Raw genomic sequence first — 42,296 nt, forward strand, 5'->3', positions numbered from 1 at the left:
GGATGTCTATTGAACAACGGGGTCATTCACGGAACGCACGCCGGTACCGACCGGCCACCTTGATCTCCAGGGCTGCGAGACCTGCATCAGCATGTCCCATCGGTCGAAGGCTCTTGGTAGCCATGTTGTCTCCGGCGCTTGGCGATCACGGCGATCTGTTTGAGTCCAGCCTGAAACGATGCAACTCCAGTCCTTCGATCATGCGATAGTGCTTGTCATTCGCGGTTAAAAGCGGCTGGTTTAGTTCCAGTGCTGTTGCGGCAATCAGGGCATCCGCCATTTTCATGGAATGGCTCAGTGCATACTCGCGAACCAAAACAACGGCGCGATCCGAAATCGCTGGTGTGATGGGTTCCAGTGTAGCTTGCCAGCGTTTCAGTGTTTTATCGAATGCACGCAACTCCGCTTTGTTTCGCATTCCTTGCATCAGTTCCATCTGCGTTACAGCAGACAGAATGATGGTTGGCAAGCTTTCAATACGATTGCGAGCACTCGGATGACCGCGCATATACCAGATCAGAACATCCGTATCGATGAGCATTAAAAACGCCCTTTCCGAATCTCTCTCAGATACTCGTCAACAGAAGCGGTTTCTGGGTAGTCTTTCCAGATTCCAAATAGTTCTTCGGAGTCTTCGGCGTCTACAGTCTCGGCCTCGAAAACTGGCGACATCGATTCGACAGGCTGTACAGGAGGTTCGTCCAGGATCGTTACCAAAGCTCGGTGAACACCTTTGATGGTTACGGGGTGCGGAAAGTAGACCTGTCCGCGTTCGTCGATCACGGCTTCAAGCGTCTGGATCATGGATGTTCTCCTGGCGAGTGTTCGTGATAGCCATGCTGTCGGCGTCGATCACGGATCTGTTTGATCCTGGTCAGTCCGGCCTCTGGCGACTCGACCCAGACGATACGCTGTCCGCCCAGGTGCGAGCCGATCCCTCCCCAACGCTGGACCAACGTCCAGTCACCCAGGAGATCTTGGAGTAGCTCTACTTGGTAGTAACGCTGCTTCTCAGGGTGAATCCAGCGGAGTTGCATACAGGTTAGGGGAGCGTAGCATCTTTGATGCTTAAGCTAATTCAGTTATTAAACTTATTTAAGTTAATTAGCTTAAAATCCTTAAATAGCTTTGTTAAACGACTTTGGCGTAAAGCTCTCGCGCATTCCTCGACCGAATTTGTTGCCGCTTGATCTTTCCAGATTCCGAACAGTTCTCCGGGTTCTATATCGTTTGGCGCTGATTTTGGCGAAATCGGATCGACAGGCTGTAGTTGCTCGTTCACAACGTTAATTTATTTAACTTATTTAAGCTAAATGGCTTTTTCTAGTGATCAGTCGACCGTCGAGTTCCTGATAGAGCGGAAAGTTACCATCAAAACTCATCAGATACGCCTGATGGATCAATGCTGTTGCAATGATCAAACGATCTTGAGGATCTTTATGGTGTTCGGGCAGTGCTACGGCAAGCGCAGCAATCTTCGGTGTGACTGGTAGAAAAGTAACGGTTGCCGATGCTTCGACTTCCGCTAACCAAGACTCAAACGTCATGCCAAAATCGATTCGTCCGTGCCGATTCAACCAAGCCATTTCAAAACATGAAATGGCCGAGACAGCAATTTCGTCGGCTTCCTCGATTATGGTGATCTGCTGGGATGTGAGTTTTTCAGAAATCTGATTGGTCCACCAGTGCCAGATGTGAGTATCCAACACGATCATGGATCAAGCCCCCAGTCCGAAGCGGGTACACTGCTCATCACATCACCAAACTCTTTGACCTTGCCCGCCAAAGCTGGAGGTGGAGAGCGACGACGTAGCGTTGCCGTAGATGTGGCGCTTGCGGCTGGCGATTCACTGTCAAGAGGCCAAAAAATGACCTCGATCTTACGATGATGCAGATCTGCCGGCACGGGTATGAAGGCCGGTGTGTCTTCATAAATCAAGCGACTTGGATTCATTTCAACACCATTAAGCAAATAAACTTATTAAAGCCATTTAAGTTAATTAGCTTTAAGACTTTCAATCGTCTCAAATGCTTTGAGCTTGTCTTCAAGCGGAAGCTGACTGAGCAACTTCACGCCAGCCCGCACAACATCGCTACGGCCCCGCTCGTAGAGTCCACCACGCCGAACTTCAGCGACCAGACCCTCGATTAGATCAATATCCTCTTGCAGCAGACTGTAGGTTTTCTGCTTATAACGTCTCGGACGAGGATTTCCGGGTTTACCAGTAACCTTCATGGGAGCACTGGCCGCAACTCGATTGGCAATCTCAGTGGCAATTTCCGGAACGATATTCTGAGATGTAGCGTATGAAGTCTTCTGTTCCGGAACGCCAGTGATGCCGGTATCAAATTTACGAACTTTAGCCACCGTAAACCTCCTGAGCGAGTAGCTGAATTTCCGGCGTACCTTTATTGCTTGTCATCTCAATCACGCCGACACCCTCGAAGAACGCATCACGATAAATCTTACGCTCTCGAATCACACTGTTGGACAGAGCAATCTCTGGAACGTCTTTCAAGGCTTCACGGGCTTCTTGGGCTTCCACAATAGATGGATTCGTCGAAGCCATTGAAATCAGCGAGAACGCTTCAAGTGCCGTGTTGAACGCTTTCACGTCGACAATCATCGTCACCATGTCGGCCATTGTTTCGAGATCCGCCTGAGATGGTCGCAACGGAATGTAGAGCTTCTGTACGCCAAGCAAGGCGCTTTTCATGCTGTCGCTGGCATGTCCACCAGAGTCGATAACGATGTGTTCGTAGCGATTCGCCACATCACGCACCACATCGAAGACCCGGCCACTGGCCTGAGCGGTATGTACCTTGGGGGCGTCCGGATGTTGCTCCTTGCGACGCATCGCCCACTTGTAGGCCGAAGCTTGAGGATCGACATCGAGCAGCAGCACATCTGATCCCTGGTTGGCTAGGTAGACCGCTAGGTTCGTGGCTAAGGTGCTCTTGCCTGTTCCGCCCTTGATGCCGCCAATCATCACGATCATCTGATAACTCCGATAAGGTATTTAGCTTACTCAAGCGCAAGATGCTATCTAAGTTTCTTTACCTTGTAAAGCTATTTATATAAATTAGCTTAATATGCTTAAATAAGCTAAATAGATTAATTTTGCAATAAAGCTTATGTGGCTTAAATAACTTATTTGTGAAATAATTTATCGTGCGCCCTGCTCTCGCTTCAAGCGAGCCTCAGCATCTTCCCAACTTTCCCCAGGGTAGGCGTGTTGTTCAATGTATTTGCGCGTGAGTCTGGGTTTAGCAGGAGTCTTTTCGCGCTCCGGTTGAGATTCTCGCTTGGATTCTATCTTGAAGATCAGTGCAGTGATGGCACGCCCTCGTTTGCGCTGGTCTAACGTGACTTTTAGGTCACTGTGCTTGTTAATCTGTTGCACGGCAGGCGTGATCACTCGTCGTTTTAACTCGAAAACGCTCGGGTAGGCATCCTCGATCATTAACATTGCTTTGATTTCAGCAATGTCTAGTTGACGCTCCCCAATCGTGACCCACTGTTTCAGCAATTCGTATAATCGGATCGCGTAGACCGAGGACATGGGGGCAACGTGCTTAATCTGATAGCGGGTAAACTCACGGGCCAGACTGGTCAGGAATGGAAGTACCTTCGGAGAAAAATAGAGATCCAGGTATCCCGCCTCATCGACGTATAGGATCGCGGATACCCAACGGGTCTTGATGTAGCTTTTCTTGTACTCTGAAGACCTAGCGTCGATGTGAACCCAACGCTCAGACAGGCGGGCTACACCATCGCGTAACAACTCATAGGCTTGCTTGGTTTCAACTTGAAACAGCGGTGCAAGATCGTTGGCATGGAGCGAAAACGGAGTGTCAGCCGTAATCGGGGGTGCTCCAGGTCGACTGTCGATCTGGGCTATGGTCGCTAGGAGAATGCGTAGCTCAGCCAGGGTGAGGGAGTAGCACGCCTCGACCAGACTGTTGGACTTGGTGACGTAGATCGGCTTGAGCTGAGGCATTGCAAATATGCGTATTATCCGGACGCTTGTTTTCCGAATATACCCGGAATCTGTACGATCGTCACCCGGAATCTGTACGATCATCACCCGGAATCTGTACGTCCGTAACCCGGAATCTGTACGATTATAAGACAATAAATTTTTGAAAAATAACAAAAAAAGTGCTCCGAAAAGATTAAAAGGGAAAAGCTTAAAAGCAAACCGACCCTGTGGATAACTTTGGCCGCCTGTGGATAACTCGGCGACCGTCACCCAAAATCACGCCTTTATCCAACAAAAAGTGTCCATTACAGCCGCAAAAGTCCCCTAGCCTCAAGCGACCCAACCTCACCTGAAACCTCGTACCAATCTGCAAAACACTTAAAATACAGTCTCCAAGTGGTGGTTTCGTCGAGATCAGCGCCTGAAACCCAACCCATCGAGCAGACTGATAACATCCACGATATTTAGACCGATCAGGATTTAACCAATCATCCAGCCGTCAGCAAGAGATCCAGCCGGGATCGCCCACTTCCCCCCGACAGCACACAGGACTACGATCCACGTCATCCAACAGCCGTCTTCGGTCGAAAGCGGACGGTAGACCACATCCCATCCCTGCCGATTCAGGACCAAGGAGGCGAGATGCAGAGTGTTCCAGGCTTGGCATGGCCCAACGTCCTCCAGGGCGTGCTGATCCTGGTCTTGGCCATGCTGGGTTGTGCCCTATCTGACCAGACCCTCGACATCGATCCGGTGGCCTGTGCCCGTGCGGGTGGCCAGATCAAGCCTGTGTGTCTCGCTCAGCGGCCCATGTGCGTCATCCCCTACCCGGATGCCGGTCGTCCATGTCGGGATGCCTCAGAATGCGCGGGAGACTGTCTGGCAAACATTGGCGCTCAGATCGGCGAGCGTGTGCAAGGGACGTGCGAACGCGACAACAGCCCGTGCGGATGTCGGTCCTACGTCAAGGATGGGCAAGTCGTTGGCCGGCGTTGTGTAGACTGAAACCTCGTCAAATGTGAACTGATCTACACTTCCTCCCCATCGAGCATAGCCGCTGTTTACACGCCTCCATCAACGGGGTACGATCCAGGCCAATCCACTGATCGTCCGCAATCAGACAAGGACGGTCGGCAGCCACACACCCCCGCCCATACTACGGGTTCAGGATGATGGGAGTAAGGATCATGCGTGACAGGCTAGGGGATCAGACTCCCCGCTCTCCAGCACCCCAGGTGGTGCTTCGATCTGCATTTCCTCCCGCATCCCCGCTATCGTCCAGGTGGGCGATTCAGCCGATATCCCCCAGTAAATCCGTCATTCTTTCATGTACTTGTAAAGCCGCGCCTTTACTGGTCTCTCACGAAATGGCGGCTCATGACACGACTGTTGGGGCTGGGCCATGACGCATAATTTTCCTCACGGACTAGATTAAAGAAAAGTTTTAGTTTCGTAAGAACTTCGTTCGAGCATTCCCATCACAGGCCGTATCTGTATGCCCTGCAACGCCTTTGTAGGCGTGAATCCTAGACGTGAACGCTGATAAATCGGCGTTCAAAATAAACGCAAACTGAGGAAGTTTAGAGGATGAATATAGGGATCAGCGAGAGTATTGATGTGACGTTTGACCGCTATCTGCCCAAGACGCGATCGTTGCGAGAAACTCTCGCCAGCGCACTACAGATTCGCGAACAGGCGCTGAAAGTCACAAACTGCGGATTACTCAAAGCGGGTAAAAGCTCGCTGTTCAACGCATTGACCGATCATCTTGAAACCGAATTGTTCAAAACCAGCCCGGTTCGTGCCACGATCAAGAATCAAACCGAGAACGAAACGCTCTCCAATCACCCCTTTGTTTTTACTGATACGCCCGGTCTCGATGCGAAAAATGACAAAGGCGTCCTGGATGATGTGGAAGCCTGGAAGGAGGTGCTCCTTGCCGACGTGCTGTTGTTCGTGCATAACCCTAGCACCGGCGAGCTGCATCAGGCTGAGATCGAATTTCTGACCCAACTTGCCTCTGAAGTAGGCGTAAGTCATCAGGGACTGTCGGATCGTCTACTTGTGATCCTGAGCCACCTTGATAGCTGTGCTGGGGAAATGGAAAAAATTGCGAGCATCGTGCGCAATCAAGTTAAAGACTGCGTTGGTTTTGAACCGCGTATATTTCCGGTGTCCTTTACAACGTATCGCAAAGGGCGCTTGGAACAGAAACCAAAATTGATTGAACATAGCCGTATTCCCACTTTACGGAATTACTTGGTCGAACAACTGGAACGTCTGCAAGAAGTTGCACAAAACGCTCGTCAGAGACGGATCATTGAATTGAAAAACGACTTGCTGCTCGCGTTAGATCAACAGATCAACGAGCGCGAAAAGCAGATTTCGCAACTGAAACGGCGGGCGGATGCAGCAAATGCGTCGCTTAAAAAGGATTTCGAGCAATTTCTCAAACAAACGCGCCATAAAATTTCAGTTTATGACGCACAAGGCTATTAAATCTCGCTGTCCTAAAGCGGCGACATCATGACAACGCCTAACAGCCGATTTAGTTGTTCCCGCTGTGGTGTCTGCTGTCAGCATCTTGACCGTAATACCCTCTATGCAGAACTGCATTGCGGCGACGGTATCTGCCAACACTTCAATACAGAACGTCGCGAGTGTACGATCTATGACAATCGACCGTTATTGTGCCGGATCGACGAGGCTTACGCTGTGTTTTTCGCGAATAGGTACTCAATAAGTGAATACAATCAACTCATACAGGAAAGCTGTATTTTTTTGCAATCTCTACCACTGAAATAAGGATTATCGATCATGCCAATTCCATTACTGGTTTGGGGTATTGGTGCTGCTGTTGCAGCGGCTGCGGCAGCAACAGCAATTGCAGTCAATAGCGATAGCGAGAGCAGTTCCAGTAGTTCCGACGAGGAACGCCGACGCTTAGAGCGTGAGGCGAAGGAGGCACGCGCTAAAAAAGAGCGCGACAGCATCATGTCTTATGTCAAGACAGAATTAGAAAACTTGCGTACAATCCATGCTCCACACGCTAAGTCAGTACAAATACCAAGTTTTGAACAGTTACGGACGAAAGTCGCCACGACTCAATCTCAAAATGAAATTCTGCGTCAGTTACAACCGCAGCTTGTAAAATCAGAAAACGAGATCGCCGCTCGGCAGAAAATTGCATCTCTGGAGCAGGAACTAAAGGAACTACGGCAAGCAAGAAAAGCATTAGCCAGCTTGAGCGCGGAGTAAATCTTCTCATGACAACCACGGATAAGACACAGATAACTCCTTGTGTTAGGAAGGCATTTCTCGTTGCACTTGGTCAACTGCGCGACGATTTCAACAATGTTAAAGTTGATATAGAGCAACGCGAGGCGACGTTAAGACGAGCTATCGACGACCTAACTCGCTCAACACTTTCAACTTCGGATACGTCAGTTACTCTAGGATTAACAGTGAATAATCCGCTGGCTATTGCCGTCAAAAACGCCAATAAAAAAATTGAAGCGAGTCTGAAAGTTTGGCAGGAAAAAATTGAACGCTATGAATGCAATACCGAGTTCCGCAAGAATTTCGGCGATTCGCTGCTGGTTTATGTCTACGGCAAAGTCAAAGCAGGGAAGAGTTCAATTGGAAATTATGTGGCCTATGGTCACGGCGACCCGGATGACGCGATCATCGAGGCGGGGTTACCGTCTCCGGAATTCTTTTTTGAGAAAGCTGCAAAAAAAAATGAACAATTAGAAACAGAAGCGACGTTAAAAGAAAGACGAAAATTTGCCGTTGATGCCTGTGAGGCAACCGCTTCTATTCAAGGATTTAAGCTGTCCGGTCTTACGTGGATTGATTCGCCTGGACTGCATTCAAAAACCGAAGTGAACGGAAAACTGGCACAAGAGTATGTTGATGCTGCCGATTTGATTCTATATCCCATGAGTTCCAGTGCGCCAGGACGTGCCAGCGATCTAGAAGAGATTGCCAACTTGCTGCAAAATGGCAAGCGGGTTGAGGTCGTAATTACCCGCTGCGATGTCACGGAGGAAGATGAGAATGATAACGGAGAGATTTTTGAACAACTGGTCATGAAATCGAAAAAAGACCGTGACGCTCAGAGCAAGCATGTTTACGATGAAATTATCAAGATCAAACCGAAGACTTATGCAAAGGATAATGGCGAGTTAGAGGTTCTGACGGTTTCGGTTCGTTATGCTGAAATGCACAGCAACGACCCGGTAGAACTTGAAAACAGCGGCATGACCGCACTGTTCCACAAACTCACGGCGCTCACGCAGTCAGACGGTGTGCGCTTGAAACAAGAAACCCCAATTAACAATCTGCGGGTTTTTGTCGATCATATCCGCGCTGGTGACCTTTCAGTACAAGCGTTGCGCGATGATCTTAAACCACTGGCAGACAGTATAAAACAACAACGTCAAGAATTGCAGCAGAAGCAATCCGTAGTCGTCGGACGTGTGCTAAGTGAACTTAATCCTTTAATCGATGATGCCGTGCGAAAGGAAAAAACACGACGCGATATGAAGGCGCTCGAACGTACCTGTACAGAGCATCTTCAGCGCGTTGTTGAAAAACATACTAATAAAGCACTCAACGAGATTTTTGAAGAGACGCAAAATGCAGTTAATACCGCCGTGCGCTTTCAAGAATTTAAGGATTTACCTGCATTTCGTGACATTACTAAGGATATCGAGATTTCCAGTAAGGCTAAAGGAGGTGGATGGGGTGGTTTATTAGGCGGAGTAGCTGGTGCCGGAATTGGCTTTCTCGTTGCCGGACCAGCAGGAGCGATAGCAGGCGCTTCCATTGGTAGTGGGGTCGGCGGTGTAGCAGGTGCAAGTCTCGCAGGATCAAGAACCGAACGGATTTCTCTTGGCGATAACATGCACGACGTTCTTGTGGAAACGACGAAAATTTTTAACGAAGCAGCGGAGAAAATTGTTGCAACCGCTTTTGAAGGGATGGATCAGAATTTTCTGATGCCCATCGAGCAGCGGGCGAAGGATGTCAACTTGGCACTTGATCGTTTCATCGTCATTTTGAACCAAGAGGTTTATCCGAAATGAAGACTGCGATTGGTAAAATTCAAGAGCTGCTGTATGAAGGACTGCCGATTCTGACACGTTATGCTGATGCGCTAACGATTAAGGACATTACTGATTTTGTTCAAAAACGATCTTCGGATGCAACGCCTACGGTCATGGTTTTCGGCATCTATAATGCTGGCAAAAGTACCTTGCTCAATGCCATGCTTGGCGAAGAACGCGCTGATATGGGCGATACGCCAATGACGGACAAAGTCGATCCTTATCCTTGGCGTGGTTTTACCTTGCTGGATACACCGGGAATTGATGCCCCGATCGAACATGAAGAGGTTTCACGGGCGCAGTTAGAACGCAGCGATGTTGTCCTGTTCGTTTTGAGCAATGACGGATCATTTGAAGAGTTTAAGATTTACGAGGAAATGTGCAATATTTTGTCCTCAAAAAAGCCGCTCATCGTGATCGTCAACAATAAAAGCGGGCAAACTGAAACCGACGATTCTTATCGCTATATTTATGATGCCGTTGCTCGTAATCTTCAAGAAGAAGCAGAAAAACGTGGGCTTTCTCAAGTCGCATCAGAAGTGCCGATCCTGCTCATCAATGCGAAAACCGCACTTAAAGGTCGTTTGGAAAATAAGGAAAGACTGATCGAACACAGTCAATTACCAGTGCTGATGAATACCATCGAGGAACGGCTTAAGCAGTGCGGTGCGAATGAGGTCGCAATGACGTTACTCGGTCGGGTAAACACGCTAGTTGAGATCGCTCTCAAGGATTTAGATCAAAAAGAAAAATCGTCAGAATCAAAGTTATTCGCTGGATTACAGGAAGCCGTGCAAGGCGAAAAAGCTCGGACGGTGACAACGATTTCTGTCGCCATCCGTCGTATAATGACCGATTTTCGCAATAGTTATCGCGTGGCTGCCGAGACGGGTGATGAAAGCCGGGCGCACGCCGTGTTTGATCATGCGATTTCCGGTATCACGCGAGAAATGGAGCGTGCGCTTGAGATTGCGAACGAGAACTTAGTTGCATTAGGTCATAGACTTGAGGCGGCGGCACTGGCGGTGAATGCTGATGCGATCGCTTTGCCGTTACAGTCTGATGATGTTTCAATCAAAAACCAAAATGATTCAAATCTGTCATTCTCGGTTGAAGATGTCATACGCAATTTGACATTTAAAATCACCCAAGAAGGTGCCCAGGAAGCGACCAAGACGGCGGTTCAGGCGACCCTCACACTCACCAAAACCTGGCTACCCAGCGTTATGAAAGGAATCGGCGTGAAGGGAATTGAAAAAATGTCGGAAAGTGCTGGTCAGGTTGTTGGAAAAACGATTCCCTGGATTGGGCCAGCTATTAGCATTATTAGCGGCATTCGTGATTATTACAAAGCACAGGAAGCGGAACAGGCGCAAATCCGGCAGATGGAAAAACAGGCGCGAGCCTTGCGAGATGCCGTTGAACAGCAGGCCAGCAAGTTGGAAAGAGATTTTGAAGACAGTTGTCAACTGGCGATAAAAAAAGCATTTTTGCCCATCGAATCGGCAATTGCTGAAAAATCCCGCACGCTAGGCAGTCAAGAGCAGATACTCAACGAGGATCGAGCAGTGCTTGAATCAATCAAATTACGGCTGTCGCTGATTTGATCAGTACGTTTCATCAGTTGTCAAAACGGCTTGAGTGCGCTGCCAACGATCGACCGAATAGCGTTTAGCCTCATCAAGCTGCTTAAAATAGAAAGGCCCGCATTCATAAAGGCCAGGGAAACGAGTGGATTGGTAAATATTGCAAGGCTTGGTATGGGAGCCGAATTCACCATAAGCGCCCCAAAAAACCCGACCCAGGTAAATACCTTTTTCCCAATAGATGTCTTTCAATTTCATCATAAGACCTCAATGCCAATCACGCTACGAATGTTCCCAATGATAGCCGATGTTCAAATAGCCGCAAGTACGAATGGCCGTCTTGGAATATCAGCTATCCTGATCGCTACTCGACACAGATCCACTAGCTTTCGAGCGCTTCTTGATCGCTGGTGATGGGGTCGCGTTCGACGACTTCGCCCATTCCTCCTGCATCTTGCGTAACGCCACCAATTCCCCTTCCTGACGCGCGACCTGCTCACGGGCTTGTGTTCGTTGCTCGCGTTCCTGCTGCACCTCGGTCGTCAACGTCTGCACCTGCTGATGGGCGTGTTCAAGCTGGGCTTGCAGCGTTCCAATCTGCGTCGCCTGTTGCTGCAACTCGTGACGTAACCCATCCCGTTCTTCCTGAATCTTTTGAATCTGTTGCTCCAGGGTTTCGACCGTCTGTGAAGCATCCTGGAGTTCCTGTTCCAGTGCCTGTCGGTCGTGGTGCAACTGATCCCGACCGGCTTGCAACGCCTGTTCAGCCGCTTGATGAGCCAGCGTATGGAGTTCCAACGCCAGTTCGCGCAGTTGAGCCGACCATTGAGCTTCAAGTCGATCGAGCACACCGGCGATGCCCTCGGGTAGGGGCCGCGGTTCGGGCTGGGGGACGCCCTGAGCCTGGTGCTGATCCCAGACAGTCTTGAGGCGATTCGGAGCGCCACTCCCGATCACTTGGCGTAAGGCAAAGCCGGTCACGTTACGACCCTGTTCGACCAGGGATCGACCGGCTGCAATGATTTCTTCATCGGTGACTTCCACGGGACGCATGGGGCGGTTCCTCAGATCGGAGTGGGGTGTGTGTCCCAACGATAGCACACCGGATCAGACATGACAAACTATTAAACAAACAAAGTCACAAATAAACAAAGTAATAAACAAACAAAACTAACGCCCACCTTCAAGCACCGGTCAGTGATTGAAGATTTCAGCCGGTCGGCGTAGGGTTCGGAATGTGTTGTGGGATGTGGGAGACCCCCTTGATGGCCACGTTCGCCTATCTGCGTGTCAGTACCGATCAGCAAACCGACTCCGGAGCCGGCCTGGAGGCGCAGTACGATGCCTGCCTGAAGGTCGCCAGTGAACTGGTCGGGGTCTATCGCGATGAAGGGGTGTCGGGATCGACCGGACTCGATAAGCGACCGGCGCTGCTGGAAGCGATCGGGGTCTTGAGTCCAGGGGATGTGCTCATGGTGGCCAAACGCGACCGATTAGGCCGAGATCCGCTGGTGGTGGCCATGATCGAAAGTGCCGTTCAAAGGAAAGGAGCGCGGATCGTCTCAGCGGCAGGGGAGGGGACCGGTTCGGATAGTCCATCCGATATTTTGATGCGGCGCATCATCGATGCCTTTGCCGAATATGAGCGCCTGATCATCGGGGCACGCACCAAGGCCGCGTTACGGGCCAAGAAAGTCCGTGGCGAACGTGTGGGCGGGATTCCGTATGGGTATCAGTTAGGATCGGATGGTCGCGCCCTGATCGAGCAGCCGGAGGAACAGGCCATCAAACGGCAGGTGCAGACGTGGCATCAATCAGGAGTGAGTTACAGCGGGATTGCCAAACGCTTGAATGCCCAGGGAACGGTTCCGCGTGGTCAACGGCATTGGCATCCGCAGACGATCAAGAATATCTGTCTGTCGATTGGAGCTGAAGGAGAAAACGATGAACGATGGCGATCTGGTGCAGCGTATTGTACAAGGTAATGTCGAGCGTCTTGTGATCCGTCGCGACAACGGCACCGGACAGTTCGGGATTGTCGCGGAATGGGTTATACAGGGTTGAGCGCTTTAGCCTTACAGTAACGCAGATTTGCAGCGTTCAGCCCATGGAGGAGTTAACCAACTTCTATCGTTGGTTTTTCGTCCTGGCCTGTGCTGTTACCGGGCCGCAGCCTAGATAATGAAGCTGGAAAGTGTACATCTTTGCGTCGAATGTTCGGAAAATATCCAAAAAGTTGACCTGGGTCACGAAACGATTAGTGAAAGCGCTGCTACAATCAGCTTCCAATGCAGTCAATGCAATAGGAGTAAATGCCTTCTAAACAGCGGGATAGTATTTTGTTCTGCCTTGCACGCTTCGCGGTTCAGCGTCACTTAATAGCGTCTTTAAGATGCAATATAAAGATGATTTGCCGTAAGCGGTGAGGAATATGTCTGAATGGATTAAAGATAGCTACAAAGAGGTTTATTACTATGCCACTTCCAATTATTATCGGTGCTGCTGCTTTAGCAACGGCTGCTTATGGAGCCAAAAAAGGCTACGACGGTTATCAAAAACATTCTGAGGCAGATGAAATTGTCAAAAGTGCTAAAAGTCGCTATGAAAGAAAAAAATCCGCTTTTGATGAAAAGGAAGCAGAAACCACACTTGTTCTCGAAATGCTTGGAAAAAAAGAGTTAGAAATCGGCCAAAGCTTTGGCGAATTTAAGACATTAGCCGATAAGCTTCTTCAGCAATTGCAGGCAGATCGCCAGAATAAGCTAGAAATACGTATTCCTAAGCATGAACTTCAAAAAATTGAAAGCTATAGCTACACAGCCGCAGGCGTACTAGGCACTGTTGTCGGTGCCGGTGCAGCCGGTGCAGCGGCAGGTTTCGCTGTTTATGGTGGTGTCATGGCTTTGGGTGCCGCATCCACAGGGACAGCGATTTCATCACTTGCAGGAGTTGCCGCGACCAACGCAACTTTAGCCGCTATTGGCGGTGGTTCGCTAGCTACAGGTGGCTTGGGAATGGCTGGTGGTACAGCTATTCTAGGTGCCGCAGTTGCTGCGCCAATATTGGCGATTGCTGGATGGGCTTATAATAGTCATGGTGAAGAGGCGCTTAAGAATGCACATAAAGCTGACAATGAAGTCAGCGAAGCTGTCGGAAAGCTTGGCAGGGCGATCGAGCAGTTAATTTTAACCGAGGAATATGCGCGCAAGATCAAAGGTGTACTTTCTTCTATTTATGGTCAATTCAATCAGTACTTTGATAGCCTGAAGGAAATCGACAGTTTCTTACAAGACCTGAAAGGCCGTAATATTGATGAAGAGGCAGAGCTAGCCAAGCTCAATGATGAAATTATACGGATTATTGAAAATGGGTATGCTTTAGCGGCTATTTTAGTAGACGTTATTACAACGCCGATATTTAAGGTCAAAAAAGTCAATGGGGAAGTTCTGAAAGATGAGAACGACGTTCCGGTCATGGAAAGAGATGAAGATGATTTTATGATTGTCAACGAGACGAATTTGGACAAAGCTTTGATTAAAGCTCGATCTGATGCTGGAGGGATCGCGACGATCTGATTCTTTATTTTCATTAGGGGGACTAGATCCCCCTTTTCTTTATCCTATTTTGGGAGTATTAAGATGCAAGCCTCAGCCGCTGAATATCCCTGGCTCGAAGAACTTGAAAAAACAGTTGTCAACAGCTTTGTCACTACTTTTGGATTAGATTTTATTCTATTTAAAGATAAGATTGGTGGTGATGTAGATACAATCCATAATGTTCGTAAAGGAATTTGGGCCACCGATAAAGAAAAAGAAAATCATGAAAATCGAGGCGAATACTCTTCAAAAACTTATCATACACATGAGAACTATAAAGCCACTGGAAGAAGAGATAAACAGCTACAGCAAGAAGGGAATCTTTACGATTCATACAGTGACAGTGTTATGGATCGCAATAAGCAGCGCAATCTTGATCATGTGATCAGTGCTAAGGAAATACATGATGATGCTGGGAGAGTTTTAGCAGAGCTAGACGGTTCTAACTTAGCTAACCAAGATAGCAATCTTCAAACTACATCTGAGACTATTAATAAGTCAAAAAAGCAAACGCCTATTGATCAGTACCTTGAAAAGCTACCTAATCTTATTAATACGCATGAAAAGACGCTAGACGACTATCAGCAGCGTCTTTCTAGTATGCCAAGCGATAAGCTGGAACAAAAACAAGAAATCCTTGAACTTGAAAGCAAAATTCAAAAACAAGAGGAAAAAATTAAAGAACTTAAGTCTGTTGATCCTGATGCAATGCGAGAAAGAGATCGAGTTGCCAGGGACGCATACAACCAGCAAATCGATGTTACATACTACACGAGCAGCAAATTTTTAAAGCAAACTGCCACTGCGTCTAGTTTAACTGGACTCAAGATGGGCACTCGACAAATGCTAGGTCTGATCTTGGCTGAGGTTTGGTTTGAGCTTCGTGTTCAAATTCCTATCATTTTTGAAAAAATTAAAAATAAATTTGATTTTTCTGAATTTTTTAACAGCATTCAAGAGATATTACAAGGTATATGGCAGCGCGTTAAAGCACGATTCCAAGATTTCTTGATTGCGTTCAAGGATGGTGTGTTTGCAGGCGTTTTCTCTAGCGTTACGACCACTGTCTTTAATATTTTTGCCACCACTCAAAAAATGGCGATCAAGATTGTTCGAGAAATGTGGGCGCATATCGTTAAAGCCATCAAATTGATTATTTTTAACCCTGAGCAACTTGGTTTTGTCGATCTCTGTAAATCTGTGGTGTCAATTCTGTCTGTGGCGGTCGCCACAGTAGTAGGAACAATGATTTACACTCAACTGCTACCATTACTCAGCTTTCCCTTTGGCAGCGAGCTAGCGGCTTTTGCCAGTGCGCTGATCACTGGATTGATTACACTCGGACTTAATTATTTTATGATCTACAGCAAATTAGCTAAAAAAATATGGGCTTTTGCTGAATCGATTATGCCTCATGCCGATGCTGTGAATAAATTCAAAGCGATCAATGCGGAACTTGATCGTTATTTGCTTGAGTTGAGTCGGCTTGAGTTTAATTTTGACACTGTTGAATTTCATGCTTTTTCGCAAGAACTAATGTCCTGCAATACTGAAATTGAGCGTAGCCTTCTTCTGAAAGCGGAAGTGGAAAAGCGAGGTATTGAGCTTCCCTACGAAATGGGTAACGCTAACAGTACTCGAAAGTGGTTGGCATCGTTAGTCAAGTGAGTGATGCAAAACTTTCCATGTAACCGTTGCGGAGTGTGTTGTCAGAACGTCAACCTGGCTGATGAAACTCGATTTTTAGACCGTGGTGATGGGACGTGCTCGCATTACAACGAACTGAGCAAATCCTGTACTATTTACGCCAACAGACCCGAAATCTGTCGTGTAGACCTACAATATAGGCTGCACTATGCGCATTTATATAGTTGGAATGAGTTCGTTGATTTAAACATGCAGGCATGTCGTCAACTGGCTGAATTGAAAAAAATGGAGTTATAAAATGCGAGCTAACGCCTATATTTTAAGCGCTTTCGCGTTAACCCTACTAAGCGGTTCAGTTTCAGCCAAGTGCTTGCCTCAGTCAGATGCACATCCTGAGTGTAGATACCCAGTCGGGGATTCCTGGTGTGCTGAAAAGGATCGATTCAATCCCTATGCCTACTCGGATCAGTGCTTGGCGGCGGTCTCAAGCGCAACCGATGTCGAAACGATTCGCTTCTGGAATACGAACCGCGTATTTGCTAACCAGGGCCAATGCTCGGCGGTATTCTTTTTTGACAGCGGAATGCAATCGATTGAGAATCTGCAAGTTTCGTTTTCAGCGCAGAACACTTCAGGCGAGAATGTCGCTACCGGAACCTTGGAGGTCGACAGTTTCGGAAACGGATCTGCCGATCGTTACGCCGATGCTTTTGCTGAAAGCGAGCATTTTTGCGATGATGATCTGACGATTGTTGTCGATCAGGCCACAGCGATCATCGAAGGTCGAAAAGTGGACCTATTAGCCCAGAAAGCGTTGGTCCCGGAAGACTTCAAGCCTTTCAAGATTCACACGACATCGGCGCGTCATACCACTACAAGTCAATCGGGTACCTTAACTGTTGTTCCAAAGGCCGGACTGGTGCCCAAGGAAATCTCTATCCATGGACCGGAAGATGATGATTTCAATGGCTATGGTTGCCCTTATAGAATTACTCCCGCTCCAGGGACCAACGTTCAACCAGGCAGTACAGTAACGTTTCGGAGTGCCTGGGAAGCCGGTTAACGCCATGTCGCGTTACCGATGGCGAAGCCTGGAAAGCTGTGAAAATAGCTGGCCAGCGAGCGTTGACGCCAAGGGAACAGATTCAGTGTGCAGGTCTTGATGACCACATGACGGACATTCCGAAAAGTGCTCACCGGGCTTGAGGGCGTCGCTGCTCGGATGTACGGTTGTTGACCAACCGCATTGAGGACAGCGGTAGGTTCTCGGTTGCGGTCGAATCGGCATAGATCACCTGTTGGGGGCTGTGATGACACTCAAAACGATCGCACGGATTGTACTGGCTACCGGTCTGGCGTTGCAGACGCTGCACACGGTCGCGCAGCCTTCGTTTGACTGTACCAAAGCCACCACGCTAGTGGAAAACGCCATTTGCCAAGACCCGGAACTCGCTGCAATGGACGGAGCGTTAGCGGAACAGTATCAGGCCGTATGGCGTGCCACATCGGGAGAGTCGGACCGGCAGGCGCTCAAGAAGTCGCAACGGGCGTGGCTTGCCAAGCGCAACCAGTGCAAGGATCGCCCGTGTCTGGTCAGAGCCTACCGTGAGCGCCTGGACGCCCTGGAGGTCGCTGTCGCCGATCCTGAGTCCAAGCGGTTCAGTCGTTGCCGCCTGGATGTCCGGGGACAGCGCTACATCGATGGTCCTTGTACGGGATCGCTGGACTCGGACGGCAGCTTCCAGATCTACACGCCCGCTTACTTTGCGATGGTCCAGGTCGAGCAACCCGGCATTGCCTTTGGCTTCTGGAACGAGGACGCCTATGCCTCACAGGCGCATTCCGATCTGGGGCGTTTGACCCGTGATGGAGCTTGCTGGACAAATGCCCAGGCCAGTGTGTGCGCCTGGAAGTAGCCACCCATCAATGCAACGCTCAATGCACGAACCCAGGAGATGTCGAACATGAAGCGTGTCATCTGTCGTCTGACGTTAGCCTTGACGGTCTTGGCGACCTTCGCATCGACGGCATGGGCCGATCAACGCTATACCATCCGCTATGAGCTACGCCAAGGCAGCAAAAGCGTCTCGAACACCAAAACCGTCACAGCGGAGACAGAACGCACGGCCATTGAGATCGTCAGAAGTACCGCTGAATCTGAGCGACCCGGTTATACGTTTATTTTGAAGTCATCAAAAAAAAGGGATTGAAAATTTTTCATATTTCGACGTGAAGGTTTAAATCACCAGATTTATCTGGTTGTTTTTTCTGATAGGAGTTTTTCATGTTTAAGACGATCATTTTCGCAATTTTTTTTGCTATTTCTTTTTCTGCTTTTGCAGGCGATGTCACTCGCGTGAAATGCGGTGGAATTAACGCTGTGATTGTACAGCATCAGCCTGGAAGTTTTGTGGCTATGGGTGCTACGAAATTTGAGCTAGATGAGACTATGGACTATTATGGTCCATATTGTCTCACAGTCGAAGGAGTACCACATATTGGGTACCTTGAGACCAGCGGTAATTCTTATGAAGGTTATTATTTAGGTAATACTCAAACTAAGCGGCTTTATGAGATTAACTATGAAGCTGCGGTTGAGGTAGGGTTGTCTTCGGCAATTAAAAGCGAAAGAGATTAACGTATTTGCCTCAGTTCTGGTAATAACTATTTTTTATCTTTTTCAGCGTGCTCCCAGTCATGGGAGCGCGAAGTACAACCCGACAGATCGTAGCATCATTCGTGCAGCGAATGGCGGAGATGCCTGAATGCCGAATCTGTCCTCGAAGTGGAACGAACCTTGGCTGAAAATTTGCCACGTTGCGAGGAAAATTGGATGCCAGCCCGTCACGCATCCTGAGCGACGATGACACTCTGGTTCTTCTGCGTCGCTGGATCAGCTTAAATAACATCGCCACTGTGGTCTCACTTGCCCACAGTGGCGATGATCAGGCTACAGTTCTATTCCCAAAAACAAACAGTTGCTTTGTCACTTTTCCAGCAGGGGCCGCTTTTTGTCATTGGTCCCAAATCTGAATGAGCGTGCGTTGCATAAGCTTCCTCGTTCCAGAAACCTATCGCACCATCTTCATAGATTTGTACTATTGCAAAATATTCAGGGCTATTGATTTGAAATCCACCATCATTATTTAAATAACCTTCGCATGGATCATCAATATAAATCTCTCCTGAAACTTCTAAGTAACAACGTCTAAGATCTGTAGCCTCTGGATCAAACAAATTTGTTTCCTCAGCGACTTGGGCTTGGGCTGCTTCCTCAGCAGCCTGGGCTTGGGCTGCTTCCTCAGCAGCCTGGGCTTGAGCCGCTTCCTCAGCAGCCTGGGCTTGAGCCGCTTCCTCAGCAGCCTGGGCTTGAGCCGCTTCCTCAGCAGCCTGGGCTTGAGCCGCTTCCTCAGCAGCCTGGGCTGTGGTTTCAGTCGATAAAATTTGATTGACTATATCGATGTTTATTGGGTCAAGTTTTTGTGTAAGAATATTTGTCCCATCTGGATTAATTTCTGAAGCATCTGCTGTCATTAGCCATGCCAATCTTTGCTTTAAATTGTTGACGGAATAGCTTTTTGCGACATAACCTGCTCGTGGGTTTGAGAAAAAAACAGATTTTTCGATCAGAAGTGATGTGCTGTTTTTTCCTTTTGCTTGCATGTCGGTTATTTTTAATTTTAAAAATTCAATATTTCTTTTTATTAGAGCTTCTCTTAGTTCTCTAGCCTCTGATTTTATTCTTTCAGCAGTATATCCGTTTAGTTTATTTTCGTTTTTGAAAAGCAATATCAGTAGATCAACATCTTTTATAAGTAATCCTTCTTCCTCAATAGACATTCCTGATGTCATTTTTGACCAACTTTCTGGATTTCTGGTGTCGAACTTTGGACTGCCAAATCCAAATCCAAATCCGACTAGAAAAATTGAGGCTAAAAAGAGCAAGATGGAGTAATAAAAATATTTTTTATTCATCTAATTTTCTCCGAAAGATGCGGGTAACTTAACCACAAGACGTCAATGGAGTCTGTGACCTAGATCAACATTTCGGGCATTTTCATGCTCTATCTAACCGTCTCCGGAACCATCGATTCGTATCCGTCTGATCGCAAAAGAAAAACCCCCTGTCCAACAGGAGACACGGCCCACCTGAGCCGTGTCTCCTGCACTGGAGGGAGCGAGTCCCCCGACAACGCCCCGCTCAGAGCCAACCCTGTTCGGCGAACGACACGCCCCGCCCCTCACCGACGATGATGTGATCGAGCACCCGCACCTCGATCAAGGCCAACGCCTCCTGAAGCGTGCGGGTCAAGGTCCGATCCGCCTGGGACGGGTCGCTACTGCCGGACGGATGGTTGTGGGCGAAGATGACCGCCGCCGCTCCGGTCTCGATGACGGTGCGCACCACCTCCCTGGGATGGACGTAGGCCGTGTCGATGGTACCGCGAAACAGTTCCTGGTAGCGCAACACGCGATGGCGGTTGTCGAGCAATAGCACGGCGAAGACCTCATAGGTCAGTCCGTAGAGACGCAACTTCAGGTAGTCGCGGGTAGCGTCCGGACTGGTGAGGGCCTCTTGAGCGACCCGATAGTGCCGCTCCAGACAGTCGATGGCCTCGGCCACCAAGGTCCGTTCGGTAAAACTCAGGGTGGGACGACGCTGGGCATCGGACTCCAGCACCCGCCATTGGCTCGGATGGGACATGAGAGTTCTCCATGAAGGCTGGAGACACCGGCCCAGAACAGGCCGGTGTCGTTTGGGATGAAGGACGGGACTTAAGCGAGCAGCAGGTGTTCGGTGATGTGGAACAGTTCGCGCTTCAGATCGGCGATGTCATTGATCCGGATGGCGTGGGGAAACACCCGCGAGACATCCACGGCGATCCCAACGCCGAGCATCTGGAGACCGGCAGTGGTGGCCTGTCGGATCAGGTCACGGGTACTGTCGATGTCGTTGGGTACCCCATCGGTGAGGGTCAGAATCACCTTGCGTGCTTCGGGACGTCCCAACAGATCCGCCGCCGCAAACCACAGCGCACCGGTCATCGGGGTACCACCCCGTCCGCGTTGCACGAAGGCTCCCGCACGGGTAGCGACCCGTTCACCATGGGCCAAGAGACCGGTGATCCGATCCTCCTGACCCCCGATCCCTGGAAACGCCGACACCGCACAAGACACGCCCTTGACCGGTTCCAAGGCCAGGGCCAAGGCGAGTGCCGCGTCCAACGCCAGGACATCCTGACCACCGGCCATCGACCCCGACAGATCGATCAGCAGATGCAACGCCGTATTCGGAGCGGTCTTGTGATCCCGGAGACGAAAGATCCGGGGATTGCCCACACCGGCGCGATGCAGATGGGCACTCGACAACGCCCGTCCGCGTGGTGTGATCCGGGTCTGTTCCAGGGTCTGAGCCTCGACCAAGGCGTGCAAACGGGCCGTCAGCTTGGCCGAATGGAGCTTGACCCGCTGCAACGCCGACTGACCCTGATGGGGTTCACCCCGAAAGCGCTCCATGGTCGGCAACAGGGTCGGGGCATAGACGCTCTGCGCCCCCAAGGTTTCGGCGACGGTTTGGAACAGATCGGCGGGGAGTTGGTCAACACCGGCCTCCAGGGTCGACTGAAGGGCGTCTTGCATCGCCTTGGATACGGGGACCGTGCTCGATGGCGTGCTCTGTTGTCCCGCTGTGGCGTCCAGTGATTCCGAATCCGTGTCCGTGTTCGACGTGGATTGACGTGTGGAGTTGGCCGCGTGATCCGTCCCCTCACCAGTTTCCGATGCCTCGGAATCCTCCGCTCCGGTTCCAGTCGTGTCTTGATGATCAGATTCCGTGTCCTGGGACGTGGGTGCATCCGCTTCAGCCTCGGCTCTGGATGACGGATCATCCCGGTCTGTTCCACACCCCGGACCGCTCTCCGACGGTTCGCCCTCTCCGGTGTCTGCCGCTGTCGATGTCCCTGCATCCTCCGGCTCCTGGGCTTCCTGCTCGATCAGGGCGACGATCCGTTGTGCCAGGATCATCGTCTCCGCCGTACTCGTGAGGGTCGACATCTCAGTCAGAAGTCCATGCAGACGTTGGACAAACCGCGACCCGAATACCTGACGCATGACCTGATCGGCGGTCTGCGCGTGTGGGGTGAGCGCCGATTGCCGACGGTAACGTGCTCGGGACAGGGCCAGGAGTCCATTGACCAGGATCTCAGCCGGGGTGTCGTTCGGTGTGACGGGCGAGAGTCGACCCTGTGCGATCAGGGTCTCGACGACCGTATCCAGGGTCTGGCGCGTCCCCGGATACTGCCGGATCATCGCCTGCTCGATGCGCACATCTTCCAGGATGTTCTCGATACAGCGACCCAGCGCCGTGGGATGACGGGGGTGGTTGAAGTCGGTCAAACGCACATGCCCGGCTTCATGGGCCAGATAGCCAAAGGCCAGGGAATGGGCCTGATCGGTGTCGGCGAGCGTCGGGATCTGGATCATCCGCCCATCGGTGTGGGCCTGATCGCCTCCGACCTGAACCGGGATACCGAAACGACGCCCATAGGCTGCCGCCACAATCGGCAGGGCACGGGTCAAGGTGTGCAGGGACATAGGGATCTCCACATAAAAAAGGCGCTTCACCCCAGGGATGAAGCGCCGGATCAGGGAAGGGAACGAACGGTGTCGGTCTGTCAGGGATCAGAAGAAGAAACTGCGGATCTCGGACTCGTCCGCTGTGACCAACGGACGATCGACGCTGTGAGCCTGATCCGCCCGCTCAGGAAGGCCCCGTGATGGGGGAACGAACAGCGGTGTGGAACGGGCCGCGATCTCGGACAGGTGTTGCTGAAGGGTCCATTGACCGGCTCCATGCCGGGCCAGACGTTCGGGATCGGCCAGTAACAACGCCAGTCCCATGCCTTCATTGAACAGCGCCCCAGTGATAGGCGCGGTGTCCGGCAGCCGTCCCAACCAGTCATCCAGGGTGTCGACCACCGGCTGAATGCGCGCATCGATGAAGGACAGACAGGCCAGTTTCTCGCGGATGCGTCCAAAGGTACCCAGCGCCCGCCGATGGAGCTTGTCACGTCCTTCAAAGCTCCCGTCCAGATCACGGGCCATCTGCGCGACCTCGGCAAACACCCCATCGCCCAGTCCCTGGATCTCCTCCTCCAGGGTACCGGGGTGTTCAGCCGGTGTGATCTGCACCAACTGATAGCCGAAGCGCAACCGACCGGCCACAAGGTTCGCCGGTTCAATCGCCCGACGAATCGGCGCTTCCCAGGCCGGCAGACTGGCAATCCAAGCCTCCAGCGCCTGGTCATAGCCCGATAGAAAGGTCTGCGTTTCCTGATCGAACTCGGTTTTGAGTTGAGCGAGTTGCTCGGCCACCGATTCAGCGTGAACCTTGGGCACCGCATACCCACCCAGAAAGCGGGTGCCGACCCGCAGACAGGTGCGTTCGGCGGCTTGCTTGAGGCGATGGAAGCCCTTGAGGGTGTCGGGATCACAGATGCGTTTCGATCCCAGCGACACCAGATCCTCGGGCGGAATCTCGGTGCCGAGCTTGAGATCCTCGGCCCGCAGCTTCTTGCGACCCGACCAGATGGAGACCGACAGGATGATCAGTGTGACCTGATCGGTGAGCGTGGTCAGTGTGGGGTTGACGTGCATGGCGTATTCCTCAATGACAAGGCGACGCGCACGTTCGCCCAGCGGCGAACGTGACGCCGCTGTGGGCGATGAAAGGTTGGGTCAGAAGTAGAAGCTGTCGTCGGTCGGACCCAGCAGGTCCGACAGCTTCAGGGGGTGACGACGACGATCCGGCGTGGAGGATGGAGGCGATGACGTGGGACGTCCCTGCGCATCGAGCCAGACCGAACCGACGTAGGTGTAACCCTGACGCAGCTTGGCCTGTGCCCGATCCAGGGCCACACGCAGCGGTTTGAACTGGAATTGCCCCAGGTGTCGGGCTGGTCCCCAGCGAATCTCGGTCTCACCGTGGCCCAGATCCCGATAGGCCCACTCCTTGGACCGACCATCCGGATGCCGGAACCGATACAGCTCGAAGCGGTTCATGGCGTCGTCGTCCAGTAGTCGCCGAAGATGTCGGCACAGAGACGATGAATGGCCTCCCGCTGCTCGGGTTCGGCCCGTGCGGTCAAGGCTTGGCTCAGGGCATAGGCAAAGACATTGGGGGCGCCCTTGAAGGTCAGACTCAGCGACGCCCAGCGCACCAGGGTCCGGGTACTGAGGGTGACGGTCAGTTCCGGTTCGCCTTCCGGACTGCCCTGGAACAACCGCCGCACTTCAGCGGCCACCAACAGCATCTTGTCGATGATCAACTCCGGCAGCTTGGGAGCGGCAGCCTGGATCACCGCCTTTTCCACCTCCGGTTCCGGGTACCGAACCTCGATCACCCGGAAGCGATCCATGAACGCCAGATTCTGACGCTGGACGCCTTGATAGAGTCCCGAACGATCCCCGGCTCCCGCCGAGTTACCGGTGACGAACAGCCGAAAGCGCGGATGGGGTCGAATCACCTCACCGCCGTTTTCAGCAATCACCAGCGGTTGACCCTCGATGATGTCGTTCAATCCAGCCAGTTCCGAGGGGTCCATCAGGTCGATTTCATTGAGGATCAGAATGTGACCCTCTCGCACCGCCACCGACAGCGGACCATGGACGAACTGCGTCGAGCCATTGACCAGCACGAACTGACCGATCAGCGCACTGAGTTCCAACCGACCATGACAGGTCACGGCCTGGACCGGCCAATTCAACCGCGCGGCGATCTGTGTGACCAGACTGGTCTTCCCCGCTCCCGACGGACCGGTCAGAAACAGTCCATCGCCACGGGCCTCATGCAGATAGGCCAGCACATCCCGCAGCAACTCGGGACGAAAGACATAGGGTTGACGGATCGGGATCTGCGGATGCGTCGCATCGGCGAATCCCTGGACCTCCAGCTCGGGACGGGCGTTGACGCCAAAGGTCGTGGCGACCGTGAACGATTGGGTAGACATGAATCCTCTCCAGTGTTGAACACCAACACGCACAGACGCCCGTTCCCTGGAGTCGTCTCCAGAGATCGGAACGCTGTGGGTTGGATCGGTGGGGGGTTAGAAGTAGAACGACGGAATTGTTGAAACAGACGCACGGACAGGTTCGGCGTCCACCCCTGTTGCAGGGGCGTGCAGCGTCACCTTGACCCGCTCACTGGCGGGTTTGCGGAAGCGTTCCAGGATCGACGCCTCCAGATTCGGAGCGATGTCGGCTAACAGGGCGGCATAGTCGACGGCCCCGGATTGCCGATAGCGTGTCACCCGTACCCCGGCATACTCGGCCTGACGGGAAGCGCCCATCAGGGTCACGAATTGCGTCTCCAGGTCACGCAGCCGTTCCTGAACCGCCTTGAGTGGGGATTCCAGACGCTGACGTTCCGCCTTCAGGGCGTGGTAGTCCTGGGCCAATCGGGTCCAGGTCTCCCGCTCGGCTTCAGACGGTTGATAGGCGTCGCGGGTTGGGTCCGTGACCGGAGCCTGTCCGGTCTGGATCAAGTCCCAGAAGGTCAGACAGGCCGGCACCAGTTCATCCTGAATGAAGGACTGATCCCGTGGCAGACAGAACTCCAGCGCCTCCAGTCCGTCGCGACAGGGATCAAACACCAACCAGCCTTGCGTCGCCTCCGTGACATAGAGCTGGAACTGCAACTGACACCACGCCAGTCGGTAGGCCGTGGCCTGATCGCCCTGGTCGCGGATGGCCTCATAGGTCGCCACCGTGGGTACCTTGAGTTCGACCGGTTCACCCAGGGCCGAGAGTCCATCGAGCGAACAGCGCAACACCGGATACTGACTCGATTCGGCACACAGCGGCATCAAAAGCGTCCGATGCCGACGTTCAAAGCCCTGACGCACGCGGTCTTCCAGGGCGATTCCCCGCTGGACCACGGGGTTGGTACTGAGATCCTCCGGGGGATGCAGACCGGTGCGTTCGGCCCACAGTTGCCAGGGCGTCTTGTACGGAGAGCGCCCGAGAATGATCGGCGCTTCCGACGCCGTGATTCCCTGGGCACGCCAAGCGTGCCACTCGGGGGTGCGTTGACGATGATCGATCGTGTGCATTCGAGATCTCCAGGCCATAAAAAAGGCCCGTCATCCGGGGATGACGCGCCTGAAGGGGGAGAGTGGTTTGAGGTGTGAGAGAACGGGAAAGGATCAGGCGGCTTCAGCGGGAGGCGGCAGCGCCTGTTCCTGGGCACGTTCCAGACCCTGGAGTGCATAGCTCAGCGCTTCACCGGAAAACCGCTGGTGAAAGTAGTCCTGGGCCGTACTCCACGCTTGGCTGTGGGCGGCCCGTTCGATCAGCGCATCGATCTGGGCCTTCCAGTCCGGCGTCTCAGGTGGGTCGACGGGAGTGTGTTCGGTCGACGTGGTGGGCGTGTCGACCAGGATCTCTTCGGGTTCGATGGACTTGCCGGCCATTTCCTCGGCGGTATAGTCGGCTTCCTCGGGAAACGCGGCGCGCAGACTCGCCGCCTTGGCACACTTCAGAAGCTGTCCCCGTGGTCGCTTGATCCACATGGCGGTTGGCACCTCGGAGTATGCTCCACCGGCACGAGAGTAGGTTTCCAACCAGTACACCCGTTCGGAGAACGGACAGCGCATCCCGTGCAGCAGACGGTAGACCGTCACCTCGCACCACTCGGGAAACGTCACCTCGACCTGAGCGTCCTGCCAGTTGCCGTTCGTTTTCACCCGTCCCTGAAAGGTCAGGGTCTGATCGGGACCAAACTGCGCCGGATCGAGACCCGCATACTGACCGGTGCGTGCGGCGGTGATCTGCACCTCATTGATCCCCGGCCAGATCGTTTCGACTTCACGCCCCAGCCGCTTGCTCCACATCGGCACGATATTGACCGGACGCTTGAGTACATCGAGTCCGCGTGCCTGACAGTAGCGCACCGCCAACAGGATGCCCTGGGCGGTATTGGCGTTGGGAAAGATGCTCTCGGTGAGCACCTGCCAGGTGGTGGTATCCAGTCCGAGTGCGCTCAGGGTCGTCTCGGGAACCTGGAGACGGAGATCGGAACTGGACGGTTGCATGGACGGCGCCATGATGAACCTCCATGGAAAACACGGGACTATGGTCCCGTGTGTGAGGGTGGGATTAGAACGGCACCTCATCGGGTGACAGGACCAATGGTTGACGCTGGGGATCGAGACCCCAGTACGGCGGTTGATCACCGACGGGTAAAGCCACCTCGGGACGATGCAGATGCAGCGTGATCTCCCCGATCAGGGTGTCGTGACGGTCGAACAACAGCAGCGATTGCCACCAATGCATCCGCCCCTGGTGTTCAAACGGTCGTCCATCGGCGCTGACCTGGATCTTGGCCACATCATGGACGTTGATTGAGAGCGGCATGGCCGGTTCCTCCACGGTCGGGGTTGAACGTGAACAGCGTCCGTCAGGCCCGAAAGGTTCCCGGATCTGAGGATTCAGCCGCATTCGGATCGCTGAAGCGATGCCCGCAGCGCAGACATTCGCAGTTGTGCAAGACCTGCGCATCGATCACCTCACCAAGTTTGGCACCCGCCACCCCTCCGGTCGTGGCTCCCAGCAAGCCACCCAGTAACGCTCCGGCAAAACCTCCCAGGGTCGCTCCTATCGGACCAAAAGCGACCAGACCGACACGACTTCCCACCTGAGCACCGGCCAGGGCTTTGGCCGCTCCAGAAGCGGCTCCACCCACGGTTCCCACCAGACCGCCCATCCGTTTGGCGACATCCCGCTTGATGACTTGCATCGACTGACAGTTTGGACATGACACCAGCATGACCGTGACCTCGTAATCAACATGACAGGGGAAAACGCCACGCGATTGCAGACCGATGGAATCTAAGGATTCCATCGAGTGCCGCGGACGTTTTTACACGGAGTTCAGAGACTCCTCACCTGAGATATATGTGACTGTTTTTCAGTCCGATCCAGGTTTTCTGGGAGGTGGTTTTTCGGTGCGAAAACGATGCTCATCGAGTGCCAACAGCCTCGATGCAGAACCCACGCTGGAACCCTAACTTTTTTAAAAGTCGTCACCGACGTTTGATCTGGATTTCAGGGAGGATAGAGGCGGAATGATACTGGTGATTCAGGCATTTTCAGGAGGAGAAAACCGAGGGGATTTCTGGAGTATATAGAGTTGTATTGGCTTAACAGCCCATGTAGCACTTAATGCTTCATGGCTTAACAGCCCATAGAGCACTTAATCATACATAGATCAATAGCCTATATAGCCAGCCCTGCTTAACAGGGCCTGATACGCTGAGTTATATCAATAACAATATAAATGATAGATAGAGCCTTATATACACTAGCTAACAGCGCACCGATATCTAGAGACCCTAGATAAGAGAAATAGCCTGATAGCGCCAGAAGGGATACATCGCCGGATAAGCCACACAGTACACTCACACATGAAGGATGAACATCAAGATCGAGATTGATCTATCCAGATATACAAAGCCTATGGGACAAACCCAGAGTTACTACCTTTAAGTAAAGAATCCATCATGCCTGAAGTGTTACAAAGTATCCATAGTCAGATCTGCGAACAAGAGACCTTCTATCGATACCAGATCCCGATAGAGCGACTGACCCAAGACTTCAACGATTCCTGGTCATGAAACGCTGTCCTTGTGGGTATACCCACGAACAGACAGAGAGCGTTGGGATAAAAAATACTTCGGCGGTCGATGGTGTGACGTGAGGATTCACGTTCAATGCATCCTTACGATGGATCTTGGTTTCTTGGTTAACAACACAGTGAGCGACCGTCATGATGATCGACAATGCCAAAATGCCGGATGAGATTTTTTATGCGCTGGAAGAGGGTTTGCTGGTCAACGATCCAGGGAATGCCCAGCGTATTAGAACGGAAGACAAGGACGCCTTAGAGAAGGTCAAGTGTCTCAATACCCTGATGATCGCCCTGAGTCGGAATCGTGAGGTGTTGTTTCGGGTCAGACAGCGGCGAGGTCAACCACGAATCTCCATGGGTCGTTGTGCGTTGGGAGAGCACCTGTTTCGAGCGATTCGGGTCGATGCCTTAAACATCTGTGAGCATTTCCCGTTTCATGTGTTTGATCCGCTGGTGGAGTGTTTTCTTCAACACCGCAACGCCGACGAATCCTTGGTCTCCAGGGTTCAGATGTATCACGACCACCCGGATACGGTCGATGTGTTCAGGTTGGCGGAGGATCTCAACGAGTTTGCCAATGGGTTACGGTTGTTCATGGCCGGTTCGGAGATGGCGAAACGGATCAAAATTCGACGGCAGGCGAGTCGTCGCTTGTACCAAGGCAGCTTGAACTACATCGATCGTCTGTTTGAACGCTATGCACGACTGTTGGTGGTCCGGGTCGATTTGTCGTTTCTAACGCCGTCTCAGTGTCATGATCGTGATTGGATACCGGTGACGTTTGAGGACGCCTTAGCGTACCGTGAGCGGTTCACCCGGAGTTTGAAACGTGAACCGCTGTTTGAACATCTCGTGGGATATGTCTGGAAAATCGAACACGGCGCTCTGAAAGGGTTTCATACCCATTGGCTGTTCTTTTTCGATGGGTCCAAGGTTCGGGAGGATATAACACTGGGACACTTGATCGGTGAACACTGGAAAGTCATCGTCGGTTCACACGCGACTTACTGGAACTGTAATTTTTACAAAACCCAGTATCGCCATCTGGGAATTGGACAGATCGATCATACGGATCAAACCAAACGGCAAGCGTTACAGCGCGTGGTTCAGTATTTGTGCAAGGTCGATGACTTTATCAGTTTGAAACATACAGGATGGCGGCAAACCTTTGGACGGGGTGAGATAAAACCCTTACCGCCGGTCAAACAGGGTCGTCCACGTCAAAAATCCTCGATGGATCACACGACTGACAGGTCAGGATAGTCCAAAAAATACGCGGACGTGACATGCTTTGGCTGGAGACGACATCGAAACGTTCAAGGAGACGTCCACCGAACAGGTGATCCAGCCAAAGCTTCCACTCCACCGCTTCGAGGTACACCATGTTCCAGATCGACGATACGCTGTTTGACGCTTACCCTATCCTCCGGGACAGTCTGTTGCAGCGTAAATATAACAAGCTCGTAGAATCGTTAGGCTACATCACCCAGGATCAGGACGCACTCGATGCCTTGATCCGTGTGGTCGAACTCGGATTGGCTTTAGACCAACACCAACAGGGCGATCCATTGTTCACGTTGCAGCGTACACTTCGGGGTCAAACGTATCTCGATGTCAGACAGCATCCCCTTGGTTACAAACTCTATCAGGCGATTCGGTTTGATGCCAGTCTGATCCGTCGCCATTTTTCCCTGCATCAGTTCGATCCCTGGATCGCGTGTTTCCTGCGACAGGTCGAACAGCAGCCTGACCTTCAGGAGATCCTCCAGCTCTATCGTGAGGACGCGATCACCATCGACCATCGACGTGTCTATGACGCACTCCAGACCTGTGTCCAAGCCTTGCGTTCTCTCCTTCAGTACGGACCGTTCTTCCTCGACATCCAGCAACGCTATCGTGAGATGCAGCATCGTCATCAGCGGCTGCATTCCTATGTTAAGTCTCGGCTGGAACAGACGGAAAAACTGATGGTGTGTCGGGTCGAACTGACCTATCAAGACCCGATACGTTACTACAGGAAACGTCGACCGTACATCACCTTCGATCAAACCTTGGATCACCAACAGGCGTTTGCCCAGAGTTTCGCAACGCTCGGTCTGTTTGAGCATCTGGTTGGCACTATCTGGAAGCTCTCCTACTCAGCCTGCCGAGGATTTTACTACCAGTGGTTCTTCTTCTTCGATGGGAACGCGGTATTGAGTGGTTGGGAGATGTCCGACCGGATCGGTAAACACTGGCGAGAACTGGTTGGAGACAAGGCCCGTTTCTGGAATCAGCATGTCGATTCCGGCAAGTATCAGCGCTTGGGGACAGGGATGATTGAGCGGGATCAGTGGTCACGGTGGTGCAATCTGGATCTGGCGTTACGGAATCTGTGTGTGGTCGACTACTTCATGCAGTTGCAACATCCACAGCGACGCACCTTTGGTCGTGGGTACATTCGACGTTCTCCGGAGGTTCGTCTGGAGTATTCCGATGCGTATTCAGTCGAGCAGTCGAATATGGAACAGCATTGGAATCAGTGGCGGGCGAAAAACATCGCGTAGGATTCGCCACGTATCACGCTCAGAGCGTCTGTGAGTCGATTCCGGTAGGAGAGGACTGGGATCGGTTCACAGGCGCTCAGGAGGCGATAGCAGCGGTTTTAGAGGGGGGTATGATAGAGTAGTCTCCGTAGACGCACTCGTAGACCGTGAGCGCTTCTGAGCACGAACCTGTGCCTGATCAGGGATCGTCTACAATGGGGATTGAGCCTCCTCTGAAGCGGGGAGCGACAGACCCGCTGAGTGGTGCATCCAGGCTGTGAGCCGGTATCGATTCAAAAATCTAAGTTATTGATTTACAATTCAAGAGAACTAACTCTAAGTCAGGGGAACCAACTCTAAAGCAAGGGAACTAACTTTCGGGCTGGATTTCGACTGTCTTCGGCCAGCGTTCCTGGCCTTCGACTAGATCGCACAGACTACAGACCATGTCTCACTCGCCCACACCGGCCATCAACCAATTTAAGCTACTGCTGTTACCGACCAGTACGCACAAGGATATAGAGTTTCGGCAGAGATTACAGTGGCTCGACCGACTAGCATCACGCATTGCCAAGACTAAAGGCGATCTGTTTGAGTTCGATTCAAATCGAAAAAAAACAAGATTTGATGATCCGTCCCGTTATGTCCGAGTTCGTCGCCTTGGCCATGATCTGTATCAGCAAATCCAACAGCACTTCAGCAATAAAGAGTTTATCTGCGAGTATCTGGATATTTATCGCATCAGTCCGATTGTCAGCGCATTTTTGGAAACCCTAGATCAGGACTCAGGGACGGCGCATATCTGCTTTCAGCTTTCAAAAATTGCGCCAAAAAACCCATTAGAAGACAAGTATCCTTTCACGCTTTCAGCGTTTTTGTATCCCACAAAATCGGCAAAAATTTCTGTTCAGACTCCCATAACTGATCAGGAAACGTGTGAAGCAAAAGTTACTGAGAAAAACACAATCCAAACACTCAACCCAGGTCAAAATCAGGCACTCGCCTGTCAGTATCTTAATACTCTAGTCGATACACTTCGCGATACTTTTAATAACACTGAATGCAAGTCAAGCCTGAAAAATTTCAGGCGTCTTTCAAACAAAAATTATGCCGGACTAATCGAACTGATCAATGGCCTCCGCAACCACTATCAAGACATCGCGGCCATCTATGTTCGATTTGAGTATGAGCTGACCGATGACTGCAATAAGCGGGATATGTATGCTGATCGCCAGACATTGGTTTCTCTCAAAGGTCCGTTAAGAACCATGAGTGTTGGCTATGCTTTGAAAATCGAGCATTTTAGTAATGGACCTATCTTGCATGGAATACTATTTTATCGCGCTTCTGATACCAACCGATTAGCCGATGATGTGTTCAGCATCTACAAGTATTGGTATGAAGAAGCTACTTCAAAATGGGGTAAGTATCCAAACCAAAAAACGATGAATCGTCGCTATATTTTGGCCCAACACCGGACTCCTTTACCGATCGAGATTCAGTCAATGGCGACTATGATCACGAAATTTGATTATTATGCACAATCCAAAGGAAAAGGTCGAACCTTCACAAAAAGTACGCTCCCTCGAACCGTCAAGCGCCAAACATCCGCTCGGTCGAAGTCAAAATCTTCAGTGAAGGTAGGCGATCAGTAGCGAGGTGACGAAGACTTGATTCGCGAGCTACACTGTACTCTGTCAAAATTCGGCCCTACCCGATTCCTGATAAGCACTGAGTATTCACATGCGAAACAACTTAATGAGTAACGCCATTGAAAGTCAGTTAGACTCTATTTTTCGCACGCAGCTACATTCTTTTTTTCAAAATTGTTCTAGAGATCAGTGGAAAGCAATTATTCTCAATACCTTGTGCAACGTTGGCCAGCAGTTTGGTTTTCAGGTATTTTCATCAAAAAACCTTTGTCCACAAGCGGACTGTGACGCTTGGATCTACGATCAGCATTGGCGTTTAGTTAATCAATATAATCCACTCGTTCGTTTGCCGCTTGTCATGCAAATAGAAACTATTCAGGATGAGAACGTGCTTCTTCAGGAAAGAATCACGCAGTCGGTTCTGAAACTGGCACAATCAAGAGCGGATGTTCGCTTGCTTGTGTTAGAATGCAGCAACGCAGAGAAAACCATGCATTATATATACAATATTTTAGAGCAGTTTGAAAACTCTCAGGCTGGTGATCGATATGTATTTGCTTTGTGGGATTTTGACATTCCATGGAATTCAAACTCGATGCAAGTTCTTTTTCATCATAAATAAATCGCGCGCCGTATTCGTAAGCAAGCTAATATAAAAACCAAGGTATGTATATGCGACATGCACCAAAGATTGAAGATATTCAAAAAAAAGTCTATAATTTTTTTACCAATGATTTTGGTAGATACATAAATAGTAAAGGCATCCAAAGCAGATCTGAAGTAAAGCGTTATATTTTAGAGACGATTGGATCTTATGCGCATGAATTCGGCTATAAGGTGTATGCTGAAAAAGCAACATGCTTTTACGCGCATGAGGAGAAATGGATTTATGATCTGCATTGGCGTGTAGACAGTGAATTCAGTCGACTTGTTCGATTGCCGTTAGTGATGGAGGTCGTTAGTGATGAGGAACATTATGGGCGTGATCAAAGAATTACTGATTCTTTCTTAAAACTGATGCAATCAAAAGCGGATATTCGTTTGATGGCATTTGAATTTGAGTATCCAGAACTAGAAAACATGCAACAATATTTAATCAATCTTATAGAGCAGTTTGAAGGCACGCAACCCGGAGATTGCTATTGGATTGTAGGTTGGGAGAATGTTCCTATCAGCGTTAATGGACTCAAGTTTGAAAATTACCGCGCCTAAAATGATAGCTTAAATTTTAATCGTCGCCGCCTAGAGCCTCGTCACCGAGGTTCCAGGTGGGGTGGTGGATACCGGCTCTCGCATGGTTGTCAACACTCTCCATATCTACTCCGTGACTCAATAGGCAATGGAGAACGGATCAATGTTTGTGGATTCGGCAGCTTTCCTCTGCATTACCGACCTCCCAGTAAGCGGGTCAGTACCACAGGCAGATTCCTATTCTAGGATCAAACACAGCACCATAAAAATTACAAGATCAGATCGCCTTCAGGTGCGTTTGAAAAAATTTCAGGGATCTGATCTCTGCAAAAAAAGTAAACCCTATATTGCAGTCGTTGGCTAATCAACTACCTTGTCAACTAACAGCGAGTTTGGATCTGGATGATTGCGGATTGAATCATCTATAGGCCCTCTTCCCGACCAGGATTTCTTGGTTTCAGGGTTAAAATACTTCTTTCCTTCAGGGGGCTGTGGAAATTTAGGCTTTTTCTCTTTTGTGGCCTGTGATGTTTTTTTGTTTGTGTCTTGTGATATTTTTTTGATTTTTTCTGGATATTTTTTAGCAATGGCAATATCAGAAATATCGATATCATAGGTATCCATGCATTTTAAAATAGCATTTAATACTTTCTGTCGAGAGTCTAGCTTGGTTTTTTTAACTTTCTCAAGGTATGCTTTTTTCTGCTGTTCAAGCGCTTTTTCTTTTTCTTCAATATCTTGCTTTTCTTTCAAAAAATCTTCATTTTCAGTAGGTTCCTCTTGCATTTTTTTCAGAAGGTCTTCAGCAGGATCACTTTTAACGTGAATCATATTTGCGCTCAATGTTTGGTTGTTTATTTTTAGGACGTTAAGCGGTCGAGAAGAAAACTATCTACCATAAAAAATGATACTTGACAAGAGCACTCTGTAAACCACATCCAAACGTTTCCAGCCGCATGTCCCGTCGACCAAACACACGCTTGAAACCCTTTGCCCCAAGAACTGAGCGAAGTCTCGTCGAGTTTGAGATCAATATCCGCCGCCCACAGGTTACGGGAAACCTATGGACAAACCCAAACATATCCGGTATCGAACCAGATCCGACGACCTTACCGACGATGGCTTACGGTACGGCTGGCGCGCTTTCAGTCTGTTCCCGTAGCGCCTCATAAAGCTGTGCCGGTCCAAGCAGGATGTCCTGCAACCCCCGGCGTACCTTCTCGGAATCCAGTGCCTGTTTGCTCATGGTCGTGTGGGCGGCAAAAGCATCGATGATGGCATTGAGCAGTTCGTTCGACAGATCGGGTGAGTTGGCGAACTGTTCCTTGGTGTTGTTGGACGCCTGTTGGATCAGGGTCTTGGATTCCAGCAGCTTGCCCTTGATGACATGGTTGACGTAGACCAGTTGGTCATCGTCAGTCAGTTCGCCTTCAAACAGGTCATTGACTTTGGCGATGATCTCTCTGAGTCGGGCTTTTTCCTTGTCCTGTACCGTGCCGGTGCCACTCTCGCCGGGCGGGGTGAGCGTGCTCGTTTTGCCCGCTTGCAGGACGAGGGAACGCTGACCCTGGCGTTTCAGGGTGTGATGGGTGAGCACGATCTTGGACAGGTCGATGGCGTCGCGTTCGCGTCCGAACTCCAGGAGCGGCAGGAGCCGACGGTAGAAGATGAACCGCTTTTCGATGGCGGTGTTGCCATAGTCGAAGATTTGCGAGAGGAAGGCATAGACGCGCTGGAATGTGCCCAGGTCTTTCTTGAACAGTCGCAGGGCATTCAAGGCGTCTTGCGCCTCTTTGATCGCCGCTGTGTCGTCCTTGGCCTTGGCGATCTTGAGCCGGTTCTGGGCTGCCTTGTATTGCTGCAACAGCCTGGAGGCCACCGGTTCCAGCGCTGCCGTCAGGTCGCTGTGCTTGGCTTTGGGGTTGAACTCGACCTCGACTACGCGGTTGACCTCGAAGTCGTCATAGAACCCTGCCGCGTCCAGCTTACTGCGCAGGTTGAAGATCAGGTTGGGATCGGTCACGCCGGAGAGTTCGGCGGTTTCGTAGTACGCCTTGAAGGCGTCAAGGATGTCCTCGGGATCGTTGACGAAGTCCACCACATAAGTGGTGTCCTTGTTCGGATAGGCACGGTTGAGGCGGGAGAGCGTTTGCACCGCCGCGATGCCGGCGAGCCGCTTGTCGACATACATCCCGCACAACAGCGGCTGATCGAAACCGGTCTGGAATTTGTTGGCGACCAGCAGGATCTGATAGTCGTCAGTATCGAAGGCGTCACGAATCCCCCGCCCTTTCAGGTTGGGGTTCATGGTCTGACTGGTTTCGCTGAAGGGATCGGGGCCGGACTCGGGATCGCTGACTTCACCGGAAAAGGCGACCAGGGTACCGATCGGGTAGCCCTGCTCCTGGATGTAGTGGTCAATGGCGAGCCGCCAGCGCACGGCTTCCAGACGACTGCCGACCACGACCATCGCCTTGGCGCGTCCATTCAGCAGCGGGGCGACGTTCTCGCGGAAATGCTCCACGACCACCTGCACTTTCTGGCTGATGTTGTAGGGGTGTAGCCGCACCCAGCGCAGGATGCCCTTGAGGGCTTCGTCGCGCACCATCTCCTGCTCATCCCATTCGCGCCCCATGGTTGCCAAGCGGAACGCCAGCTTGTAAGGGGTGTAGTTCTTGAGCACATCGAGGATGAAGCCTTCCTCGATGGCTTGACGCATCGAATAGACATGGAAGGGCGCAGGCAGATTATCCGGTCCGGCAGGTCGGTTCGGATCGGGGCGACGACCGAAGAGTTGCAGCGTTTTGGCCTTGGGTGTGGCGGTGAAGGCGACATAGGTGATGCCCGTTTCGGCGGCCCGTGTCGTCATTTGCGCGGCCAGCAGGTCTTCGGTGCTGATCTCGCCGCCATCGGTCAACGCCTGCCATTCGTCCGCTGACAGCACGGCTTTGAGCTTCGCCGCCGCTTCGCCAGTCTGTGAGGAATGCGCTTCATCGGCGATCACGGCAAAGCGTTTGCCCTGGGTAGCGGCCAGTTCACGCACGGCCTTCAGCGCAAAGGGAAAGGTCTGGATGGTACAGACCACGATCTTCTTGCCACCGGACAGGGCTTCGGCCAGTTCGCGGCTCTTGCTGCCGCCCTCGCCTGTGATGGTGGCCACCACCCCAGCGGTACGCTCGAAATCGAAGATGGCGTCCTGTAACTGGCTGTCCAGTACGGTGCGATCCGAGACCACCAGCACGCTATCGAACAGCTTGTGATGGTGTTCGTCGTGCAGATCGGCCAGGAAATGTGCGGCCCAGGCGATGGAGTTGGTCTTGCCCGAGCCGGCAGAGTGCTGGATCAGATATTTGCCGCCCGGCCCTTCGATCAGCACCGTGACCAGGAGCTTGCGCGTACCGTCGAGTTGGTGGAAACGCGGGAAGATGAGTGTTTTGATCTGTTTCTTGCTGTCCTTCTGGGCGACCAGATAGCGTCCGAGAATCTCCAGCCAGGTGTCCCGCGCCCAGATGTCTTCCCAGAGATAGGCGGTACGGTGTCCGCCGTGTTCACAGGGAGGATTGCCTGCCGCTCCGTGATCGCCCCGGTTGAAGGGCAGAAAGCGGGTGGCCGGACCTTCAAGGTGCGTGGTCATCCGGACTTCGCGTTGACTGACGGCGAAATGGACCAAGGCTCCATTCGGGAACGACAACAGGGGTTCGGCGTTTCCCTGTCCCTTGGGGCAGGGATGGCGGTCGAAGCGGTACTGATCGACGGCATCCTCGACCGATTGGGTGAAGTCGGTTTTCAGTTCCGCCGTGGCGACCGGAATCCCGTTGAGGAACAGGCCGAGATCGAGAGCGTTTTCGTTATGGAGTGAATAGCGTAACTGGCGAATCACGCGCAGCCGGTTAGCGGCATAGCGGGTGAGCAGATCAGGATTCATCGCCAGGGCGGGTTTGAATTGGGCTAGGGTGAGGGGATGGCGCAGGCCGAGCAGCTCGATACCGTGGCGCAGTACGTCGAGGGTGCCGCGTTGATTGATGGAATCCCGTAGTCGTCCGAGCAGCACCTCGGCGGCTTGTGGGCCGTGATTCTTCTCCAAGGTGGCCCAGGCGTTGGGTTGAGTGTCCTGCACCCAGGCCAGGACATCCGCTGGAAACAGTGCCCGTGCCCGGTCATAGTGGACAGCATCGCCGTCGGCATAGAACCAGCCCTGAGCGGCGAGGGCGTCGCAGATGTCGGTCTCGAAGTTCACTTCCCGGTGCAGGCTCATTTGTAAGGTAGACGCTCTTCCAGAAGCCCCGGCAGTTTCTCGAACTCGGGGTCTTTGTGAACCAGAGTCGCATTGAGTTCCAGTGCGGCAGCGGCTATCCAGGCATCGGCCAGGGACAGCGGATGCGTGGCCTTGACCATCGCTGCACGCTCCAGAAGCGGCGGGGATTCATGAATCCACTGTATCGGCAAGGCTAGGCAATCGGCATAGGCTTCGCGTCCCGCCGCTTCGCCTTCATCCTTCCAGACGCGATAGAACACTTCCATCAGCGACATAAAGCAGCCGTAACAGGTCACGGTACCTTGATCGGTCGCTTGCAAGAGCTGGCTGACGCGATCAGCGCCGGGTTCATCGTCGCGCAAGGCCAGCAAGGCGGAGGTATCGAGTAGAAAATGGCTCATGCTTCCTGCTCACGGTCGGACTGACGATCCTGTAACAAGCGTGCGACCGCGCCGCCTTTCCCCTTCCCACGAAAAGCGGTGATTGCTGCCGTCGTGCGCTCCAGCGGCTTATCTTGCCCTTCTCCGGCAAGTGCGACCGTGGCAACCTCTGGGGCAGCGTCGAGGGCGATGAAAATCACCTCGGTGGGACGATGGCGCAGTTCCGCTGGAACCGGAATGAAGTCTTGCGGATCGTCGATCATCTGGCGGATGGCAAACATGCGGTGGCTCCTAATGCGTGGAATCCGAAGTGAATCCGCGCACGTCGATCTTGCCGGTGACAGCAGCGGAAATCAGGGCGGTGCGGCGTTCTTGCAGGAGGGTGATGGCGGTTTGGGCTTCGGCGGTCAGGGCGTCGATCTTGGCAGTTTCGTGGTCGATGAAGGCGGCGATGATAGACTGCTCTTCGGTATCTGGTAGTGTCATCACGAGATTGGCAACATCATCGAGACTCAACTGTATTTTTGTGCCGCCGTATCCTTGAGTTTCCAGATAAGTCTTACCTATAAAAGATAGAGTCACATAGGCCGCCCAAGCGGGCAACAAATGCTGCTGATCAAGTCTAGCCAATGCTACGTGTTGACTGACATACGCCGGTTCCAATTCTTCCGGAACTACTGCGACCGATCCGAGATAAGCCGTAATCGAGAATAGGACATCACCGGACTGAACTTTTGTACGCTCACCTTCAGCGCCTTCTGGTACCGTTACCCTTTGAATATCTGACAAGTCTATCTGAATGCTGTCTCGTGTCAGATTGCTAATGCGGATAAATAATGCCCCCTCATCTGAATAGTGCTCGGCCCATCCCCTCGATCCGCTTGTCAAGAAAATCAGGTGGCGTTTGAATGGCATAACTTCCCAATGCGCTGGCACTTCCCCCAACCATTCGATGCCGGAATCCTTCATCGGTGCATCGGGGTTCAGACCCTTGGTGACGGCGTGGGAGATGACCGCCTGACGCTTTTCCTTCAGCAGTTCGATGAGCCGTTGCTGTTCGGCAATCAGCGCGTCGATCTTGGCGGTTTCGCGGTCGAGGAAGGTAGCGATGGTGTTCTGTTCTTCGATTGGCGGAACGGGTAACTCCATCGAGGTCCAGGCATCCATGCGCAATGCTTTTGTTCCGTGTGCCGCTTCGTCGATTCTCCGCACAGACTCTTCAGAAGAGCCTTGCAGAAGTCGTGCTAAAAATCGTGCGTCCAATCCCTCTCTGCATTCTAGAGCTTTCAGGTCTTGGTTAATGGCCATCGGTTTTTCCACAAAACAAACCGGGAATGTTCTGGCCAATATCATGCCACGTACTACAATCAAGACCGACCCAGTCGGGATAAGCTCAGCCACACCAGATTGAATGGCATACTCTGTGATGTGATCAATAGTATCAGAAAGAATCTCAGCCTTTATATCTTTGGCCGAAGCCCACGGAACTTCACCATTCCAATAATCCATGTTTTCCTTACTTGGCGTTCCTCCACTCCGAAATGCAACGAGATACTTGAGTGGCCTGACTTCCCAATGCTCCGGCACTTCCCCCAGCCATTCCACCCCGCTGTCCTTGTAGCGTTCGTAGCGCGGAAAGCTCATTCGCTGACAGCCTCTGAAAAAGGATTGAGTAGCGTGACGCCGCTGCGTTCAACGTCCCACCGCCCAAAATCACGCGGACGTTCCAGATCCGCCGCTGTCAGTCCCTCGGTCACGCTGGAAAACAGGTCTTTCAAGTCCGTCTCGGATGGGCTGGGCGGTTCCCACAACAGCAGTACGCGCATCCGCACGCCGTTTGGTGCCGTATCCGGTAACTGAATCCGATGGTTTTCCGAGACGGCTTCAAATTCGATGGCTTGCATGGTCGTTTCCTCGCTTCAGGCCGATAGCCCCTCGATCATGGTCAGAATGCGATCCGTGCAGCGTTTCAGGTCGGCATCGATGTCGGCCAGCGGGCGTGGCGGCTCGAAGACGTAGAAATGCCGGTTGAAGGGGATCTCATAGCCGACCTTGGTCTTGTCGTGATCGATCCAGGCATCCGGGGCATGGGGTAACACCTCGCGCTGGAAGTAGGTCTCCACGTCTTCGACCAGCGGGACATTCTCGGTGTCGCGCCGACTGGTATCCGGTTGCGGCTTGCCCTTCTGCTTGCCCTTGATGCCAAGCACGATGTTCCCGGCTTCGTCCCGCAGCGGGCGCTCGACAGTGATGGTGCGATAGCCGAAGTCGCTGTTCTTGAACAGGCGTGAGATCGGCTTCTTGCCGTCGTATGCCTCACGGCACTCACCAAACAGTCGGGTGATCTCAGCGATGTGCGCGTCCGAGAGTTCCTTGCGCTTGGACCCCAGACTCTTGCGCATCTTCTGCCACAACCCGCTGGCATCGATCAACTGGACCAGACCCCGGCGATGCTCGGGCTTGCGGTTGGAGAGAATCCAGACATAGGTCGAGATCCCGGTGTTGTAGAACATATCCGTGGGCAAGCCGATGATCGCCTCCACCAGATCGTTTTCCAGCACATAGCGACGGATCTCACTCTCACCCGATCCGGCCCCACCCGTGAACAGCGGCGAGCCGTTGAGGACGATCCCCAACCGGCTCCCTCCATCAATAGCGGGTCGCATTTTGGAGATCAGATGCAGCAGGAACAGCAGTGATCCGTCCGAGACACGCGGCAATCCAGGACCGAAGCGTCCGCTGAAGCCCTGGGTCTCATGTTCCTGGCGGATCGCCTTCTCGACCTTCTTCCACTCCACCCCGAACGGCGGATTGGACAGCATGTAGTCGAAGGTGCGCTGCGGGTGTCCATCTTCAGAGAAGGTGTTGCCGAAGACGATGTTGGCGACATCCTGCCCCTTGATGAGCATGTCAGCCTTGCAGATGGCGTAAGACTCCGGATTGAGTTCCTGACCGAACATGGTCAGTCGCGCCTCCGGGTTGTGTTCCTCCAGATATTCCCCGGCCACGGATAGCATTCCACCGGTGCCTGCCGTGGGGTCGTAGAGGGTGCGCACCACGCCGGGTTTGGCCAGTACCGCGTCATCTTCGATGAACAGCAGGTTCACCATCAAGCGGATGACTTCACGCGGAGTGAAGTGTTCACCGGCGGTTTCGTTGGAGAGTTCCGCAAACTTTCGGATCAGTTCCTCGAACACCAGACCCATCTGGCTGTTACTGACCCGGTTTGGGTGCAAGTCCACCTGAGCGAAGCGTTCAGTCACTTGATACAGCAGGTTGGTTTTGGCGAGGCGGTCAATCTGGGTCTGGACGTCGAACTGCTCGAAGATGTCGCGGACATCGTCCGAGAATCCGTGCAGATAGGACAACAGGTTGGCCTTGATGTGGTCCGGATCGCCCAGGAGTTTCTTCATGTCCAGGGGCGAGACGTTGTAGAAGCTCTGACCGGACACGCGCAGCAGGAAGAGTTCGGGGTTCACCCCCATTTGCCGTCGGGCTTTCTCTTCGGCCAGCACCGCGTCTTTGGTGGCCTCCAAGACGCAATCCAGACGGCGCAGTACGGTGAAGGGCAGGATGACCTTACCGTAGTCGGATTGCTTGTAATCGCCCCGCAGCAGGTCGGCCACCGACCAGATCAGGGCAGAAAGATTCGTCTGATTCATGCGTCCTTGGTTCCTGCTCTTGG

Annotated in this window: 43 protein-coding genes; 17 read left to right on the forward strand and 26 right to left on the reverse strand. The window is 52.1% G+C overall.

Features of this window, described 5'->3' with window-relative positions; translation table 11 throughout:
* Positions 1-145: 145 nt before the first annotated feature.
* From HW932_RS19315 to HW932_RS19345, 7 genes are all read right to left on the reverse strand, one after another.
* Positions 146-541 carry a type II toxin-antitoxin system VapC family toxin gene (locus HW932_RS19315; RefSeq protein ID WP_176978101.1) on the reverse strand — a complete coding sequence of 132 codons (396 nt, stop codon included), beginning with the start codon at positions 539-541 and terminating at the stop codon, positions 146-148.
* Complete coding sequence (locus HW932_RS19320) at positions 541-804, reverse strand: hypothetical protein (RefSeq protein ID WP_176978102.1); 264 nt, start codon at positions 802-804, stop codon at positions 541-543. Before HW932_RS19320 ends, HW932_RS19315 begins: the two co-directional genes overlap by 1 nt.
* On the reverse strand, positions 801-1,037 hold the full coding sequence (locus tag HW932_RS19325) for a WGR domain-containing protein (RefSeq protein WP_176978103.1): 237 nt from the start codon (positions 1,035-1,037) through the stop codon (positions 801-803). Before HW932_RS19325 ends, HW932_RS19320 begins: the two co-directional genes overlap by 4 nt.
* Before the next feature lie 267 nt (positions 1,038-1,304).
* A complete protein-coding gene (locus HW932_RS19330) occupies positions 1,305-1,715 on the reverse strand; it encodes a type II toxin-antitoxin system VapC family toxin (RefSeq protein WP_176978104.1) in 411 nt (136 codons plus the stop codon).
* A 281-nt stretch (positions 1,716-1,996) separates the two neighbouring features.
* The gene (locus HW932_RS19335) at positions 1,997-2,368 is read right to left on the reverse strand and encodes a hypothetical protein (RefSeq protein WP_176978105.1); all 372 of its coding nucleotides are present in this window, start codon (positions 2,366-2,368) and stop codon (positions 1,997-1,999) included.
* Entirely contained in the window at positions 2,361-2,999 is a 639-nt protein-coding gene (locus HW932_RS19340; protein WP_176978106.1) for a nucleotide-binding protein, read from the reverse strand. The genes HW932_RS19335 and HW932_RS19340 overlap by 8 nt, the downstream gene beginning before the upstream one ends.
* Positions 3,000-3,167: 168 nt before the next feature.
* Positions 3,168-4,085, reverse strand: coding sequence for a RepB family plasmid replication initiator protein (locus HW932_RS19345; RefSeq protein WP_246296940.1), 918 nt, complete (start codon positions 4,083-4,085; stop codon positions 3,168-3,170).
* 1,485 nt (positions 4,086-5,570) lie between these two features.
* Between HW932_RS19345 and HW932_RS19350 the strand changes: the two genes are divergently transcribed.
* The 4 genes from HW932_RS19350 to HW932_RS19365 all read left to right on the forward strand — a co-directional run bounded on the left by HW932_RS19350 (position 5,571) and on the right by HW932_RS19365 (position 10,701).
* The gene (locus tag HW932_RS19350; protein WP_176978108.1) at positions 5,571-6,482 is read left to right on the forward strand and encodes a GTPase; all 912 of its coding nucleotides are present in this window, start codon (positions 5,571-5,573) and stop codon (positions 6,480-6,482) included.
* Between the two features lie 318 nt (positions 6,483-6,800).
* Positions 6,801-7,241 (forward strand): hypothetical protein, encoded by a 441-nt coding sequence (locus tag HW932_RS19355; RefSeq protein ID WP_176978109.1) that lies wholly within the window; start codon positions 6,801-6,803, stop codon positions 7,239-7,241.
* Positions 7,242-7,249: 8 nt separating this feature from the next.
* The gene (locus HW932_RS19360; protein WP_176978110.1) at positions 7,250-9,073 is read left to right on the forward strand and encodes a dynamin family protein; all 1,824 of its coding nucleotides are present in this window, start codon (positions 7,250-7,252) and stop codon (positions 9,071-9,073) included.
* Positions 9,070-10,701 (forward strand): GTPase, encoded by a 1,632-nt coding sequence (locus tag HW932_RS19365; RefSeq protein ID WP_176978111.1) that lies wholly within the window; start codon positions 9,070-9,072, stop codon positions 10,699-10,701. Before HW932_RS19360 ends, HW932_RS19365 begins: the two co-directional genes overlap by 4 nt.
* Here the strand turns inward: HW932_RS19365 and HW932_RS19370 are convergent, their stop codons facing one another.
* Together HW932_RS19370 and HW932_RS19375 are read right to left on the reverse strand one after the other, a co-directional pair.
* On the reverse strand, positions 10,702-10,938 hold the full coding sequence (locus HW932_RS19370; RefSeq protein ID WP_176978112.1) for a hypothetical protein: 237 nt from the start codon (positions 10,936-10,938) through the stop codon (positions 10,702-10,704). It abuts the gene before it with no gap.
* A gap of 90 nt (positions 10,939-11,028) precedes the next feature.
* Positions 11,029-11,733, reverse strand: coding sequence for a DNA-binding protein (locus HW932_RS19375; protein WP_176978113.1), 705 nt, complete (start codon positions 11,731-11,733; stop codon positions 11,029-11,031).
* 212 nt (positions 11,734-11,945) lie between these two features.
* On the opposite strand from HW932_RS19375, the gene HW932_RS19380 reads away from it, so the two are divergent.
* From HW932_RS19380 to HW932_RS19415, 8 genes are all read left to right on the forward strand, one after another.
* Positions 11,946-12,665 carry a recombinase family protein gene (locus HW932_RS19380; protein ID WP_176978114.1) on the forward strand — a complete coding sequence of 240 codons (720 nt, stop codon included), beginning with the start codon at positions 11,946-11,948 and terminating at the stop codon, positions 12,663-12,665.
* A 489-nt stretch (positions 12,666-13,154) separates the two neighbouring features.
* On the forward strand, positions 13,155-14,255 hold the full coding sequence (locus HW932_RS19385; protein ID WP_176978115.1) for a chemotaxis protein: 1,101 nt from the start codon (positions 13,155-13,157) through the stop codon (positions 14,253-14,255).
* 63 nt (positions 14,256-14,318) lie between these two features.
* Positions 14,319-15,944: a phage tail family protein gene (locus tag HW932_RS19390; protein ID WP_176978116.1), complete on the forward strand. Its 1,626-nt coding sequence runs from the start codon at positions 14,319-14,321 to the stop codon at positions 15,942-15,944.
* Positions 15,945-15,947: 3 nt separating this feature from the next.
* Complete coding sequence (locus tag HW932_RS19395) at positions 15,948-16,220, forward strand: YkgJ family cysteine cluster protein (protein ID WP_176978117.1); 273 nt, start codon at positions 15,948-15,950, stop codon at positions 16,218-16,220.
* Between the two features lie 175 nt (positions 16,221-16,395).
* Entirely contained in the window at positions 16,396-16,986 is a 591-nt protein-coding gene (locus HW932_RS19400) for an IrmA family protein (RefSeq protein ID WP_246296941.1), read from the forward strand.
* A gap of 247 nt (positions 16,987-17,233) precedes the next feature.
* Positions 17,234-17,839 (forward strand): lysozyme inhibitor LprI family protein, encoded by a 606-nt coding sequence (locus HW932_RS19405; RefSeq protein WP_176978119.1) that lies wholly within the window; start codon positions 17,234-17,236, stop codon positions 17,837-17,839.
* Between the two features lie 48 nt (positions 17,840-17,887).
* Positions 17,888-18,133, forward strand: a complete 246-nt coding sequence (locus tag HW932_RS19410; RefSeq protein WP_176978120.1) for a hypothetical protein — start codon at positions 17,888-17,890, stop codon at positions 18,131-18,133.
* Positions 18,134-18,207: 74 nt separating this feature from the next.
* Positions 18,208-18,561 carry a hypothetical protein gene (locus tag HW932_RS19415; protein ID WP_176978121.1) on the forward strand — a complete coding sequence of 118 codons (354 nt, stop codon included), beginning with the start codon at positions 18,208-18,210 and terminating at the stop codon, positions 18,559-18,561.
* A 320-nt stretch (positions 18,562-18,881) separates the two neighbouring features.
* On the opposite strand, the gene HW932_RS19420 is transcribed toward HW932_RS19415, so the two are convergent.
* The 10 genes from HW932_RS19420 to HW932_RS19465 form a co-directional block, all read right to left on the reverse strand.
* Complete coding sequence (locus tag HW932_RS19420) at positions 18,882-19,898, reverse strand: hypothetical protein (RefSeq protein ID WP_176978122.1); 1,017 nt, start codon at positions 19,896-19,898, stop codon at positions 18,882-18,884.
* A gap of 226 nt (positions 19,899-20,124) precedes the next feature.
* Positions 20,125-20,628, reverse strand: coding sequence for a RadC family protein (gene radC / locus HW932_RS19425; protein ID WP_176978123.1), 504 nt, complete (start codon positions 20,626-20,628; stop codon positions 20,125-20,127).
* 71 nt (positions 20,629-20,699) lie between these two features.
* Entirely contained in the window at positions 20,700-22,517 is a 1,818-nt protein-coding gene (locus HW932_RS19430) for a cobaltochelatase CobT-related protein (protein WP_176978124.1), read from the reverse strand.
* A gap of 87 nt (positions 22,518-22,604) precedes the next feature.
* Entirely contained in the window at positions 22,605-23,579 is a 975-nt protein-coding gene (locus tag HW932_RS19435) for a DUF3150 domain-containing protein (RefSeq protein WP_176978125.1), read from the reverse strand.
* 81 nt (positions 23,580-23,660) lie between these two features.
* Entirely contained in the window at positions 23,661-23,984 is a 324-nt protein-coding gene (locus HW932_RS19440; RefSeq protein ID WP_176978126.1) for a hypothetical protein, read from the reverse strand.
* Positions 23,981-24,931 (reverse strand): AAA family ATPase, encoded by a 951-nt coding sequence (locus HW932_RS19445; RefSeq protein WP_176978127.1) that lies wholly within the window; start codon positions 24,929-24,931, stop codon positions 23,981-23,983. The genes HW932_RS19440 and HW932_RS19445 overlap by 4 nt, the downstream gene beginning before the upstream one ends.
* A gap of 96 nt (positions 24,932-25,027) precedes the next feature.
* Positions 25,028-26,032: a YqaJ viral recombinase family nuclease gene (locus HW932_RS19450; RefSeq protein WP_176978128.1), complete on the reverse strand. Its 1,005-nt coding sequence runs from the start codon at positions 26,030-26,032 to the stop codon at positions 25,028-25,030.
* A gap of 93 nt (positions 26,033-26,125) precedes the next feature.
* A complete protein-coding gene (gene bet / locus HW932_RS19455) occupies positions 26,126-27,025 on the reverse strand; it encodes a phage recombination protein Bet (RefSeq protein WP_176978129.1) in 900 nt (299 codons plus the stop codon).
* A 52-nt stretch (positions 27,026-27,077) separates the two neighbouring features.
* Positions 27,078-27,335 (reverse strand): hypothetical protein, encoded by a 258-nt coding sequence (locus HW932_RS19460; protein ID WP_176978130.1) that lies wholly within the window; start codon positions 27,333-27,335, stop codon positions 27,078-27,080.
* 43 nt (positions 27,336-27,378) lie between these two features.
* Positions 27,379-27,747 (reverse strand): hypothetical protein, encoded by a 369-nt coding sequence (locus HW932_RS19465; RefSeq protein WP_176978143.1) that lies wholly within the window; start codon positions 27,745-27,747, stop codon positions 27,379-27,381.
* 999 nt (positions 27,748-28,746) lie between these two features.
* Between HW932_RS19465 and HW932_RS19470 the strand changes: the two genes are divergently transcribed.
* The 5 genes from HW932_RS19470 (at position 28,747) to HW932_RS19490 (ending at position 33,997) form a co-directional block, all read left to right on the forward strand.
* Positions 28,747-29,871 carry a YagK/YfjJ domain-containing protein gene (locus HW932_RS19470; protein WP_176978131.1) on the forward strand — a complete coding sequence of 375 codons (1,125 nt, stop codon included), beginning with the start codon at positions 28,747-28,749 and terminating at the stop codon, positions 29,869-29,871.
* A gap of 119 nt (positions 29,872-29,990) precedes the next feature.
* Positions 29,991-31,154: a YagK/YfjJ domain-containing protein gene (locus HW932_RS19475; RefSeq protein ID WP_176978132.1), complete on the forward strand. Its 1,164-nt coding sequence runs from the start codon at positions 29,991-29,993 to the stop codon at positions 31,152-31,154.
* A 425-nt stretch (positions 31,155-31,579) separates the two neighbouring features.
* The gene (locus tag HW932_RS19480; protein ID WP_176978133.1) at positions 31,580-32,788 is read left to right on the forward strand and encodes a hypothetical protein; all 1,209 of its coding nucleotides are present in this window, start codon (positions 31,580-31,582) and stop codon (positions 32,786-32,788) included.
* Between the two features lie 88 nt (positions 32,789-32,876).
* A complete protein-coding gene (locus HW932_RS19485; RefSeq protein WP_176978134.1) occupies positions 32,877-33,407 on the forward strand; it encodes a hypothetical protein in 531 nt (176 codons plus the stop codon).
* A 50-nt stretch (positions 33,408-33,457) separates the two neighbouring features.
* The gene (locus tag HW932_RS19490) at positions 33,458-33,997 is read left to right on the forward strand and encodes a hypothetical protein (protein WP_176978135.1); all 540 of its coding nucleotides are present in this window, start codon (positions 33,458-33,460) and stop codon (positions 33,995-33,997) included.
* A 339-nt stretch (positions 33,998-34,336) separates the two neighbouring features.
* On the opposite strand, the gene HW932_RS19495 is transcribed toward HW932_RS19490, so the two are convergent.
* From HW932_RS19495 to HW932_RS19525, 7 genes are all read right to left on the reverse strand, one after another.
* Positions 34,337-34,807, reverse strand: coding sequence for an H-NS family nucleoid-associated regulatory protein (locus tag HW932_RS19495; RefSeq protein WP_176978136.1), 471 nt, complete (start codon positions 34,805-34,807; stop codon positions 34,337-34,339).
* Between the two features lie 292 nt (positions 34,808-35,099).
* Complete coding sequence (locus tag HW932_RS19500) at positions 35,100-38,231, reverse strand: type I restriction endonuclease subunit R (protein ID WP_176978137.1); 3,132 nt, start codon at positions 38,229-38,231, stop codon at positions 35,100-35,102.
* Positions 38,228-38,632: a PIN domain-containing protein gene (locus HW932_RS19505; protein WP_176978138.1), complete on the reverse strand. Its 405-nt coding sequence runs from the start codon at positions 38,630-38,632 to the stop codon at positions 38,228-38,230. Before HW932_RS19505 ends, HW932_RS19500 begins: the two co-directional genes overlap by 4 nt.
* Positions 38,629-38,892 (reverse strand): hypothetical protein, encoded by a 264-nt coding sequence (locus HW932_RS19510; RefSeq protein WP_176978139.1) that lies wholly within the window; start codon positions 38,890-38,892, stop codon positions 38,629-38,631. Before HW932_RS19510 ends, HW932_RS19505 begins: the two co-directional genes overlap by 4 nt.
* Before the next feature lie 10 nt (positions 38,893-38,902).
* Positions 38,903-40,255, reverse strand: a complete 1,353-nt coding sequence (locus HW932_RS19515; protein WP_176978140.1) for a restriction endonuclease subunit S — start codon at positions 40,253-40,255, stop codon at positions 38,903-38,905.
* The gene (locus HW932_RS19520) at positions 40,252-40,515 is read right to left on the reverse strand and encodes a hypothetical protein (protein WP_176978141.1); all 264 of its coding nucleotides are present in this window, start codon (positions 40,513-40,515) and stop codon (positions 40,252-40,254) included. Before HW932_RS19520 ends, HW932_RS19515 begins: the two co-directional genes overlap by 4 nt.
* Before the next feature lie 15 nt (positions 40,516-40,530).
* Positions 40,531-42,273, reverse strand: coding sequence for a type I restriction-modification system subunit M (locus HW932_RS19525; RefSeq protein ID WP_176978142.1), 1,743 nt, complete (start codon positions 42,271-42,273; stop codon positions 40,531-40,533).
* Positions 42,274-42,296: the final 23 nt, after the last annotated feature.

This window comes from Allochromatium humboldtianum, from assembly GCF_013385175.1.
Classification (GTDB): domain Bacteria; phylum Pseudomonadota; class Gammaproteobacteria; order Chromatiales; family Chromatiaceae; genus Thermochromatium; species Thermochromatium humboldtianum.

What these genes read in the sequence shown, in the direction of transcription:
- HW932_RS19350 (WP_176978108.1), top strand. Translation starts at nt 5,571, where the DNA reads ATGAATATAGGGATCAGCGAGAGTATTGATGTGACGTTTGACCGCTAT.
- HW932_RS19465 (WP_176978143.1), bottom strand. Translation starts at nt 27,747, where the DNA reads ATGCTGGTGTCATGTCCAAACTGTCAGTCGATGCAAGTCATCAAGCGG.
- HW932_RS19480 (WP_176978133.1), top strand. Translation starts at nt 31,580, where the DNA reads ATGTCTCACTCGCCCACACCGGCCATCAACCAATTTAAGCTACTGCTG.
- HW932_RS19395 (WP_176978117.1), top strand. Translation starts at nt 15,948, where the DNA reads ATGCAAAACTTTCCATGTAACCGTTGCGGAGTGTGTTGTCAGAACGTC.
- HW932_RS19500 (WP_176978137.1), bottom strand. Translation starts at nt 38,231, where the DNA reads ATGAGCCTGCACCGGGAAGTGAACTTCGAGACCGACATCTGCGACGCC.
- HW932_RS19430 (WP_176978124.1), bottom strand. Translation starts at nt 22,517, where the DNA reads ATGTCCCTGCACACCTTGACCCGTGCCCTGCCGATTGTGGCGGCAGCC.
- HW932_RS19355 (WP_176978109.1), top strand. Translation starts at nt 6,801, where the DNA reads ATGCCAATTCCATTACTGGTTTGGGGTATTGGTGCTGCTGTTGCAGCG.
- HW932_RS19505 (WP_176978138.1), bottom strand. Translation starts at nt 38,632, where the DNA reads ATGAGCCATTTTCTACTCGATACCTCCGCCTTGCTGGCCTTGCGCGAC.
- HW932_RS19385 (WP_176978115.1), top strand. Translation starts at nt 13,155, where the DNA reads ATGCCACTTCCAATTATTATCGGTGCTGCTGCTTTAGCAACGGCTGCT.
- HW932_RS19460 (WP_176978130.1), bottom strand. Translation starts at nt 27,335, where the DNA reads ATGCCGCTCTCAATCAACGTCCATGATGTGGCCAAGATCCAGGTCAGC.
- HW932_RS19380 (WP_176978114.1), top strand. Translation starts at nt 11,946, where the DNA reads ATGGCCACGTTCGCCTATCTGCGTGTCAGTACCGATCAGCAAACCGAC.
- HW932_RS19440 (WP_176978126.1), bottom strand. Translation starts at nt 23,984, where the DNA reads ATGAACCGCTTCGAGCTGTATCGGTTCCGGCATCCGGATGGTCGGTCC.
- HW932_RS19410 (WP_176978120.1), top strand. Translation starts at nt 17,888, where the DNA reads ATGAAGCGTGTCATCTGTCGTCTGACGTTAGCCTTGACGGTCTTGGCG.
- HW932_RS19485 (WP_176978134.1), top strand. Translation starts at nt 32,877, where the DNA reads ATGCGAAACAACTTAATGAGTAACGCCATTGAAAGTCAGTTAGACTCT.
- HW932_RS19375 (WP_176978113.1), bottom strand. Translation starts at nt 11,733, where the DNA reads ATGCGTCCCGTGGAAGTCACCGATGAAGAAATCATTGCAGCCGGTCGA.
- HW932_RS19450 (WP_176978128.1), bottom strand. Translation starts at nt 26,032, where the DNA reads ATGCACACGATCGATCATCGTCAACGCACCCCCGAGTGGCACGCTTGG.
- HW932_RS19405 (WP_176978119.1), top strand. Translation starts at nt 17,234, where the DNA reads ATGACACTCAAAACGATCGCACGGATTGTACTGGCTACCGGTCTGGCG.
- HW932_RS19320 (WP_176978102.1), bottom strand. Translation starts at nt 804, where the DNA reads ATGATCCAGACGCTTGAAGCCGTGATCGACGAACGCGGACAGGTCTAC.
- HW932_RS19345 (WP_246296940.1), bottom strand. Translation starts at nt 4,085, where the DNA reads ATGATCGTACAGATTCCGGGTGACGATCGTACAGATTCCGGGTATATT.
- HW932_RS19420 (WP_176978122.1), bottom strand. Translation starts at nt 19,898, where the DNA reads ATGAATAAAAAATATTTTTATTACTCCATCTTGCTCTTTTTAGCCTCA.
- HW932_RS19525 (WP_176978142.1), bottom strand. Translation starts at nt 42,273, where the DNA reads ATGAATCAGACGAATCTTTCTGCCCTGATCTGGTCGGTGGCCGACCTG.
- HW932_RS19445 (WP_176978127.1), bottom strand. Translation starts at nt 24,931, where the DNA reads ATGTCTACCCAATCGTTCACGGTCGCCACGACCTTTGGCGTCAACGCC.
- HW932_RS19330 (WP_176978104.1), bottom strand. Translation starts at nt 1,715, where the DNA reads ATGATCGTGTTGGATACTCACATCTGGCACTGGTGGACCAATCAGATT.
- radC (WP_176978123.1), bottom strand. Translation starts at nt 20,628, where the DNA reads ATGTCCCATCCGAGCCAATGGCGGGTGCTGGAGTCCGATGCCCAGCGT.
- HW932_RS19370 (WP_176978112.1), bottom strand. Translation starts at nt 10,938, where the DNA reads ATGAAATTGAAAGACATCTATTGGGAAAAAGGTATTTACCTGGGTCGG.
- HW932_RS19475 (WP_176978132.1), top strand. Translation starts at nt 29,991, where the DNA reads ATGTTCCAGATCGACGATACGCTGTTTGACGCTTACCCTATCCTCCGG.
- HW932_RS19315 (WP_176978101.1), bottom strand. Translation starts at nt 541, where the DNA reads ATGCTCATCGATACGGATGTTCTGATCTGGTATATGCGCGGTCATCCG.
- HW932_RS19495 (WP_176978136.1), bottom strand. Translation starts at nt 34,807, where the DNA reads ATGATTCACGTTAAAAGTGATCCTGCTGAAGACCTTCTGAAAAAAATG.
- HW932_RS19415 (WP_176978121.1), top strand. Translation starts at nt 18,208, where the DNA reads ATGTTTAAGACGATCATTTTCGCAATTTTTTTTGCTATTTCTTTTTCT.
- HW932_RS19520 (WP_176978141.1), bottom strand. Translation starts at nt 40,515, where the DNA reads ATGCAAGCCATCGAATTTGAAGCCGTCTCGGAAAACCATCGGATTCAG.
- HW932_RS19325 (WP_176978103.1), bottom strand. Translation starts at nt 1,037, where the DNA reads ATGCAACTCCGCTGGATTCACCCTGAGAAGCAGCGTTACTACCAAGTA.
- HW932_RS19360 (WP_176978110.1), top strand. Translation starts at nt 7,250, where the DNA reads ATGACAACCACGGATAAGACACAGATAACTCCTTGTGTTAGGAAGGCA.
- HW932_RS19365 (WP_176978111.1), top strand. Translation starts at nt 9,070, where the DNA reads ATGAAGACTGCGATTGGTAAAATTCAAGAGCTGCTGTATGAAGGACTG.
- HW932_RS19510 (WP_176978139.1), bottom strand. Translation starts at nt 38,892, where the DNA reads ATGTTTGCCATCCGCCAGATGATCGACGATCCGCAAGACTTCATTCCG.
- HW932_RS19490 (WP_176978135.1), top strand. Translation starts at nt 33,458, where the DNA reads ATGCGACATGCACCAAAGATTGAAGATATTCAAAAAAAAGTCTATAAT.
- HW932_RS19390 (WP_176978116.1), top strand. Translation starts at nt 14,319, where the DNA reads ATGCAAGCCTCAGCCGCTGAATATCCCTGGCTCGAAGAACTTGAAAAA.
- bet (WP_176978129.1), bottom strand. Translation starts at nt 27,025, where the DNA reads ATGGCGCCGTCCATGCAACCGTCCAGTTCCGATCTCCGTCTCCAGGTT.
- HW932_RS19340 (WP_176978106.1), bottom strand. Translation starts at nt 2,999, where the DNA reads ATGATCGTGATGATTGGCGGCATCAAGGGCGGAACAGGCAAGAGCACC.
- HW932_RS19435 (WP_176978125.1), bottom strand. Translation starts at nt 23,579, where the DNA reads ATGCACGTCAACCCCACACTGACCACGCTCACCGATCAGGTCACACTG.
- HW932_RS19470 (WP_176978131.1), top strand. Translation starts at nt 28,747, where the DNA reads ATGATGATCGACAATGCCAAAATGCCGGATGAGATTTTTTATGCGCTG.
- HW932_RS19515 (WP_176978140.1), bottom strand. Translation starts at nt 40,255, where the DNA reads ATGAGCTTTCCGCGCTACGAACGCTACAAGGACAGCGGGGTGGAATGG.